General features: G+C 35.3%; 56 protein-coding genes, 1 tRNA gene and 1 riboswitch (2 of these 58 cut by a window edge). Of the genes, 20 read left to right on the forward strand and 37 right to left on the reverse strand.

The genetic code is table 11. The features are described 5' to 3' along the window. Both AC6CHK_RS14825 and deoC read left to right on the forward strand, forming a co-directional pair. A protein-coding gene (locus tag AC6CHK_RS14825; RefSeq protein ID WP_498097410.1) for an Lrp/AsnC ligand binding domain-containing protein crosses the window boundary here: on the forward strand, positions 1 to 129 show its final stretch. Its footprint begins 342 nt before the window's first position; only the last 129 of its 471 coding nucleotides appear in the window; its start codon lies beyond the left edge, outside the window; it ends in the stop codon at positions 127 to 129. Between the two features lie 7 nt (positions 130 to 136). Further along, on the forward strand, positions 137 to 880 hold the full coding sequence (gene deoC / locus AC6CHK_RS14830) for a deoxyribose-phosphate aldolase (RefSeq protein WP_498097412.1): 744 nt from the start codon (positions 137 to 139) through the stop codon (positions 878 to 880). A 196-nt stretch (positions 881 to 1,076) separates the two neighbouring features. Here deoC and dusB read toward each other — a convergent pair whose 3' ends face one another. The 6 genes from dusB to AC6CHK_RS14860 all read right to left on the reverse strand — a co-directional run bounded on the left by dusB (position 1,077) and on the right by AC6CHK_RS14860 (position 8,760). Continuing rightward, positions 1,077 to 2,072 (reverse strand): tRNA dihydrouridine synthase DusB, encoded by a 996-nt coding sequence (dusB, locus tag AC6CHK_RS14835; RefSeq protein ID WP_498097414.1) that lies wholly within the window; start codon positions 2,070 to 2,072, stop codon positions 1,077 to 1,079. A gap of 60 nt (positions 2,073 to 2,132) precedes the next feature. Beyond that, the gene (locus AC6CHK_RS14840) at positions 2,133 to 2,399 is read right to left on the reverse strand and encodes a Trm112 family protein (protein ID WP_498097416.1); all 267 of its coding nucleotides are present in this window, start codon (positions 2,397 to 2,399) and stop codon (positions 2,133 to 2,135) included. A 4-nt stretch (positions 2,400 to 2,403) separates the two neighbouring features. Beyond that, the gene (locus AC6CHK_RS14845) at positions 2,404 to 3,033 is read right to left on the reverse strand and encodes a thiamine phosphate synthase (RefSeq protein WP_498097418.1); all 630 of its coding nucleotides are present in this window, start codon (positions 3,031 to 3,033) and stop codon (positions 2,404 to 2,406) included. Then, complete coding sequence (locus AC6CHK_RS14850; RefSeq protein ID WP_498097420.1) at positions 3,033 to 4,082, reverse strand: AIR synthase family protein; 1,050 nt, start codon at positions 4,080 to 4,082, stop codon at positions 3,033 to 3,035. Before AC6CHK_RS14850 ends, AC6CHK_RS14845 begins: the two co-directional genes overlap by 1 nt. Next, on the reverse strand, positions 4,079 to 4,801 hold the full coding sequence (locus AC6CHK_RS14855; protein ID WP_491142098.1) for a class I SAM-dependent methyltransferase: 723 nt from the start codon (positions 4,799 to 4,801) through the stop codon (positions 4,079 to 4,081). The genes AC6CHK_RS14850 and AC6CHK_RS14855 overlap by 4 nt, the downstream gene beginning before the upstream one ends. A gap of 68 nt (positions 4,802 to 4,869) precedes the next feature. After that, a riboswitch (TPP riboswitch) is annotated at positions 4,870 to 4,958 on the reverse strand. A gap of 604 nt (positions 4,959 to 5,562) precedes the next feature. After that, positions 5,563 to 8,760, reverse strand: coding sequence for a DUF8818 domain-containing protein (locus AC6CHK_RS14860; RefSeq protein WP_498097422.1), 3,198 nt, complete (start codon positions 8,758 to 8,760; stop codon positions 5,563 to 5,565). A gap of 481 nt (positions 8,761 to 9,241) precedes the next feature. Between AC6CHK_RS14860 and AC6CHK_RS14865 the strand changes: the two genes are divergently transcribed. Then, complete coding sequence (locus tag AC6CHK_RS14865; RefSeq protein ID WP_498097424.1) at positions 9,242 to 10,096, forward strand: lamin tail domain-containing protein; 855 nt, start codon at positions 9,242 to 9,244, stop codon at positions 10,094 to 10,096. A 54-nt stretch (positions 10,097 to 10,150) separates the two neighbouring features. On the opposite strand, the gene AC6CHK_RS14870 is transcribed toward AC6CHK_RS14865, so the two are convergent. The 12 genes from AC6CHK_RS14870 to folB form a co-directional block, all read right to left on the reverse strand. After that, entirely contained in the window at positions 10,151 to 12,970 is a 2,820-nt protein-coding gene (locus tag AC6CHK_RS14870; protein ID WP_498097426.1) for a gluzincin family metallopeptidase, read from the reverse strand. Positions 12,971 to 13,032: 62 nt separating this feature from the next. After that, entirely contained in the window at positions 13,033 to 14,400 is a 1,368-nt protein-coding gene (gene pyrF / locus AC6CHK_RS14875; RefSeq protein ID WP_498097428.1) for an orotidine-5'-phosphate decarboxylase, read from the reverse strand. 150 nt (positions 14,401 to 14,550) lie between these two features. Next, the gene (locus tag AC6CHK_RS14880) at positions 14,551 to 14,898 is read right to left on the reverse strand and encodes a YkvA family protein (protein ID WP_498097430.1); all 348 of its coding nucleotides are present in this window, start codon (positions 14,896 to 14,898) and stop codon (positions 14,551 to 14,553) included. A gap of 77 nt (positions 14,899 to 14,975) precedes the next feature. Then, positions 14,976 to 15,515: a TlpA family protein disulfide reductase gene (locus tag AC6CHK_RS14885; protein ID WP_498097432.1), complete on the reverse strand. Its 540-nt coding sequence runs from the start codon at positions 15,513 to 15,515 to the stop codon at positions 14,976 to 14,978. After that, positions 15,512 to 16,075 (reverse strand): thioredoxin family protein, encoded by a 564-nt coding sequence (locus AC6CHK_RS14890; RefSeq protein ID WP_498097514.1) that lies wholly within the window; start codon positions 16,073 to 16,075, stop codon positions 15,512 to 15,514. The genes AC6CHK_RS14885 and AC6CHK_RS14890 overlap by 4 nt, the downstream gene beginning before the upstream one ends. 15 nt (positions 16,076 to 16,090) lie before the next feature. Continuing rightward, the gene (aroC, locus tag AC6CHK_RS14895) at positions 16,091 to 17,161 is read right to left on the reverse strand and encodes a chorismate synthase (RefSeq protein ID WP_498097434.1); all 1,071 of its coding nucleotides are present in this window, start codon (positions 17,159 to 17,161) and stop codon (positions 16,091 to 16,093) included. A gap of 49 nt (positions 17,162 to 17,210) precedes the next feature. Continuing rightward, positions 17,211 to 18,848, reverse strand: a complete 1,638-nt coding sequence (locus AC6CHK_RS14900; protein ID WP_498097436.1) for an LIC_10190 family membrane protein — start codon at positions 18,846 to 18,848, stop codon at positions 17,211 to 17,213. A gap of 55 nt (positions 18,849 to 18,903) precedes the next feature. Further along, on the reverse strand, positions 18,904 to 19,437 hold the full coding sequence (locus AC6CHK_RS14905; protein WP_498097438.1) for a glycine zipper domain-containing protein: 534 nt from the start codon (positions 19,435 to 19,437) through the stop codon (positions 18,904 to 18,906). Between the two features lie 177 nt (positions 19,438 to 19,614). After that, positions 19,615 to 19,688: transfer RNA gene (locus AC6CHK_RS14910), tRNA-Cys, on the reverse strand. Between the two features lie 49 nt (positions 19,689 to 19,737). After that, on the reverse strand, positions 19,738 to 20,247 hold the full coding sequence (locus tag AC6CHK_RS14915) for an RDD family protein (RefSeq protein ID WP_498097440.1): 510 nt from the start codon (positions 20,245 to 20,247) through the stop codon (positions 19,738 to 19,740). Positions 20,248 to 20,271: 24 nt separating this feature from the next. Further along, entirely contained in the window at positions 20,272 to 21,633 is a 1,362-nt protein-coding gene (locus AC6CHK_RS14920) for a DUF4403 family protein (protein WP_498097442.1), read from the reverse strand. A 27-nt stretch (positions 21,634 to 21,660) separates the two neighbouring features. Next, positions 21,661 to 22,041: a dihydroneopterin aldolase gene (gene folB, locus AC6CHK_RS14925; RefSeq protein ID WP_498097444.1), complete on the reverse strand. Its 381-nt coding sequence runs from the start codon at positions 22,039 to 22,041 to the stop codon at positions 21,661 to 21,663. Positions 22,042 to 22,094: 53 nt separating this feature from the next. Between folB and AC6CHK_RS14930 the strand changes: the two genes are divergently transcribed. After that, complete coding sequence (locus tag AC6CHK_RS14930; RefSeq protein ID WP_498097516.1) at positions 22,095 to 22,160, forward strand: bacteriocin-like protein; 66 nt, start codon at positions 22,095 to 22,097, stop codon at positions 22,158 to 22,160. A gap of 154 nt (positions 22,161 to 22,314) precedes the next feature. Here the strand turns inward: AC6CHK_RS14930 and nadA are convergent, their stop codons facing one another. From nadA to AC6CHK_RS14945, 3 genes are all read right to left on the reverse strand, one after another. Then, the gene (gene nadA, locus AC6CHK_RS14935) at positions 22,315 to 23,334 is read right to left on the reverse strand and encodes a quinolinate synthase NadA (RefSeq protein ID WP_498097446.1); all 1,020 of its coding nucleotides are present in this window, start codon (positions 23,332 to 23,334) and stop codon (positions 22,315 to 22,317) included. 98 nt (positions 23,335 to 23,432) lie between these two features. Then, positions 23,433 to 23,996 carry a guanylate kinase gene (gmk, locus tag AC6CHK_RS14940; protein WP_498097448.1) on the reverse strand — a complete coding sequence of 188 codons (564 nt, stop codon included), beginning with the start codon at positions 23,994 to 23,996 and terminating at the stop codon, positions 23,433 to 23,435. A gap of 72 nt (positions 23,997 to 24,068) precedes the next feature. Beyond that, on the reverse strand, positions 24,069 to 24,926 hold the full coding sequence (locus AC6CHK_RS14945) for a YicC family protein (protein WP_498097450.1): 858 nt from the start codon (positions 24,924 to 24,926) through the stop codon (positions 24,069 to 24,071). A gap of 305 nt (positions 24,927 to 25,231) precedes the next feature. Here AC6CHK_RS14945 and miaA point away from each other — a divergent pair, with 305 nt between their 5' ends. Next, positions 25,232 to 26,152 carry a tRNA (adenosine(37)-N6)-dimethylallyltransferase MiaA gene (gene miaA / locus AC6CHK_RS14950; protein ID WP_498097452.1) on the forward strand — a complete coding sequence of 307 codons (921 nt, stop codon included), beginning with the start codon at positions 25,232 to 25,234 and terminating at the stop codon, positions 26,150 to 26,152. A 314-nt stretch (positions 26,153 to 26,466) separates the two neighbouring features. Here the strand turns inward: miaA and AC6CHK_RS14955 are convergent, their stop codons facing one another. The 4 genes from AC6CHK_RS14955 to AC6CHK_RS14970 all read right to left on the reverse strand — a co-directional run bounded on the left by AC6CHK_RS14955 (position 26,467) and on the right by AC6CHK_RS14970 (position 33,445). Next, the gene (locus tag AC6CHK_RS14955; protein WP_498097454.1) at positions 26,467 to 27,879 is read right to left on the reverse strand and encodes an efflux transporter outer membrane subunit; all 1,413 of its coding nucleotides are present in this window, start codon (positions 27,877 to 27,879) and stop codon (positions 26,467 to 26,469) included. Between the two features lie 240 nt (positions 27,880 to 28,119). Continuing rightward, positions 28,120 to 31,302: an efflux RND transporter permease subunit gene (locus tag AC6CHK_RS14960; protein ID WP_498097456.1), complete on the reverse strand. Its 3,183-nt coding sequence runs from the start codon at positions 31,300 to 31,302 to the stop codon at positions 28,120 to 28,122. A 45-nt stretch (positions 31,303 to 31,347) separates the two neighbouring features. Further along, a complete protein-coding gene (locus tag AC6CHK_RS14965; protein ID WP_498097458.1) occupies positions 31,348 to 32,508 on the reverse strand; it encodes an efflux RND transporter periplasmic adaptor subunit in 1,161 nt (386 codons plus the stop codon). Positions 32,509 to 32,848: 340 nt separating this feature from the next. Next, positions 32,849 to 33,445, reverse strand: a complete 597-nt coding sequence (locus AC6CHK_RS14970; RefSeq protein WP_498097460.1) for a TetR/AcrR family transcriptional regulator — start codon at positions 33,443 to 33,445, stop codon at positions 32,849 to 32,851. Positions 33,446 to 33,596: 151 nt separating this feature from the next. Between AC6CHK_RS14970 and AC6CHK_RS14975 the strand changes: the two genes are divergently transcribed. Then, a complete protein-coding gene (locus AC6CHK_RS14975) occupies positions 33,597 to 34,154 on the forward strand; it encodes a thioredoxin family protein (RefSeq protein WP_498097462.1) in 558 nt (185 codons plus the stop codon). A gap of 58 nt (positions 34,155 to 34,212) precedes the next feature. Here AC6CHK_RS14975 and AC6CHK_RS14980 read toward each other — a convergent pair whose 3' ends face one another. After that, positions 34,213 to 34,851, reverse strand: a complete 639-nt coding sequence (locus tag AC6CHK_RS14980; RefSeq protein WP_498097464.1) for an MBL fold metallo-hydrolase — start codon at positions 34,849 to 34,851, stop codon at positions 34,213 to 34,215. A 72-nt stretch (positions 34,852 to 34,923) separates the two neighbouring features. Here AC6CHK_RS14980 and AC6CHK_RS14985 point away from each other — a divergent pair, with 72 nt between their 5' ends. Beyond that, positions 34,924 to 36,135 (forward strand): type IX secretion system plug protein, encoded by a 1,212-nt coding sequence (locus tag AC6CHK_RS14985; RefSeq protein WP_498097466.1) that lies wholly within the window; start codon positions 34,924 to 34,926, stop codon positions 36,133 to 36,135. 1 nt (position 36,136) lies between these two features. On the opposite strand, the gene AC6CHK_RS14990 is transcribed toward AC6CHK_RS14985, so the two are convergent. The 4 genes from AC6CHK_RS14990 to AC6CHK_RS15005 all read right to left on the reverse strand — a co-directional run bounded on the left by AC6CHK_RS14990 (position 36,137) and on the right by AC6CHK_RS15005 (position 38,512). Further along, positions 36,137 to 36,367: a hypothetical protein gene (locus tag AC6CHK_RS14990; protein WP_498097468.1), complete on the reverse strand. Its 231-nt coding sequence runs from the start codon at positions 36,365 to 36,367 to the stop codon at positions 36,137 to 36,139. 3 nt (positions 36,368 to 36,370) lie between these two features. After that, positions 36,371 to 36,517: a hypothetical protein gene (locus tag AC6CHK_RS14995; RefSeq protein ID WP_498097470.1), complete on the reverse strand. Its 147-nt coding sequence runs from the start codon at positions 36,515 to 36,517 to the stop codon at positions 36,371 to 36,373. Between the two features lie 9 nt (positions 36,518 to 36,526). Continuing rightward, positions 36,527 to 37,555 (reverse strand): ferrochelatase, encoded by a 1,029-nt coding sequence (hemH, locus tag AC6CHK_RS15000; RefSeq protein ID WP_498097518.1) that lies wholly within the window; start codon positions 37,553 to 37,555, stop codon positions 36,527 to 36,529. A gap of 78 nt (positions 37,556 to 37,633) precedes the next feature. Further along, the gene (locus AC6CHK_RS15005; protein WP_498097472.1) at positions 37,634 to 38,512 is read right to left on the reverse strand and encodes a NifU family protein; all 879 of its coding nucleotides are present in this window, start codon (positions 38,510 to 38,512) and stop codon (positions 37,634 to 37,636) included. A gap of 154 nt (positions 38,513 to 38,666) precedes the next feature. On the opposite strand from AC6CHK_RS15005, the gene AC6CHK_RS15010 reads away from it, so the two are divergent. Next, positions 38,667 to 39,185, forward strand: a complete 519-nt coding sequence (locus AC6CHK_RS15010) for a gamma carbonic anhydrase family protein (protein WP_498097474.1) — start codon at positions 38,667 to 38,669, stop codon at positions 39,183 to 39,185. A gap of 54 nt (positions 39,186 to 39,239) precedes the next feature. Here the strand turns inward: AC6CHK_RS15010 and aqpZ are convergent, their stop codons facing one another. Continuing rightward, entirely contained in the window at positions 39,240 to 39,953 is a 714-nt protein-coding gene (aqpZ, locus tag AC6CHK_RS15015; protein WP_498097476.1) for an aquaporin Z, read from the reverse strand. Positions 39,954 to 40,189: 236 nt separating this feature from the next. Here aqpZ and AC6CHK_RS15020 point away from each other — a divergent pair, with 236 nt between their 5' ends. The 8 genes from AC6CHK_RS15020 to AC6CHK_RS15055 all read left to right on the forward strand — a co-directional run bounded on the left by AC6CHK_RS15020 (position 40,190) and on the right by AC6CHK_RS15055 (position 49,413). Further along, positions 40,190 to 40,807, forward strand: coding sequence for a DUF5715 family protein (locus AC6CHK_RS15020; RefSeq protein ID WP_498097478.1), 618 nt, complete (start codon positions 40,190 to 40,192; stop codon positions 40,805 to 40,807). 191 nt (positions 40,808 to 40,998) lie between these two features. Beyond that, positions 40,999 to 41,247: a hypothetical protein gene (locus AC6CHK_RS15025; RefSeq protein WP_498097480.1), complete on the forward strand. Its 249-nt coding sequence runs from the start codon at positions 40,999 to 41,001 to the stop codon at positions 41,245 to 41,247. A 40-nt stretch (positions 41,248 to 41,287) separates the two neighbouring features. Continuing rightward, positions 41,288 to 42,205 (forward strand): hypothetical protein, encoded by a 918-nt coding sequence (locus AC6CHK_RS15030; RefSeq protein ID WP_498097482.1) that lies wholly within the window; start codon positions 41,288 to 41,290, stop codon positions 42,203 to 42,205. Between the two features lie 138 nt (positions 42,206 to 42,343). Further along, a complete protein-coding gene (locus tag AC6CHK_RS15035; protein ID WP_498097484.1) occupies positions 42,344 to 44,263 on the forward strand; it encodes an ABC-F family ATP-binding cassette domain-containing protein in 1,920 nt (639 codons plus the stop codon). 136 nt (positions 44,264 to 44,399) lie between these two features. Next, positions 44,400 to 44,756, forward strand: coding sequence for a hypothetical protein (locus AC6CHK_RS15040; RefSeq protein ID WP_498097486.1), 357 nt, complete (start codon positions 44,400 to 44,402; stop codon positions 44,754 to 44,756). A 209-nt stretch (positions 44,757 to 44,965) separates the two neighbouring features. After that, positions 44,966 to 47,341 (forward strand): TonB-dependent receptor, encoded by a 2,376-nt coding sequence (locus AC6CHK_RS15045; RefSeq protein ID WP_498097488.1) that lies wholly within the window; start codon positions 44,966 to 44,968, stop codon positions 47,339 to 47,341. Positions 47,342 to 47,366: 25 nt separating this feature from the next. Next, entirely contained in the window at positions 47,367 to 47,939 is a 573-nt protein-coding gene (locus AC6CHK_RS15050) for a hypothetical protein (protein WP_498097490.1), read from the forward strand. A 139-nt stretch (positions 47,940 to 48,078) separates the two neighbouring features. Further along, complete coding sequence (locus AC6CHK_RS15055) at positions 48,079 to 49,413, forward strand: trigger factor (protein ID WP_498097492.1); 1,335 nt, start codon at positions 48,079 to 48,081, stop codon at positions 49,411 to 49,413. Positions 49,414 to 49,511: 98 nt separating this feature from the next. Here AC6CHK_RS15055 and AC6CHK_RS15060 read toward each other — a convergent pair whose 3' ends face one another. From AC6CHK_RS15060 to AC6CHK_RS15085, 6 genes are read right to left on the reverse strand one after another with little or no spacing between them, the layout of a single operon-like run. Then, complete coding sequence (locus AC6CHK_RS15060; RefSeq protein WP_498097520.1) at positions 49,512 to 49,703, reverse strand: hypothetical protein; 192 nt, start codon at positions 49,701 to 49,703, stop codon at positions 49,512 to 49,514. Continuing rightward, positions 49,649 to 50,083, reverse strand: a complete 435-nt coding sequence (locus AC6CHK_RS15065) for a DUF6705 family protein (RefSeq protein WP_498097494.1) — start codon at positions 50,081 to 50,083, stop codon at positions 49,649 to 49,651. Before AC6CHK_RS15065 ends, AC6CHK_RS15060 begins: the two co-directional genes overlap by 55 nt. Continuing rightward, entirely contained in the window at positions 50,083 to 50,631 is a 549-nt protein-coding gene (locus tag AC6CHK_RS15070) for a DUF6705 family protein (RefSeq protein ID WP_498097496.1), read from the reverse strand. The genes AC6CHK_RS15065 and AC6CHK_RS15070 overlap by 1 nt, the downstream gene beginning before the upstream one ends. Positions 50,632 to 50,639: 8 nt before the next feature. Further along, entirely contained in the window at positions 50,640 to 51,203 is a 564-nt protein-coding gene (locus AC6CHK_RS15075; RefSeq protein WP_498097498.1) for a DUF6705 family protein, read from the reverse strand. Between the two features lie 8 nt (positions 51,204 to 51,211). Continuing rightward, positions 51,212 to 51,796 (reverse strand): DUF6705 family protein, encoded by a 585-nt coding sequence (locus AC6CHK_RS15080; protein WP_498097500.1) that lies wholly within the window; start codon positions 51,794 to 51,796, stop codon positions 51,212 to 51,214. A 12-nt stretch (positions 51,797 to 51,808) separates the two neighbouring features. After that, positions 51,809 to 53,167: a hypothetical protein gene (locus AC6CHK_RS15085; protein WP_498097502.1), complete on the reverse strand. Its 1,359-nt coding sequence runs from the start codon at positions 53,165 to 53,167 to the stop codon at positions 51,809 to 51,811. Positions 53,168 to 53,331: 164 nt separating this feature from the next. Here AC6CHK_RS15085 and AC6CHK_RS15090 point away from each other — a divergent pair, with 164 nt between their 5' ends. From AC6CHK_RS15090 to AC6CHK_RS15105, 4 genes are all read left to right on the forward strand, one after another. Next, positions 53,332 to 53,703 carry a helix-turn-helix domain-containing protein gene (locus AC6CHK_RS15090; RefSeq protein ID WP_498097504.1) on the forward strand — a complete coding sequence of 124 codons (372 nt, stop codon included), beginning with the start codon at positions 53,332 to 53,334 and terminating at the stop codon, positions 53,701 to 53,703. 675 nt (positions 53,704 to 54,378) lie between these two features. Continuing rightward, positions 54,379 to 55,119, forward strand: a complete 741-nt coding sequence (locus tag AC6CHK_RS15095) for a DUF6261 family protein (RefSeq protein WP_498097506.1) — start codon at positions 54,379 to 54,381, stop codon at positions 55,117 to 55,119. A 106-nt stretch (positions 55,120 to 55,225) separates the two neighbouring features. Then, positions 55,226 to 55,912, forward strand: a complete 687-nt coding sequence (locus AC6CHK_RS15100) for a hypothetical protein (RefSeq protein WP_498097508.1) — start codon at positions 55,226 to 55,228, stop codon at positions 55,910 to 55,912. Positions 55,913 to 56,062: 150 nt separating this feature from the next. Then, on the forward strand, positions 56,063 to 57,671 hold the 5' portion of the coding sequence (locus AC6CHK_RS15105; protein WP_498097510.1) for a M16 family metallopeptidase. Its footprint extends 1,244 nt past the window's final position; the window shows 1,609 of its 2,853 coding nt (coding positions 1-1,609); it begins with the start codon at positions 56,063 to 56,065; its stop codon lies off the right edge, out of view.

Consider the following 57,671-nt stretch of genomic DNA (forward strand, 5'->3'; position numbering starts at 1 on the left):
AAAGTATTATGTAAAGACAACGATCATTTGATGGAAATTTTAAGCAAGCTTCAAAAATTGAAAGGCGTTACAAGAACGGAAACTTTTATATCTTTGGAGCAAGGTATTTCGAGACAACTGAAAGTATAATTTTACCATGAAAATTGCGCAATATTTAGATTCAACATATTTAAAAACTCCTTCTCAATCTGGTATTACCGAAGAAGAAACAATACAGAAACTAAAAGATATTGCACAAGTAGCAATTGGTAAAAATATTTTTGCGGTAATGATACGCCCTGAATATGTTTCTGAAATAAAGAAATATATTCGGGAAAGGAATTCTAATGTAGCCGTGGGAACTGTGATAGGCTTCCACGAGGGAGATTATTCTGTTGAAGAAAAACTCGCTGAAGCTTCCAAGGCAATTCAGGATGGTGCAGACGAATTAGACTTTGTGATTAATTATCATGCATATCTGAAAGGAAATTTAGATTTAGTAAAAAAAGAATTTTTGGCATGCACACAACTGTGCATCGAAAATCATAAAGTTGCCAAATGGATTATTGAAATTGCAGCTTTGGATGACCAACAAATTGCTGATCTTACAAAAAATATTTCCAACTGGGCTGAAGAAAATTTTTCTGAAAATGATTTGTCTAAAATTTACGTAAAATCTTCCACAGGTTTTTACGAAACGAAAGACGGAAAACCCAACGGAGCAACTTTCGAGGGTGTCAAAATCATGCTAGCCAACGCAGGAAATCTTTCGGTAAAAGCCGCTGGCGGAGTGAGAAATCCTGAAGATGCCGAAAAGATGATCAATCTCGGTGTCAAAAGAATAGGAACTTCTTCGGCTCTGGCTTTACTAAAGAATGAAAATTCATCAGAAGAGTATTAAATAATTGAATATATATAACAAGCCCATCAGATTTTCCGATGGGTTTGTTGTTTTATGTAAAGTTTTGAACCATTAAGAATATTGAAGAAGTTAAGTTTAAGAAAAATCAATAAATCTTAATTAAGCATCTGCTTTAAACAAAGCTCAACTTATATTCTAAACTTCTTAATAAACCTTAATGATTTAAAAAATTAAATCAAACCTGTGCCTGATATTCTTCGTAAAACTCCTGCGTTTCCTTGATCACCTCATCCATCTCTTCCAAACTGTACACTTCAAGAAATTTCCTTCTGAAATCTTTAAAATGCGGAATTCCACGGAAATAGTTGCTGTAATGTTGCCTCATTTCAATTAATCCTAATTTTTCACCTTTCCATTCTGCGCTCCATTCTGCATGTTGACGAACGGCTAAAAGTCGATCTGAAATTGTTGGTGCATCAAGATATTCTCCGGTTTTAAAGAAATGTTTGATTTCATTAAAAATCCATGGGTAACCAATCGCCGCACGACCGATCATAATTCCGTCGCAGGCGTATTTATTTTTATATTCTAAAGCTTTTTCAGGAGAATCAATATCTCCGTTTCCGAAAATTGGAATTTCAATATTCGGGTTTTGCTTAATTCTTGAGATGTGTTCCCAGTCAGCTTCACCTTTGTACATTTGTCCGCGCGTTCTTGCATGTATCGTTAAGGCTTTGATTCCTGTTTCCTGAAGACGTTCCGCAACTTCATCAATATTGATCGAATTACTGTCCCAACCTAGTCGTGTTTTTACCGTCACAGGAAGGCTTGTAGAACTTACAACAGCTTTTGTAAGGCGCACCATCATATCAACATCTTTCAAAACCCCCGCTCCGGCACCTTTACAAACCACTTTTTTTACAGGGCATCCAAAATTGATGTCCACCAAATCTGGATTTACGGTTTCCACGATCCTTGCAGACATCGCCATTGCTTCTTCATCACCTCCAAAAATCTGGATTCCGACAGGTCTTTCGTAATCGAAAATATCCAGCTTTTTCCGGCTTTTGATGGCATCGCGAATTAAGCCTTCAGAAGAGATAAATTCCGAATACATCAAATCTGCGCCATGCAATTTGCACAGTCGTCTGTACGGCGGATCGCTTACATCCTCCATCGGAGCGAGCAAAAGCGGAAATTCCGGCAGTTCTATGTTGCCTATTTTTATCATGGCGCAAATTTACGAAATTCTAAACTTTCAGGAATTTGAAATTATCTATTGCTGTTATCGTTACGAAATCAGCCTGAAATTCTCAACTTTCTTTCCGTTTAAATGTTTTTCCCAACGTTCTAGAACCGGCTGCTCAAGCTTAAATTCACGATATTCATCAGGTGACATAATCGGAATTCCGCGCATAATCGGATAAACTCTTTTGCAGTCGTTGCAGATCAGTAGGCCTTCAATGATGTTTTTTGTTTCGTCCTGCGAAATGATGGTTAATTCTAAATCTGCTTTATCAAACGGGCAGCACAATTTTTCTATGGTTTTTATTCTCATTGTTTTACTTTTTAATTTTTTGATGGTAATTTTTAATTGTCTCTGAAGGGTTTTCAGCATTCATTATTCCTGAAACAATGGCGATTCCGTCATAACTTAACTCTTTTAAATTTTTAATATTCTCTAAATCGATTCCTCCGGCAAGAAAGATTTTTCCGCTAAAAATACTTTTTGCTTTTTCAACCGTTTCGAAATTCACCAATTCACAACTGTTTGCGGTTTTTGACTGGAACATTGAGCAGAAAGAAATATAATCAAACTGATGCTTTTCGGCATATTCTATTTTTGAAAGTTCATTATTGCAGGTAATACCCAAAATAAAATCACGGTTAATTCCTTCTTTAATTTTATTCAAATTGTCAGGAATTTCGTCGAAATGAACTCCTGCCAAAGGAACTTGTTTTAAATATTCGTAACGGTTATTGATGATCAAAGGAATTTTATTTAATGAAGTTCTTTCATAGATCTTTGAAAGCAATTCCTCAATATTTTGATCTTCATTAAAATTATCCCAAATCTGAACAGCTGATATCTTTTCTTTTACAATTAAACTCAATTTAGAAAAGAGGATTTCTTCATCCATCGAAGGATCAATGATCAGATAAATTCCGGGTTGTATGGTTTGTTTTATCATTATTTCCAGCCGTTTTTGTAAGCGTTAAAAAATGCCTTCCAATAAGGATCTTCTTCGAGATAAATCAGATTGCTTGCTTTTTCATTTTCAATTAACTTGATTCCTTCGGACTTTTCAGTGATTTGTCCGACTTCTGTACAGAGAATATTATTTGTCTTTAATCGTGAAATAATATCTGCAGCTTTCTCTTTTTCACAGGTAATAATCATAGAACCGGCGCCAATACAATATCTCGGATCTAAAGAAAATAAATTACAAACCGCTGACTGAACTTCACCGATCGGCAGCTTTTCATTATAAATCTTTGCGCCGTTTCCTGAAGCAACAGCCAATTCGTAAATCGCACCCAAAACTCCGCCTTCCGTCACGTCATGCATCGCGGTTACTCCGGAACTGTCAATTTGAGTTGCCGTTAAAGCATCTTGTAATGATGAGGTTTCACAGAAAGAAGCGCAGGCAGAATCATACATTTCTTTTCCTATTTTATTTTTTACAGTTTCCGGAAAGCTCATCGCTAGAATTGCTGAAGAGGAAAGTGCGCTTGTTTTGGTAACTAAAATAGAGTCGCCGGGTTTGGCGTATTTTGAGACTAAAATATCTCCTTTCGAAGCGATGGTAATAAAAGTTCCGCCGCCTGCGATTGTAGAATTTTGACCTTCGATGAATCCTGTATGTCCGCCGGTAATGCTTACATGAATGCTTTTACAGAACTGATGAATATAATTCCAATAAATTTCAAAATCATTCTTAGATAAATAAGCCGGAAGATTCAAAACAAATTGACCGTACATCGGCGCAAAGCCCGTTGTCGCCATATCATTTGCCATGACATGAACTGAAAGCCAGGCCGATTCTTCCAAGCCCAAAGAAGGAATTAATGACAACGGATCACTCGTCAAAGCCATTGCTTTTCCGCCATGAAGATCAACGACGGAAACATCGATGCCAAACTCGGGACCAACTTGCACTTCATCACGTTCTTTCCCGCATCGCTGTTTCAGGAAATCTTCAAATTGGGAATGATTTATTTTGCCTAAAGTCTCACTCATTCCACATCATTTAGCTGAATATACAATCCAAAGAAATCGCCAACCGGAACATTCCATTGTTGTACTGGGAACCATTTCGGAAGTCCTGTGCAGGTCCATTCAATCGTATATTTTCTTCCGACTAATGCTTTTTCAATGATTTCAGTCAGCATTTTAGGAGTATAAAAAGTTGCCGTTACATAAAAAGGATTTTTTCCAAACAACTGCTGCACTCTTCTGCGGGCTACTTTAGGAGAATTCCTGTTCATCATACCCATCGCAATTCCGTATTTGGCAACACGGGCTGCTTCTCTGATGACTTTCACAGGATCTTTGTAATATTCGAAAGTTGTGATAAACGCCAATGAATCAAAAGTATGATCTTTAAAAGGCATAAAGTGTGAATCGGCCATCACCAGATCGCCTTCAAAAAGATGAATAGCCTGTGATAACATCAACGGCGAAATATCTCCTCCGGTTGCTTCAATTCCTATGTTTTTCCACCAACGTGTAAATCGGGTAGTGCCACAGCCGAATTCTAAAAGCGTCTTTACTCGCTGATCTTTGGAAACAAGCTGTTCCATTACTTTTTTCTGCCAGATTTCGGCACGTTTGTATCGGCCTTCATACCACAATTCGTAGGTATCGGTGTGTTCTCGGTTGAAAAACCATTCGGGTCTTCCTTGCCAGTTTTTGTCTTGTTGGGGGATAAGTTCTCCGGAATACTTTGTTACTTCCATTTTATTTTTATTGATTTATTCAGCAGTTCAGATCATGGATAAGCATGCGAACGAATAAAGCATAAAATGAAATTTTAAGCAGACATCCCTACGTTGGCATTATCCAAATCAGGTCATCGGGTATGATCTCAGCCTTGTGGCACCCCGTGTTTATTACTGAACAAATATAAGGAAAATATTGAAGGTGTTTTAAGTCTGAGAGTTTTTAAAGTGAAAGAGTTGAGGGTTTTAGGATTGGAGAGTTTTTAAATAATTGAGTTAAATTATTATACCTAATATTATATTGAGCAATAACTATTCTTGAATAAGCAGTCTTTTTTATTTGCACTGAATCTGTTTGCTCCATCGGAGCAATATGTTTGTAGAATAAATTTTCACGTTATTACAGCGAGCTCCGTAGGAGCGAAATGTTTGTCTTTACTTGTGTTTTCTTTAAATTTCAAACAGTTTTTTTTGATCTAAAAATATATCGATTGTCACAAAACAACTTTTTGATTTATTTGAAAACAGATGATTTGTAACAAAATAGTTTTGTGTTTGATTTAAAAACAATTGATTTGCGACCAAGCAACTTTTTGATTTATTTGAAACAGATGATTTGTAACCAAACAGTTTTGTGTTTGATTTAAAAACACTTGACTTGTGACCAAACAACTTTCTGATTTGTCTAAAAACAGATGATTTGTAACTAAATGGGTTTTGTTTTATTCAAAAAATATTTTTAGTTAACTATTGTTTTGAGAAGGGTAGTTTGATCTTCATTAAAAGCTTGCTTTTACCTGCATGCTTCCGATATGAATCGTCCGGTCGCCGGAGTTTCGACCTTCATAATTAAGATTTAACTGTAAAAAAGAATTAATTGCTTGTTGTACAAATACGCTCCAAACCTGGTTTTTTCCGGGTTTCAGACCATCGAGCATCTGATTTCCTACGATACTGAAATTGTTTCCTGTAAAGTCATTGTTAATAAAAGAGAAGTTTCCTCTGATGGAAGTTTTCTTACATTCCCACTGTATGGTTCCGGTAATGTCGAAAGCTTTTAAAAGCTCTTCGCCATCCACTCTTTTTTTCTCACGGTAAGCCGAAGAAAACTCAGCCTGAATAGCATCTGTAAACTTATAAGTTGCTTTTGGCTTAGTCTCAAAATTACTAAGTCTGTAATCTCTTGTTGCGAAAAGTTGCGAAGAATTTTGTAAATCGTGCACAGAATTTTCCCAATCAACACGGAATTCTTTATTGAACCAATATCCGATATTCACAAAATGTGAAGTTTGATTCCTTTCTTCGTTGCTGAAATTGGCGTTGATGAGGTTGTCGTTGGCAATAAAACGATAATTACCATTCCAGCCGGACTTTTCGGTAGGATTAAACTGTACCGATGCCAAAATATTCTGATTCTTTAAAATCTGATCCTCACTTTTTTCGAACGGATTCAAAACTAAAACTTTGTCTCTTTTAAAATAAGAATTCTGAGAGTTGAGTGAAACATTAAAATTCCAGCGTTTTAAGAATTTATTTTCAGAATTAAAAACAATTGACGGATTGACAAATAATGCCAGCTGCAGTTTGTTTTTGTTGGAAGGAATGTAGCGGACCGAATTGGTGTAAATCCTGATGTATTGCGCCAAATCCGAATATTCGGCAATCTCAAATTCATCAATCTGCTGAATTCCGTCGCCGTTATAATCTGTCCATTTGTAAATTCCCTGCCCGTCGGTAACTTTTATATATTGAAATTCCCGTTGCGCTTCCTGTCCGTTTCCTAATTCATAAAACGCCTGCAAGCGCATACCGTTTTTGAAAAGCTGCTGGTTGTATAAAATATTTCCAACGACAAAATCTTTATTTTGATTCATGTCTACATCATCATTTTTATAGAAGAATTTTCTGTAATGAAGTAAAGCGTTTAAGGTGGTGCGTTCTGTTTTAATCAACTGGCTTTCTGCCATGAAGCCTAAAATCCTGTTCATATTCTGAAGCCTGTTGTCGCGCACCGAGTCATTGTCTCTTACATACATTTTAGCCAAAAGTTTCGTTCTTGTGCTGTCACCAATTTTTTTCTGCACAAAAAGCTCTTTCCAACTGAAACTGGTGACATCCATTACTTGTGTCTCGTTGTATTTTTTTTCGTTATGCTCCATGCTTCCGCCAAGAGACCAGCTTCCTTTTTGGCCTGTATATTCCGTCGCAGCCCCTCCACGAATGAACTTTGTATCCTGAAGTGTAGAATTGGTATTCAGATAAGATAAATTTCCTTTTGTAAGGAATTTCCCTTTGAGCCAGCCAAAATCTACGCCATTTTTTACACCTTTATAAGCGTCCTGCTCTTCCAAATAATTGATGCGGTAATTTAAAGTAGATTTGTTATTCCATTTGTTTAAAAAACTAAAAATAAACCTGTTTTGAGTTCTTCCGCTGAACTCCTGCGTCAGGTTAAAATCCCTTGAAAACTCAACATCATTGATACGGTCAAGAATATGAAATTGTTTGTCAATATATTGATATTCAAAACTTGGTGTACCTTTCCATGTATTTATTGTAAATGTTTTGTTTCCGAATATTCTTGCTGCATATCCGATATTCTGATCAGAATCTTTCGAAGAGAACAAATTGATATCGTAATTACTTAATGAAATGTCTGCTCCGATCTTTCCGTCTTTAAGCAAATACTCAGAGTTCATCGTATAAACCTGAGCTTTTTGAGGCGAAGGAAGCTTTCTTACCGCACGGTAATCTCCGGAATTTGGTCCTACATATTCGAAAACCCGCCCGTTATTTGTGGTTTGTATAAGCTTATAATCACCCAAATTAACTCCGAAATAAGTAAACGAAACCTGATATAATGTCTGTGTAGGATCAGTCGAAAACTGATAATAATTTCCGTTCGGATCCTGCACAAGACTGTACAGAATTTTATTGACATCATATTCTGCAACCACGCCGGATGGGGCGTACATCAAGTCGAGATTATTCCCGGCATCGGCCAAAATTTGCTCATCTTCTTTGGATAAATTTAAAGCTAAAGGAGCATTTTTATTATCATTTTCCATAAACCAGCTTAAACCAACCCGGAATTTTTCACGTTGATGTTGCAGGTTTCCTGTAAATAAATATCGGGAATAGTTACGATTGGTATAATTAAAAGAAATTGTGATAAAATTTTGCTGGAAAATAGGACGGAAGCTGGTAAAAGTAACTTCTCCGGTATTGTAGTTGATAATGTAATCTTGATTTTCACCGCGTTTCATCAGAATTCCGTCAATAAAAACCTGTTCAGACCCTGAAATCAAAGTGATAAACTGTTCGCCATTTTTACCGGTCAATCGATAAGGCCCCTGATTACCTTCAACACCCTGAAAACGTATTCTGTGAAATTCGCTTCGTGCAATGCCCATCGAAATGTCTGCAAAGGTTTTATTTTCTTTCCCAAACTGTGTCTGAAACTGAAGTCCCATGCTTCGTCTCTGATATTTGGCAAAATAATTTTTATCGTCCATCAAATCCAGATGTCCGGCTCTGAGAATAGATTTATCCTTTATATTAAGCTGCATGTAGATTTTGTCAAACTCTTCCAAAGTTTGGGTATATCCGTCTGCCTGAATTGGTAAATTATGATCTGAAATACTTGCTAAAACCGTCACATCTTTTGATAATCTTCCGGAAATCTGCAAATCCATCGAGCTTTGTACAGATTGCCCCTGATTATTACCAAATGTGATTCCCCGAATGATCGATCCTTTAGAATTCAATTCTCCTAAAAATCTTTTTTTATCATTTCGTGCAAGTACAGCTTCATCTACAATTATTCTGTTGCTGGTCTTCACAAAATCCATTGTGTCTTTTGCAAAAATATCCTGCTCAAGCTTTGCCGCGAGAATGCTGTCTTGTTTCAGACTGTCTTCGGGAATGTTGGGGTTTTTCCATGTAAAAATCTGAGCGTTACTCGAAAATAAGCCCATGAAAAAAATCAGGAAAATCAGAATAGAATTCCGCAAGTCTTTTAAATAATTGGTAAAAATAGATAAAAAATGTGAATGACAGAGGTTTTAGTATTGCTGACAAAAAATTAATATTAATATTGTTTTAAATGGAAAAAATACTTTAATTTCTTCTGGTTCTATTCTAATTGGTGTAATGTCTTAGCAATTATTTTAAATAGTGAAACTGGATATGTACAGTATGTTCGGTCAATTTGTAAAAACGGATTCTGTAAAAGATAAAGAATTTTATTATCACAGAATTACAAAAAGGAAATTACGTTTTTACAGAACTCAACATTAATTTTAAAAATATGATTGTATTAAAATGACAGTTTTTGGATAAATAATATTTTTATTTTTTGGAGGTAATTTAATTATAATTTATTTTTATTCATTATAATTTATCAATGTGGTATTATTTTTGTTTTTAATTGGTTTAATCACCTAAAATAATATTAAAATGAAAAAAGTATTTACTTTTGTCGGATTTGTTTCGATAGTTGCATTTTCGAATGCTCAGATTGTAATCAACGAAATATATGGAGGAGGAGGAAATGCAGGGTCAACATTGAAAAATGATTTTATAGAACTTAAAAATATAGGAGCAAATACTGCGTCACTGGTTGGTGCTACCATACAATATGCACCCGCTGTTGGTGCTTTCACCCAATATCACACTTTGCCCAATATCACGCTGAGTCCCGGACAGACTTACCTGATTCAGGAAGCTACAGGCGGAGGCGGAACGGTAAATTTGCCCAATCCAAACTTTATTGCAACAACTGTTATTAATTTTAACGGAACTTCAAATCCTTCTGTGGGAATAGGTATTGCAGTGACATCTGGAAAAATTGTTTTAGCCAATAATTCTACACAGGTTACAGGTCCCACTTCGTCGAATGTCTTAGATTTTGTAGGATATGGTTCAGCGGATCAGTATGAAGGTTCTGGACCGGCTCCTTCACCGACAACATTGACTTCAATTACCAGAATATCAGGCGATACAAATAATAATACAATCGATTTTACCATTGCCGTTGCATCTCCTGGAACAGGAACATTGGCAGTTTCTGATATCTATGAATCTACCAACAAGTTTAGTTTTATTAAAAATTCGTTTGTGAAAGAAAATGAAATTGTTTTCGACGCTGATGTGAAGAATATAAAAATATATAACAATGTTGGGACTGTTATCAAAGTAACTTCTGGAAAAGATATTTCTGTTTTAGATATTTCTGAATTACCAAAAGGCAATTATATTGTTACGGGTACAGTAAATAACCAACCGGTTTCTCAGAAAATATTGAAAGACTGATCTGAGATTCTTGTAGATAAAATCAACAGCTGTAAATTGCAGCTGTTTTTTATTTTAATACCAGCCTCTTCTTGCAGCATTAATAATTGTGCTTAAATTTAAAATTAAAGTATATCTGATGCGTCTTCCATAATCTTTAAAGCCCGGTTCAAAGCCTAAAGAAGATTGTACAGGAAAATAAATTTCAAGAAAATCAGGAATCAGTCTTACTTTTACGCCGCTGTCCCAAATAAATTGTGTCGGATTATTTTTATTTTTATAAATTCCCGCATCGGCATACACATGAAAAATTTTCCAGACGCTGGTGTCTACATTAAATGATGTAATCCATTGGTTAACTGTTCCCGGAATGAAAGATTTAAAACCGCCATCAGCTAAAACAAATTGTTGTGAAAGAATTCCTCCGGTCGCGCTCTGTCCGAGAAGATTGTAGGAAAATGAATAGTCTGAAACTCGCGAAATTCCGTAATCAAAAGTATTGTTTCTGGTTTCATTTCTTGCAAAATATCCGCCAAATAAACGAAGACTTAATTTCTGTTTCGGTGCAAATTCCCATCTGTAGAAAGCTTCGGCAGTGATTTTATTAAAATCTTCCATTCCCTGCGTGCTTATGCTGAAGCTTTTCTCGTGAATCATCTGGTTGTCCGAATATCCGTAGCCGAGCGTCCAGACATTATATTTTCCATAATCGCGGTTGGCGATCATTTTCTCGTTCAGATCTCTTTCAAAATAATTATAAGAAAGTCCGATTCCTCTGCTCACCGTACTTCTGGGATCTTTTCGGAAATTGATATTTGAATATAATGAGCCTTTTCTATAGGCAAGATCAAAGTCATAATGAAAATAAGATCCGGAAACACCAAAAGTAAGACTTCGTATAATGCTTTCAGCAGGCAAAAAAGAGTAGGATACGGCTCCTGAACCTGTTAGTTTCCCTGTTCCTGTACTGTATGACGGCGTGATGGAATATAAAAACTTCTGATCAAAAAGTGATTGATTTTTAAAATTCATTCCGATCAAAAACTTATCATAAGTATTGGTAAAACGAATTCTCGGGTTCAGATAAATTTCATTAAACTCAGGATTTGGAATATCTTTTATCAGCTTAAATTTAATTTTTCTCGCATTTGAAAAAATTCCTTTTGTGTACAGAAAATTGTCCCGATAATTGGCTTCAGGGAAAACATAATCATCATTTAATGTGATCTTATAAATATTTTCCGAAGGAAGATCAACTGTTTTTAGCCTCTGATTTTCTTCTGTTTCTATCCAATATGATTTTGTTTCGCCTTCCTTTGTCTGTGTTTCGAGCTTTACAGGAATTGCTTCGTCTGTATTTTTTGTAATTTTAATGTGAAGAGAATCATCTTTTGCTTTAAATTTTTTAAGCTTTAAATTGACTCTGTTTTTATGTTTCAAAAAGTCTGTCAGATATTCTGTTGATGCTTCTTTTTCTGCAAGCTGTTTCAAAAAATCTTCAGGATTTATCTGCTGATCTCTGTTTTCGGAAATATATTTTTTTAATAAGTCGTTAAAACTTTCTTCCCCCATTTTGTCTGCAGAAAAGCTGAAAAGGCTTCCCGTTTCAAAGCTGCTTATCGCCATATCGTTAAAATTACTTAAAGCAGTAAACGGCTCATCAATTTTCTGATCGAGATTCTGAGACACGATATATTGATAGGCCAAACCGTAGCGATCCAACAATTTCACTCGTGAAGCATTAAATATTTTTAAAGGCTTAATGCCTAAAATACGTGTTTCAGGAAGATTACCTAAAAGTTTTGTTTCGCTATAGAATTTTTTGAGATACTGAATTTCGAGATATGATTTTATACCGTTTTTAAACCAATGATGATCCTGTTTATCAGTAATAATGCTTTCATCCAGAATTTTCTTTGTGATGATCCCGAAGTAATCAAGATCTGTTTTTTCTGCATCTGTGAATAATTTAAATCTGAATTTCCAGAAACTGATGTCGTTGCTTCCGAAGAAATCTTCCTTTGCTCTGAATTTATCTGAAATAAATAATTTTTCGGGCACAAAACCCAGCTTTTCCTTTAAAAATTTCAAATGAAGCGGAAGAAAAAATTCGAGGTTCTGAATTTCCTTTGCGTTGATATTATATCCGAATTTTATTTCAGTTCTTATGTCTTCGGTATCTACTTTTACGACCGGAAACTGATCTTGTGAAATAACAAACTCGGGATCTGAATCCAAATATCCGTTAAAAGAATTGTTTTCTGTTTGCAGAAGATTGCTTTCGATAAAATAGTTGTTTGGAATATTAAAATTAACAGTCCAATGTGTGTTAAAATTAACCGATTCTTCAATATCGTTGTAGCTTCTTTTGGAAATATTGTCCGGATCAAAATGATCCGGAACAATAAAGAAATATTTTAAAGCGATATTATTCTCAGAAGTTCCGTAACCGGTAAACTTTTTATCAGGAAGCTGAATCTGATATTGTAATTGTAATTTTATGCCTTCCCCAGCCTTTAATGATTGGTGTAAAGCTAAAAATAGATTTTCTTCCGATAAATTACTGACAGAAAGCTGATTCTCTGCGCTGTTAATTTTTAGATCTAAAACTTTACCCAGCTCATGAGGCTTTGCAAAGTGAAGGCTGTTGTTTCGATCCTCCAGTTTTCTGTAAACCAGCGAAGTTCCTCTTTTATTGTATGAGGCAACCCAATTGAGTAGCTTTATGCTGTCTAAAGGTTTTTCAGAGTGATTATAATAAACAATCTGCTGATTGATTTCCAGTATTTTTTTGTCCGGAGATAATTTGGCGGCAATATAAATGCTGTCTTTTTGTGCAGAAACCTGTACAACTCCCCAAAACAAAATAAGAACAATACTAAACTTTTTCAACACAATGATAAAGCACCAAATATAACTTATTTTGAATGAATTTCGGATGATTTTAACTTGAGAATCTATTTTTTTTCTAAGCTGTTCAGATATGCATTCCAGCCTTCGTTTTTATAAAGTGCGGCGGCTTGTTCAGGATTTTCAGATTTGTAAATTCCTCTTCCTACAATAATAAAATCTGTATGAAGCATCTTGAAAACATGCTCCGGAGTATTGTATTGCTGACCCTTTCCGTCACCTGAATCTGCAAGATTGACGCCCGGTGTGAACAGCAAAATCTCTTTCGGAAGCTGGTTTTGAGAAACACCACCAATCACATTCGGATGAGAAAGTGCAATTTTTAATGCTTCTTCTCTGTAATTATTTGTTGTTAAAGTGCCTTTTGAAGACATTCCGATAATTGCAACGACACCTACATTTTTGAAGCAGTCTAAAGATTCAAAGCCACCAATCACCTGTGAAGTTACAAAATCTGCCCAAGCTGTAATCTTGAAAACACCACTTGTAAACTGTAATTCCTGTGTGTTTCCGATGTCGGCAAACTTTCTGTCTTCCATTAATAAAAACCTATGTTTTACAGCCAAAGCTTTTAACGGAACAATTGTTTTTTCGTAATCGAAATCAGAAATAATATCAATGTGGGTTTTTAATGCAATAATATGCGGTCCCACTTTTTCTGCTAAATCCAACAATTCCTGAGTTGTTGTAACGTCGGCCGAAGCAATAAGATTGGATTCTTTTGCCAAAGCAGTTTCTAATAATTTTTTTGAGACAGAATGCTGTGCATGCTCAAATTTCTGCTGATAAGAAAGTCTTGTTTTCTCTTCAAACTGAATATGATGTCCTAAAAGAAAATCCTGAATTCTTTTCACTTCGTCATCAGAAAGTTCACCTTCTTCCTGAAGAATTGTACAAACCTCTGAAATATTGAAAAGAGTATGAACTCGATATCCTTTGCTCTCCAAAAGTTGCTTCCCGCCTTGTTCTCTATCTAAAACAACAACAATATCGGCTACTTTCAGGTCTTCCTGCTCAACTTCGGCAATGGTTTCCACCAAAGATTTTCCGGAAGTGATCACATCTTCTACCAAAAGACAGTTTTGCCCTTTTTGGTAAATACCTTCGATCATTTTTTTAGTTCCGTATTCTTTGGCTTCTTTTCTTTTAATAATTAATGGAATGTAGCTTTCCAGAGACATTGCTGTAGCCATCGGAAGCGCAGCGTAAGGAACTCCGCAGATCAGATCAAAATTATCCAAAGGAAGCATTTCCAGTAAATAATTAGCCAGATTTTTTAAAATTTTAGGATCTGAAGCCAAAGGTCTTAAGTCTACATAAAAAGGGCTTTCAATCCCGCTTTTTAAGGTAAATCTTCCAAATTTGATGATGCCCAGCTTGTAGCACTCCAAAAAGAATTCTTTTTTACTTTCCATTGTTTATTATTAGATGTTGCAAATTTAATGATTTGAAAGGGAACTGGGAAATGTGAAGAAAGAAACGTTGTTCAAAACTTAAAATCAACAATTCATTAACAAAAAAACTATTCCAGGCTTTGGAATAGTTTTAAAAATATTTTTATTTAATTATTTAATGATTTGTGCGTCAATCACTTTATTGTTTTCTGCGCTGTATTTCTGTTGTGCTTCCCAAAGTAAGAATTTATCAACTTCTCTAATGAGTTTAGGAATTGCAAGTGATAAAACCGCCAAATCATCTAAAACTCCAAGCACAGGAACCGCAATTTCCGGCAGTAAATCTATTGGAGAAATTACATACAACAAACCTAATAATGGTATAATAATGTCAATTGACCGTGTCTGATAAAGACCTTTTCGCCACATATTGACCATTCTGAAAATGTCGGGTATTTTTTTTACGAAGCCTTTATGAGCTATTGCCTGCTTAGCTAAATTGAGTTTTGAATATTTCATTTTGTGTTTGATTTTAAATAACTTAACTCTTTAAGTTTCGCAAATTCTGTACCAAGTAATTATAAAAATAGTTAAAGTTATTTAATGATGTTATCAATAAACTGATGAACAGATTCTGTATTCCAATCTCTGTAAGCGTCTTCTTTAATCAATATTCTTCCGTTTTGATCCAAAAGAAAAGTTGTAGGAAACGCTTTTGGAAGTATTTTTTCGGAAATCGGGCTTTGTGCAATGTAAACAGGAACGGTGTAATTATTCTCTTTCAGGAATTTTCTTACCGTCGCTTCTTCATCTTTCATGGCAATCAAGACAAAATCTACATTTTCTTTTCTCGTATCATACAATTTTTGAATTGTAGGCCATTCTTTTATGCACGGCGGGCACCAAGTTCCCCAAAAATTAAGGAAAACAGGTCTGCCTTTAAAATTTTTCAGATTGGTGCTTGGCACGTTGATTCCCTGTAAATCTACATCATAATCTTCATCATTTACATGCACCGCATTTTCGATCGTCGCAATCGGGAAAAACATATCTCTTAAAGAATCTTTTACTCCCGGTACAAAAGCAATTACACCAATGATTGCGATTAATACAAGATAAATTATATTTTTCTTCATAATAATTCTAATATTTCCAGAATGGCATCTTTGCCTCTGTTTTTAGCATAATACAATTGTAAGTCGTTGTAAAATTCATCTTTTGTGTAGTTTTCCGGGTCGGATTTATACTTTAATAATAATTCTTTTCCGTATTTCGGGCGTGGTCCCCAAGAATTTTTTACATTAAAATCTTTATCCAAAATAATAACTTTCGGGATCGATTCTGTTCCGTCGCTTAAAAACTGATTGATCAGGCTTTTATCGCTGTCTCTCAAAAATATTCTGACATCGTTGTTTCCCTCAAAAAACTTTACCAATGCAGGAACCGTTGCACTTGCGTCGCCACACCATGTTTCGGAAATAATCAAAATTTTCCCGTCAAAATTTTTTAACTTTAATTCGTTTAGTTGTTCCTCATCCGGGCTGTACTTTTTTAAAGTTCTGTCAATTCTTTGAAGTCCTAATTGGAAATACTGCTTGTAATCTATATCTTGCTGATTCACAGGATTTTCAAGTCTTTCTTTTCCGTTTTGAATATATTCTTCAAAATTTTCCGCTTTATCCCAGTAATTTTTCATCATTAAAAATCTTTTCTAAAAATTATTAATATTTCTTGTTTTGTTGATCAAAAATAAATCGGCCAACACAAATGCAGCCAAGCTTTCAACAACGGGCACTGCTCGGGGAAGCACACAAGGATCGTGTCTTCCTTTGCCTTCCACAATTACGGGATTTCCTTCTTTATCTATACTTTCCTGAGGTCTTAAAATTGTCGCTACAGGCTTGAAAGCTACGCGGAAATAAATATCCATTCCGTTTGAAATTCCACCCTGAATTCCTCCGGAAAGGTTTGATTTTGTAGAAAAATCTTCATTAAATAAATCATTATGCTCGCTTCCGGTCATTTTTGCACCGCAAAATCCGCTTCCGTATTCAAATCCTTTGCAGGCATTGATATTCAGCATTGCTTTTGCCAATTCAGCCTGAAGTTTAGAAAAAACAGGTTCGCCAATTCCGACAGGAACGTTTTTGATGACACAAGTGATTGTTCCGCCAATGGTATTTCCTTCTTTTTTGATTTCTTTAATCTTTGAAATCATTTTTTCCGCTGTTTCGGCATCCGGACAACGAACTTCATTGCTTTCAATTTTAGAAAAATCTAAATCCTGATAAGGTTTTTCACAGAAAATTTCGCCTACAGAAGAAACATAAGCATTGATTTCGATGTCAGATAAAAGCTGTTTTGCAAGCGCGCCTGCAACAACCCAATTGATCGTTTCTCTGGCTGACGATTTTCCGCCGCCACGATAATCTCTGATTCCAAATTTTTGATCGTAAGTAAAATCTGCATGGCTCGGACGATAAGAATGGGCGATGTGATCGTAATCTTTTGATTTCTGATTTTCATTTTCGATGATAAAACCAATTGGAGTTCCCGTTGATTTCCCATCAAAAATTCCTGAAAGAAATTTTACGGTATCGCTTTCTTTTCTTTGCGTAACGATTGCTGACTGGCCGGGTTTTCTGCGATCCAGCTCGTATTGGATTTTCTCTAAATCGATTTCCAGACCGGCCGGAAAATTATTGATTATTCCTCCATAAGCCAAACCGTGACTTTCACCAAAAGTCGTAAGGCTGAGAAGATTACCTAAAGTATTGAACATAGTACAAAATTACCGTTTTTTATTCAGATAATAAAGTCTTTAAGGAATGCTATTTATAAGAGTTTTTGATTTTGGTGACTATATTTTCAAGTTGTTTTTTTTCCGTTTCAGTCAATTTTTTAGAAATAAAACCCTTTCGCATGTCATTTTTGTTGATAAGCTGGGGAAAAATTCCGGCCTTTTGATAATCGAAAATAAAATCTTTAGAAATTGCAGGAAGCGGCGTGTCAAAATTGAAAGGATATCTTTCGGAAACATTGAATTTCAGGTTGCCGATTTCAAAAGAATCAAATTTATTAAACTCGTACAAAGAAGGCTTGTACAATTGTTTTTTTTCAAACGGGCCCATAAAAGAAGACATTCTGTAGCTTGGAATATATTTTTTAACGAAAGTGGGAAATGTAATAAAACCAACGAAAATCACCGTTAAAAATGAATATGCTAAAATGGATTTTCTCTTTGTGAAAAATTCAAAAAACATCACGAAAATTACCACAAAAAAGACATCAATAAAGAAACGGTATTGTGCCGAAAATGATAAAACCAAAATACTTTTTACAATCAATGAAATACAGATAAAAGTAATGATTTTGTTTTTTTTAATAAAAGTAAAAATTATAAAAATCATTAAACTTATAATGAAAAAAATATTGATAAGCGATTTTATTCCGTCAAGAAAAAGCCAGTTTTTAACGTAATCAAACCATGAAAATTTTTGGATTTCCGCATAAGAATATTGATTGTCAAAAGTTTTTTGAACAGCGAATTCGGATGATGTTTTTAAAAGTTCGGCATTTGGTTTCCAACTAAAACCGAAATCAAAAACTGAAACAGGAAAAACAGGATATCCGAAAGTCCACATATTTTTAATAAAGAATAAAAAAAGAATGAGAATTCCCGGAATTAATGTTTTTAAACTTGATTTTACAATAAAAAGAGAATACAGAAAACATAAAAAAGGAACCCAAATCATTGTTGGTTTTATAGAAAAAACAAAAACTGAAAAAGCGAAAAGTATGGATGCAGTTCTGTTTCCGGAGAGAATTTCATTTAATATAGTCAGAGAAAAAATAATTAGAGGCAAATCCGGGCTTGGAGACTGCGAAAACAACAATAAAACAGGAATGAAACACAGTTGAATCCAGGTTTTTTTCTCAACAATATAAAGTAAATAAATAATTAATAAGATGGAATTTATCCTTAAAAACGGATCTGAAAAACTTGAAAACCCAGCCTGAAAAATATGCCAGACCGACGTTTGACCAAGAAGAGGATCGAGATTTGAAATTCCCTTCACAAGGCCATATTCTTTTAGCCATTGCAGAGTTGGTAAATAATAGCCGAAATGATCTAAAATATACGGATAAAAGGAACCGCAAAATAGAATAATAATCGATCCGGCGGCAATTAACAAGTTATTTTTTTTTGAAAATTTATAAAATTCTTGGTAAAGTTTTTCTTTAAAAAAATAAGAAAGACCCAGCAAAACTGTCGGGATTTCTACATATGTATTCAACGGAACAAAAAATGCAATAATTGTCCAGATCAGGCTGGTGCTGAAGATTCCGATCAAAATTTTCCCTGAAATCCCACCGCAAATTTGAGTCTTGAAAATATTTTCAAAAAGTTTTCCCAAACCTGAAAGAGTAGGGATAATCAGAATCGCGGAAAGTAAAATTAAAAGCATAAAAAAAGATTGCCTAAAAATAAGCAATCTTAATATTATTTTTGAAAATATTTAATTATTTTGGCTGAACTCTACCGCTTTTTCTATCCTGCGCTCTACCTAAGGTATAACCCGTTGCACCTCCGACTACACCGCCAATCACGGCACCTGCGCCACGGTTTTTCTTATTTACGATAGCACCTAAAGCCGCGCCACTCACGACACCAATTGCGGTACCTTTTGCGGCCTCACTGATTCCTTTTTTTTGAGTCGTTCCTTGTGAAGCTGTGCTTCCGTTATCTGCATAATTTCCGTTACTTGAACTTGCAGGACGATCTCTATATATTGTTTTTGTTTCTCTAATCACTTGAGGAGCAGCAGCAGCAGCTGTTTTTGCTTTTTGAACTTCAGCAATGCTATCTTCTCTTTTTTGGGCTTCATAAGCAAATCTCTCTTTTTCAATAGCCAATTTTTGCTTCTCTATTTCCAACTGTCTTGCTTGAAACTCCATTTTTTGCTGTTCCAAAGATTTTTCAGCAACTTGGTCATCCTTCTTACAGGCCGTCAACGTAATGACTGATAAAAAACCTGCTAAAACTATATTTTTCATAACTCGAATTTTAAATTTTTATAATTTTTTTCAACATTATGTTGTGGTATGTCCAATTATGAGGCCAAGCTTAAGTTAATAAAATGTTAAAATTTCGTATCCACTTGCCATAAGCAGTTTGCAGACATCATTATTTTGTTAATAAAAAAATCTTCAATCAAAAGACTGAAGATTTTTTGGAGGTACCTAGCGGATTCGAACCGCTGTAGATGGTGTTGCAGACCACTGCCTAGCCACTCGGCCAAAGTACCATTTTTTAGTGGTGCAAATATAGAGAAATTTATTATTCAAACAAATATTTTAGGCTATTTCTTTATTTCCGAGAGATTCAATTTCGCTCTTTAGATTTAACCGGGCATTGTATTTTTTCGTATCGATAACGCGCGTGTTGCTCCAGCTGTCGTGCCATCCGTTTTCACCAAAAAACGAGAGTCCGTCAAACGGAACCAATCTGGAAATTGTACGAATAAAATAATCCTGAATTGTCGGTTCTGTACCGTCAATACTTATTACTTTAGTTCCGGTAATATATTTCCCGACGGTTTTGCCTTTTGCAAAATATTCCATTAAAAAAATATAGAGAATATAAACGGATGATGAGATAAGAATATCCTCAAGTTTGGTCAATGTCGCAAGTTGATCGGTTATATTTACAAAGAATTCAATATTCAATACTTCAAATAGCAATACCGAAACAGCACCGAAAGTGAAAAACAGAAGGTAAACCACAATTCTGTCAATAATAAAATTGGCAAATCTTGCCCATTTAGAAGCTCTGTGATCTTCTACAATTCTTAAATGTTTTTTCATGGTTTGTTGTTTTTTTAGTTTTATTTAAAATCCTTTCAGTGTAAGTTTTAGAGTTGCATTGGTGTCAATCACCGCCGTAATTCCTGATTTATTTAAAAGAATCTGACCCGGTTTCAGGTTGAATACTTTTCCGGTCATTTTCAGACCTTTGTAATGCTCTTTGTTAAAGGTTTCTTCAATACTTTTCTTTGATGAGTTTTCTAGTTCTTCTGTAGGAATACCATATTCTTCTTCAATCATTTTCACAATCTTTCCTTTGAATAAAAGAGTGGCTGTTTTCTGTAGGATATTCATGGTTTTAAGCTTAAATTTTGTATCCGACAAAACAATTTTCTTTTTAGCTTCATCATAGACAGGAATTCCAGAAATAAAAGATTTCCCTTTTACGTAGCCTTCCGTTTCGGCTTCAATCATGATTCTGTTATTCTCTGCATATACTTTGATATCTGTGATTTTTACTTTCGAATCTCTGATGTCGTATTCTTTATTGAGAAAAGTTTTTCGGGCGATATTTGTGGCTTCAGAGAACGGAATGTTTGCGGTGGTCTGCAGCAGGAATTTATTTGCTAAAATAGGAACAAAATTAAAATCCATTGCGGCTCTTGTCGGTAATGATGCTTCAGGTTTGTTTCCTGTAAAAGTTTCCGAGAAAATATCAATTCCGATGTTGGTGTCAATTTGATTTCCGTAAAATTTAAACGGAGTAATATTTACATTTATCGGCGTTATCTTTAGCCAAGTATTATATTCTTCGGAAATATTGAAAGGCTGTGAAAAAGCATTCCAGGCCAAAACTGCATATTCCTGAAAATTGAGCTGTGAAGCCATTTGCTGGTCGATGGTTTTACAGAATTTGTACTGTTGTTCTTTCATGCTTTTTTCAACCAGCGAAGTGATGGGGATTTGTATTTTCCCAAAATCTAAAACAGGTTTTTTCACCCATTTGAAGCCCATTGGTTGCGTAAAAGTGCTTATCGTCCAGTTATTTTTGAAGCTTAAAGCTGTTTTAAAATACATTACCGTCTCAAAAGTAGTTTCCTGATAACTATAAACTCCGAATTTACCGATTCCTTTTTCTGCCCAGATTTTTAAAGGAACTTCAATCAGAATATTTTGATTGGCATCACCTACCAAACGTATGGGACGGGTTTTCCAGACTTTTACTTTAAACTGGTCATCATCATTGTCTGTATAAGAATTGTCCTCAAAAATAAGACCTTTTACTGACGTATTGATCATATTGCTGATTTCCGATAGCGGAATGGTAACCGGCATCGTAATGCTGGATTTTACTTTCGGAAAATTGTAAACCGTTTGATTTATTGTACTATTTTGTCCAAAAGAAATAATGGAAAACAAAAGAAATAATATGTTAAAGGCTTTCAATGCGTTTTTATTTATGTGCGGAAATTACTAATTTTCTGCTGATCCGCCTAATAAAAAACTTTTTTCAAGTTCAATGCTTGCACCTTTCATTTCGCCTTTCATTGGCGGACTTGTTTTCGTGATTCTTAATTTTATATAAGAAATTTGCGAGAAATTTTCATGAATTTTAGCAATAATTCTTCCTGCCACATGCTCCAGCAGTTTCGATTTGAGCTTCATTTCTTCATGAATTATTTCATTGATATCGGCGTAGCTGATTGTATCATTCAGATCGTCACTTTCCGCTGCAATCCAGATATCGGTATGGATTTCCAAATTTAAAATATAATAAGTACCGATAATGTTTTCTTCCGGAAGAACGCCATGATAAGCGTATATTTTTACATCTTCTAAAAAAATCTTGCTCATATTTCAACTATTAAAATAAAATACTATATTATTGAATCAAAAAAAATTTTATTATGAAAAACTTAAAAAAATTAAACAAGGAAAACTTAAAAACAATCAATGGTGGAGCAGTTTGCTAGGAAAATTGTCCAACTTCAGGATCGTATGGTCCCGGTTTTTCAAATTCTTGCGAAGATTATTTTGCATTGCCAAAATGTTGTCAATCTAAGGTTTTAGTACATTCCGACTGTTTTCCTCAATAAAACAAAAGCACTGTTTTACAGTGCTTTTTTGCTATTTTATACTTTTCGACAAATCCAGCATCGCTTCAATCGGTTTCAAAGCTTTCAGACGAAGTTCTTCTTCAATAATAATTTCCGGAAGTTCGTATTTCATACATAAATACAGCTTTTCCATTGTGTTTCGCTTCATGTAAAAGCATTCCGAACAATTGCAGCTTTCGTCAAAAACCAAAGCAGGAATAAGTGCTTTATGTGGCGCACGCTTTCTCATTTCATGCAAAATTCCTTCTTCTGTTGCAATAATAAATTTCTGGCAATCATCTTTTTCAACAAAATTTAAAAGAGCAGAAGTTGAACCGATAAAATGTGCAAGCTTTAAAACAGCTTCTTCACTTTCCGGATGAGCTATCATTTTAGCATCAGGATTTTCAGCCAATTGCTTGGCAATTCTTTCCATTGAAAAAGCTTCGTGCACGATGCAGCTTCCGTCCCAAAGAATCATGTCGCGTCCTGTTTTTTTAGATAAATATCTTCCTAAGTTTTTATCAGGTGCAAAAATAATAGGTCTGTCTTTAGGAAGTGATTCAATCACCGTTTCAGCATTTGAGCTTGTTACAATAATGTCACTTTCTGCCTTTGTTTCAGCATTGCAGTTGATGTAAGTTGCAATCAGGGCGTTCGGATATTGCTCACGCATTTTTCTTAAGCCTTCGCCGCTGCATCCGTCTGCCAATGAGCATCCGGCTAATGTATCGGGAAGGACGACTTTCTTTGTCGGGTTCAAAATTTTTGCTGCTTCAGCCATAAAATGGACTCCGCAGAATACAATCATGTCAGCGCTGGTTTCTTTTGCCTGTCTTGCCAACTGCAGAGAATCTCCCAAGAAATCTGCAATATCCTGAATTTCTCCCGGTTGATAATAATGTGCTAAAATAACAGCATTTTTTTCTTCTTTCAATTGAAGAATAGCTTTCACCAAGTCTTCCCCTTGAGGAATTGCTATACCTTTTAGGTCTAAAAATCCCTTTACGGGAATTGTAGATTTAGCTTTTTCTAGTGTTTCTGTGCTCATTCAAATCAGTGTTTTTGATTATTAGAAGTTAATAAAGGGGATTTAAATTTTTTGCATTGCATGCGGTCATCAAACTTCCATCCTCTAGCTTCAAACTTTTAGCTTCCAATAAATTTTTTTATTAAACTTTCTATTTTTGTTTTAGCTTCTTCCAAATCGGAATTGACAACGATTTCATCAAATTCCACAGCGTAGGTAAGCTCTTCTTCAGCTTTTTCCACACGGGTTTTTATGGTTTCGGCATCATCTGTATTTCTTAAGATCAATCGCCGTTCCAATTCTGCAATTGAAGGCGGTTCTATGAAAATTGATAATGCTTTTTCTCCAAAATATTTCTTTAAGGAAATTCCGCCTTTTACATCTACGTCAAAAATAACAACTTTTCCTTTATTCCAGATTTTTTCTACTTCAGATTTTAATGTTCCGTAATATTTGTCCGTATATACTTCTTCAAATTCTACAAAAGCGTCTTCAGAAATTTTCTGTCTGAATTCTTCAGGAGAAATAAAATGATAATCTACAGCATGTATTTCAGATCCGCGCGGCTGTCTTGTCGTGCAGGAAATCGAAAACTCAAGTTCAGGAAAAATTTCCAGAGAATGTTTTACCAAAGTGGTTTTTCCACTTCCCGAAGGCGCTGAAAATATGATAACTTTTTCCATATAGTTGTCAGTTGATGGTTGATGGTTGCCAGTTTTTATCCATCAACTGTCAACTAAAAACAATCAACTAAATTATAATACGTTTAACGTTTGCTCTTTAATTTTTTCAAGATCATCTTTCATCATCACAACCAGTTTCTGAATTTCTGCATGATTTGCTTTTGATCCTAAAGTATTGATTTCCCTACCGATTTCCTGTGAAATAAAACCTAGTTTCTTTCCGTTGAAATCTTCATTATCCATTACTTCCTTATAATATTTCAAATGTTGAGAAAGTCTTACTTTTTCTTCAGAAATATCCAGTTTTTCAGTGAAATAAGCCATTTCCTGATAAAAACGGGTTTCGTCTACATTTTCAAATTCTTTTAAAGTTTTTTGATAACGTTCTTTTACCGAATTTATTCTTACTTCTTCAAAAGGAACCACTTCAGTAAGATATTTGTCGATATTATGAATGTTTCTTTCTAATTCCTCTTGTAAAATTTTTCCTTCCGTTTTCCTGAAATTTTCAAATTTATCAACAGCAGAATGTACAATTTTGGCTAAAGCTTCCCATTCGCCGTCATTCAGTTCATCCGGTCTTGATGTAATCGCATCAGGAAGTCTTACCGCCATTTTAAGGTATTCGAAATCCGGCCCGTCGAAAGCGATAGAACGAAGCTCATTCATGTAAGAATCAATAAGGCTTTTATTGATTTTCACATCGGTAGATTCTTCCAGATTTTCCAGATTGATATAGCAATCTACTTTTCCGCGGATGATCCTGTCATTCAGAATTTTTCTGATTTCAAATTCTTTTTCTTTGTATCTTAAAGGGATTTTAATGTTCAAATCAAAGCTTTTGCTGTTCAGTGATTTGATATCTATAGAGATCTTTTTTCCTTCAAAAACATCTTCGGCTCTACCGAAGCCAGTCATTGATAAAATCATAGTTTTTTATTGTCTTACAAAGATAAACATTTAAGTCTATAGTGTGATAAGATGAAATTTCAACATTTATATTCTAATAGTTCAATTAAATTATTTTAAACCATTAAGATTTAAATTAAAAAGTAAAGAAAAATATTAAGATAAGCTTCACTTTTAGCATAATGCTTAAAAATCCGACAGATTTTCTTAATTAAACTTAACAACTTACAAATTCTTAATGGTTCAAATTATATTTGATTTTCTTTTGCTGTTTTTGTGGTTAAAAAATAAAAAATCAAATTAACTCATTTTTGTAAATTAGCGCAGTGAAAAAGAAAAATTTGATTTCTGTTGTAGGCCCCACCGGAATTGGAAAAACAAGATTGGCAATTGATCTGGCTAAACATTTCAATACGGAAATTGTTTCCTGCGACTCGCGCCAGTTTTTTAGGGAAATGAAAATCGGAACCGCTTCGCCATCAGAAGAAGAACTGGCTGAAGCAACCCACCATTTTATAGGAAATCTTTCCGTTCAGGAATATTATTCGATCGGTCAATACGAAGAAGACGCCTTAAAAAAGCTTAACGAACTTTTTGAAAAACATGAAACCGTTATTTTAGTTGGCGGAAGTATGATGTATGAAAAAGCCGTCATTGAAGGATTAAACGATTTACCTGAAGCCGATGATGAAAATCAGAAAAAATTACAGGAAATTCTCGACAATGAAGGAATTGAAAAGCTTCAGGAAATATTAAAACAACTCGATCCCGAATATTTTGCTGTCGTTGACTTTCACAATCACAGAAGGCTTTTGCGCGCGATTGATGTAATCTGGCAAACGAATAAAAAATATTCTGAATTGATTTCTGTTTCACAAGATTCCCGGAATTTTAATGTGATCCGAATCGGAATTGAAGCTCCAAGAGAAGAATTATACGACAGAATCAATAGGAGAGTCGATCTAATGATGGAGAAAGGATTGTTGAATGAAGCGAAAAGTCTTGAAAATTTTAAACATTTAACGGCTTTAAATACAGTTGGTTACGCGGAATTATTTAAATATTTTGAAGGTGAATGGGATTTGGATTTTGCAGTTTCTGAAATTAAGAAAAACAGCCGGAGATATGCAAAACGTCAATTGACGTGGTACAGAAAAACGGATGACATTTACTATTTGCAATTGGGATATTCTGAAAAAGATTTTGATGATTTGATTGAGTATATTGACAAGAAGATGTTGAAATGAATTTTTTAAACCATTAAGATTTTGTTTAAGTAGTTTAGAATATTAAGATGAACTTCGCTTTAAGCACAATGCTTATTAAAAATCTATTGGTTTTTTCTTAATTAAACTTAACAACTTAAATGTTCTTAATGGTTCAAATATAATTTTACATATTGTCATTCTGACGAAGCAAGAATCTCAGTTACATTTATAGATTCTTCACTACCTCTGTTTCGTTCAGAATGACAACACGCACCATTATTATTATAAATATTTTAAACAACAAAAAGTGCGATCCCGAAAGACCGCACTTCAAAACAATATAATTAAATTTACTACTTCCAACCGCCTCCTAAAGCACGATACAAATCAACGATGCTGCTTAATCTTTGTCTTTTTACGGACGCAAGGTTCAGTTCAGCCTGTAGCGAATTTGTCTGTGCTGTAATCACTTCTAAGTAATTCGCCATTCCGCCTTTGTAAAGCATTTCGGCACTTTTTATTCCGTTTTTCAACGTTGTTACTTGTTCTGTTGCTTTCTGTTCCTGAACTTTTAGGCTTTCGTTAGAAACCAATGCGTCAGAAACTTCACCCACCGCATTCAAAACAGATTGACGGAACGCCAAAACGTTTTTCTCTCTCTGAATTTTAGCAACATTCAAATCTGTTTTCAATTGTCTTTTTTGGAAAATAGGCTGAGTCAATCCTCCTAAAACAGAACCGAACAATGAAGCAGGAATTGAAAACCAGTTATCAACTTTAAATGAATTTACGCCTCCGTTGGCCGTAATTTTTAATGACGGATACATATTTGCCTGTGCAATTCCCACTATTGAATTGGATTCCAATAAAGCCAATTCCTGCTGACGAACATCCGGACGACGGCTTACCATCGCCGCTGGCAGTCCCGCAGAAATATCTTGCGGCAAAGAAGTGTCCGCCATTTCAATGGTTCTGTTGACTTTATCAGGATTTTCACCAACCAAAATACTCAAAGCATTTTCCTGAATGGCAATATTTTGTTCCAATTGTGTAATCAAAAGTTCTGTCGATTGCTTTTGAGCTGTTGCCTGCTGAACTCCCAAAGAAGTTGTATCGCCGCTTTGCCACAATTTTTCTGTAAGAGAAAGGGTGTTGGTGCTTAATTCTAAATTTGATTTAGCAATATTTAATTGTTTATCAAGCATCAGCAAATTATAATAACCTTGAGCAATTGCCGCAACAACCTGTGTCTGAATTGCTTTCGTCGCTTCGTAAGTTTGCAGATACTGCATTCTTGAAACTTCTTGTTGGTTTTTAATTTTACCCCAAATATCGGCTTCCCAAGACAGATTGAACGCTGCATTGTAATCTTCAACGTGACTTTGTCCTAAAAATAAATTTAAGCTCTGTCCGTTCATACTATTTTTTGAAGGCTTTGAGATCTGTGCAGAAACTCCGAAACCAACGTCAGGATATTGAAGATATTTTGCCTGTTTCAGCCTTTCCTGTGAAGAAGCAACCTGTTTTAAAGCAATCTGTAAATCGTAATTATTTTTAATTCCTTTTTCAATTAAACCCTGTAAAATTGGGTCATTGAAAAATTGTTTCCACTCCAGATTTGCAACACTCGCCGTATCGGCAGTTGCCGTGTATTGGAATTTTTCAGGAAGCTCAAGTTCAGGTTCCTTGAATGCCAGTTTTGATACACACGAAACCGAACCTAACGCTAACGCAAATGCTATTATTATATTTTTTATTCTTTTCATAAGAAGATATTATGTTTAAATTGATCACAAAACTTTGAGTCAAGCAAAGAAGTCTTTAGTAGGAGAAAATACTTTGCTTTTTTGAACCATTAAGAACATTTAAGTTGTTAAGTTTAATTAAGAAAATCAAATAGATTTTTAATAAGTGCTGCTTAAAAGCGAAGCTCATCTTAATATTCTAAACTTCTTAATCAAAATCTTAATGGTTCAACATATTCTCAAAGTTTTGTAAATCATTTATTAATGTACTGTTGCTAAAAGTTCTGCCTCCAGTTTCTGTCTTTGAAGTCTTTTCTTTTTTCTGCTTGGCATTTTTTCATGTAAATACTGGAAAATAACGTACATCACAGGGATAACAAAGATTCCCAATACAACTCCTGTAAACATTCCGCCAACAGTACTGATTCCAATTGAATGGTTACCTTTTGCCGCTGCGCCTTGTGACCAAACCAAAGGAAGCATACCGATAATGAAGGCAAATGAAGTCATCAAAATTGGTCTTAAACGTAATCTTGAAGCTTGTAAAGCAGACTCAATTAATGTCCTTCCGGCTTTTCTTCTCTGAACGGCAAATTCGACAATCAGAATGGCGTTTTTCGCTAATAGTCCGACGAGCATGATTAATCCAACCTGTACGTAAATATTATTATCAATTCCTGCTAATCCGGTGAAAAAGAAAACTCCGAAAATCCCTGTCGGAACCGTTAAGATAACAGCAAACGGAAGAATATAACTTTCGTACTGAGCCGCTAGCAAGAAATACACAAATAAAATACTTAACATAAATACAAACGCAGTTTGTCCGCCGGTTTTGATCTCTTCACGGGTAATACCGGTCCATTCGTATCCGTAACCTCTTGGAAGTGATTGTGCCGCAACTTCTTCCACGGCTTTAATGGCGTCTCCGGTACTGTAACCGGGTTTTGGAGTTCCGTTAATGGTTACTGCGTTGAATAGGTTGTTTCTTGTCACTGTTTCGGGTCCGAAAGTTCTTTTTAAAGTCACCAAAGTCTTTACAGGAACCATTTCGCCTGATTTATTTTTAACATAAATCCCTTCCAAAGAATTTGCATCGGTACGATAAGGAACATCTGCCTGAGCCATAACTCTGTAATATTTCCCAAATCTGTTGAAATCTGAAACAAAGCTACTTCCGTAATAAATCTGCATCGTCTGCATCAATTCTGTTACAGAAACACCCAATTGATTGGCTTTGTCAGAATCTACATCAATTGTATATTGCGGATTTCCAGCTGCATAAGTTGTAAAGGCAAATGCAATTTCCGGGCGCTTCATTAATTCTCCAATGAAAGCTTGAGTTGTTGTTCCTAGTTGCTCAAAAGAACCGTTTGTTTTATCCTGAAGCATAAACTCAAACCCGGAAACGTTACCAAAACCCTGAACAGTTGGGAAGTTGAAAAAGAATGCATTGGCATCTTTTACCTGAGCTACTTTTCCTGTTAAGGCTGCCGCAATTTGATCGGGATCTTTCACCTCGCCACGATCTTCATAATCTTTAAGTTTAATGAAACCTGCGGAATAAGGTGAAGCATTTGCATTACTGATGAAATTCAATCCGTCTGCAACCCAAAGGTGATTGGTTGCTTCTTCGCCGTTTACAATCTTGTCGATTTGTTCGGTTGCTTTATGCGTTCTGTCCAATGAACTTCCCGGAGGCGTATTTACAGCATACAAAACAAAACCTTGATCTTCGGTAGGAATAAATCCTGAAGGCGCTTTATTGATCAGAAATACACTTGCTGCTGTAATTAAGACTAAACCTCCAACAGCGACCCATTTGTTTTTAATTAAAAACTTCAGACTATGAATGTATTTTTTAGTCATATTATTAAAGGTTACATTGAAAGCGTTGAAAAATCTCGCTCCAAAACCTTTTTTACGACCGTGCTCACCATTTTCGCCTTGTGGATCGCTTAATATTAATGCACACAAAGCCGGACTTAATGTCAAAGCGTTTACCGCTGAAATCATGATTGCAATCACCAAAGTAAAGGCAAACTGTCTGTAGAAAACTCCCGCTGGACCTTGCATAAAACCAACCGGAATAAATACCGCACACATCACCAATGTAATGGAAATAATGGCTCCGGAAATTTCGCTCATGGAATGTGTCGTTGCTTGCTCAACCGGCATTCCGGTGTGTTCCATCTTGGAATGGACGGCCTCGACGACGACAATCGCATCATCCACCACAATCCCAATCGCAAGAACCAAGGCAAATAAAGTCAACATATTGATACTGAAACCAAACAGCTGAAGGAAGAAAAACGTACCAATAATCGCAACAGGAACCGCAATTGCAGGAATCAATGTAGATCTGAAATCCTGAAGAAAAATATAAACCACGATAAATACCAAGATAAATGCAATGACCAAAGTCTCAACAACCTGATGAATTGACGCATCCAAAAAGTCTTTGGAATTGTACATGATGATAGGTTTTACTCCTTTTGGAAGTGTTGTCGAAAATTGATCAACCTGTTTTTCAATTTCTGTTAAAATCTCGTTTGCATTGGAACCTGCAGTTTGAAGGATCGCAAAACCTGCAACCGGTTTACCATCAACTCTATTAGCTGCTGTGTACGTATAAGAACCGAATTCTACTCTTGCAACATCTTTTAATCTTAAAAATGAGCCGTCACTATTTGATTTGATGGCAATGTTTTCGTAGTCTTCGTTTTTGTTTAATTTACCTTTATACTTCAGGATATATTCGTAAGTTTCCTTACTTCCTTGCCCCAAACGTCCGGGAGCAGCCTCAAGATTTTGATCTTTAATAGCGGTCATCACTTCTTGTGGAGAAAGATTATTAGCCGCTAATCTATCTGGTTTTAACCAAATTCTCATCGAATAATCTCTCGTTCCGAAAACCTGAGCCTGAGCAACACCCGGAATACGCTGTATTTGAGGAATAACGTTGATTTTAAGGTAGTTTTGAAGAAAAAGCTCGTCATATTGTTTAGGATCATCACTTGATAATCCCATAAACATAATCATACTATTCTGAACTTTTTGTGTCGAGATTCCGGCCTGCACAACTTCTTGCGGAAGCTGGCTCATTGCTTTCGATACTCGATTCTGAACGTTTACGGCTGCATTGTCTGCATCTGAACCCTGCTTGAAAAATACGCTCAAAGTCATGGAGCCGTCGTTACTCGAGTTTGATGTCATGTAAGTCATATTCTCAACCCCATTCACCGCTTCTTCAATCGGAGTTGCTACGGAGCGGGCTACAACTTCAGCATTTGCACCCGGATAAAATGCCGTCACCTGTACGCTTGGTGGTGCGATATCCGGGAACAGCGTGATCGGAAGATTGAAAACCGACAGTGCTCCCAAAAGTAAGAGTATGATGGAGATGACCGTTGAAAGTACCGGTCTTTCTATAAATTGTTTTAACATAAGAAGTTTATTTTTTTAAGTCTTCTGTAATTTTAAATGTATGAATTACAAAGGTTTTGCTCGCAAAAGGCTGTCGGAAGAAATAGCTTTTGGTGCTATTTGTACTCCGTCTTTCAAGCTGCCAAGTCCTGTGTAAACGATTTTATCGCCTTTTGAGACTCCTTCGGAAATAAAGTAATAATTATCTGTTTTTCCTGAGATCTTCACTGGCTTGCTGGTTACTTTTTTGTCCTTTCCAACTATATATACATATGTTTTATCCTGAATTTCAAAAGTAGATTCCTGCGGAATTACCACCACATTTGAAAGCAGCTGCGGCATGCGAACTCGTCCTGTATTTCCTGTTCTTAATATTCCGTTTGCGTTTGGAAAAATGGCACGAACGCTTATTGCTCCTGTTGTTTTATCAAATTGCCCGTCAACAATGCTCATTTTTCCTTTTTCAGGATATGTGCTGTTATCTGCAATCACCAAATCTACCATTGGCATGTTTTTCAGCTTTTCATTTAAAGTTGCTCCGGGATATTTATTTTGAAAAGCGATAAAATCCAATTCGCTTAAAGAGAAGTACGCATATATTTCGCTGATGTCTGATAATAAAGTCAATGGACTTGGATCTGTTCGTGAAATTAAGCTTCCTTTTTTGTAAGGGATTCTTCCGATGTAACCGCTTACAGGAGCTGTAATGGTTGTAAATCCTACATTGATTCTTGCGCCACCGACAGAAGCTTTTGCTTGTGAAGCGGCAGCGACTGCTGCTGCGTAATTGGCTTTTGCCGTTCGCAATTGTACATCAGAAACTACTTTTGCAGCTACCAACGGCTGAAGTCTGTCAACTTCCACTTTTGCTTTTTGAATATTGGCATTGGCAACCTGTAAATTGGCTTGCGCCATATTCATTTGTTCGCCATAAGCTCTTGAATCTATTTTAAATAAAGGTTGTCCGGCTCTTACATAAGAACCTTCTTCCACATAAATTCTGTCCAAATATCCGTCTACTTGAGATCTGATTTCTACATTATTTTTTCCCTCCAAGGCAGTCGGGAATTCCTGATATGTTGTAGCCGGCGAGGTGATCACGGTATAAACCGGCAATTCTGGTGCAGGAGGAGCCTGGTTTGAACCTTCAGCTGCCTTCGTGCAATTTTGTAAAAGGATGATACTTGAAATAAGTACAATGATCCTTGTTTTTCCAGGTATTTTCATTTTTAAGTTTAAATTTTTAATGAAGTTTTTAATTATTGTTGTTTGAATTTAACAATGTTATAATTTCTAACAGTGTTAATTGTTGAGCAAAAAAAATTACAATATTTGCTAAAGGATTAAATTATTGTTTTCATGATTATAATTGTTTTAATGTTGTTATATATTATGAGGAGCAAAGTGTTATATTTTCTAACAGTGTTTAATTTTAAGAAAAATTAAGTATTTTTTTTCCTTAAATATTTTCATTATTGTCTTTAATTTTTTAGTTTTATTTAAATAAAGGAGAGAATATTCGGTTGATATTTTTCCTAACGGTGTTAACTTTTGGTTCAAAAAAAATTTACAAAGATTTAATAAAAGCCGAAACTGTCTCGTCTAAAGTTGTTTTGTTCATTGTCGAAGGAATATCATCATTACGCATCATCATTATAGAAATCAAGCCATGAATCGCAGAAAATAAAGCATGAGATGAATGACATGCGCTTTCCGGATTTGACCCTTTCTTCATAATAATCTCGTAAGTACAATCATAAATCATATCCTGAAAAGACGAAAATTCTTCTTTCATCATTCCTTTTCCGCTACATTGCATTCCCAAACCAAACATCAGCTGATAATATTCTTTATTATTAAAAGCAAATTTCCAATAGGCATCAACAATTGCTTCAAGCTGATCTTCTGGAGTATCATGTTTTTTCTGGGCTTTTAACAATTCTATATGCAAACTGTGGAAACCATTTAAAGAGATTTCGTATAAAATAGCTTCTTTGTTCTCAAAATAATCGTAAACAACCGGAGCGCTGTATTCAATGGCTTCTGCGATTTTACGAATAGAAAGCGAGGCCCATCCTTCCGTTTTAGCCAAAGTGAATGCGGCCTGCAAAATATTTGCACGGATCGATTCCTTTTCTCTTTGACGGCGTTCATGTAAGCCCATTATTTATTTTACTAACAGTGTTAGCAAAACTACAAACATTTAATGATACCAACCAAATTTTATTTGAAATTTAACATTAAAATGTAAGTTTGAAATCCGAATTGGCTAATCGTAAAACTTGTTTTATCTTTGTCTTTAAAGAATTATCGATATGAATACTCCTTCAAATATGCTGGCCTTGGGAACAAAAGCTCCTTATTTTGAACTTCCGAATCCTTCGAAAAGCAATGAAATCCAATCGCTGGAAGATCTGAAAGGTGAAAAAGGAACTTTGGTGATCTTTATGTGCAATCATTGCCCTTTTGTTTTGCATGTAATAGACAAGCTTACAGAGCTTTATGAGGATTATAATGAAGCGGGAATAGAATTTATTGCGATCAATTCCAATAATGTAGAAAAGTATCCGGCAGATTCTCCGGAAAAAATGATCGAATTTCAGATTGAAAGAAAGTTTGATTTTCCTTATTTATATGACGAAAGCCAGGCTGTTGCAAAATCTTTTCAGGCGGCATGTACTCCGGACTTCTTTTTCTTTGATGAGAAATTAGATTTGATTTACAGAGGTCAAATGGACGATTCCAGACCCGGAAATCATAAAGATGTGACTGGTGAAGACTTAATTATCGCCTTCGAAAATCTTTTGGTCGGTGAGCCGCAGGAAGAAATTCAGCGCCCAAGCATGGGCTGTAATATCAAATGGAAAGAATAAGTTTTAATTACAATAAAAAAAACCGTCAAATTCTGACGGTTTTTTTGTGAAATCAATTTTATTTTAAAAACGGATTGTATTGTTTTTCAAAGCCAATTGTTGTAGGATTTCCGTGTCCTGAAAAAACCTGTGTTTCATCATCTAAAATGAAAAGCTTGGTTTTTATTCCATCAATTAATTGTTCATAATTTCCTTTGTAAAGATCTGTTCTTCCGATACTTCCTTCAAAAAGAACATCTCCTGAAATCATAAATTTTTGATTTTCGTTATGATAAACAACACTTCCCGGCGAATGTCCCGGAACGTGATAAATTTTAAATTTTTCTCCGTCAAAATCAAGTTCGTTGTCTTCATTTATGTATTCGATATCGGCTTTCACGGCATTAATCTGAAAACCGAATCTCATTCCGCTGATCTGAAGCATATCCAATACTTCCTGATCTTCTTTATGCATCGTTACCGGAATTTTAAATTTGTCAAAAGCCCATTGTAAGCCCAAAACATGATCGATATGAGCATGAGTCAAAAGGATTTTCTGAACTTTCAGATCATTTTCTGTAATGAAATTGTCGATTTTCTTTGTTTCCAGCTCATTCATATTTCCCGGGTCGATCAGCCAGGCATTTTTATTTTCGTTGTAAATAATATAAGTGTTTTCGCTTGCAAAATTGAATACGAAATCCTTTATCTGAAACATATTTTGAATATTTAAGTCATCAAAAATACAATATTCTTAGTATAATGACGATTTTTCTTTATCTTCGTAGTAATGAAAACGTTGCAGATATTTTTACTAAGTTTAAGTGCTTTGGCTTTCGGGCAAAACATTCAGAGCATCCAGTTATTTAATCCTCAGACAAACGACGAAACCCCTGTCATCAATATGAATCAGCAATTGGTTTTAAGTTTTGATGACCTTACGAATTCAAGTGAAATCTATCGTTATACCTTGAAGCATTACGACAGAAACTGGCAGGAAGATAATCTTTTTTTTACCGAAATAGCCAGCGGAAATATGAATGCGCTTTTGGATCAGTTTCAATATTCCTTTAATACGATTCAGGCGTATACACATTATACTTTACAATTTCCAAATGATAAAATGAAGCCAAAAATTTCCGGCAATTTTGAAATTATCGTTTATAAAAGTTCTGCAGATCAGCCTCTTTTCACGAGAAGATTTTATGTGGTGGAAGATCAGGTGAATTTAGCTTTAAATGTTTCAAGAATTTCAGATGCCAGAAAGCCAAACATCAACCAAAGAGTTGAGGTGCAGGCGACTTCCAAAGGCGGAGACCTTTCTTCAAATGTAAATTCGATGACTTTAAATGTCGTTCAGAATAACAATATGCACATTACGGTTAATAATTTAAGACCGAGCTCTACTTTGGGAAGCCAGATTCTTTTTCAGCAGATGGATCTTACTTTTCCGGGAAATAATGAATTTTATTATTTTGATAATAAAAATATGGACATGGCGGCCGATATGGTTCGTGAAACGGGTAATATAGACGGAATCAACCAGACTTATCTGCATCCGGTTTGGGCATATCCGCTGAATTATCAGTATCAGCCTGACGTGAATGGTGCTTTCTATTACCGAAGAAATGATTTGGGAATCGAAAGAAATGCAGAAAGAGAAGCCGATTATTCTTGGGTTTACTTTTCTTTGGATTCTGAACCTATTGACAAAGAACTGTATGTTTTGGGAGGCTTTAATAATTTTAAGGCGGGTAAAGAAAACCAAATGCATTATGATGCCGACAAAAAACAATATGTCGCAAAAATTTTCCTGAAACAGGGTTTTTACAATTATATTCTGGCAACAAAAGAAAGCAACGGAGCTTTGAATTTTGGAGAAGTCAACGGAAATTTCTGGCAGACAGAAAATCTTTATCAGGCTTTTTTATATTATAAGCCTTTTGGCAGAAATTACGATGGATTAATTGGTTACGGAGAATTCAGGACGCCGGTTAAATAAATTATTCAGAGATTTTCTGTTTTGATATGATAATTTTAAAATGATCACAATCTTCAAAACAGATTCCGTTTTCTTTCCAATAAGGATTTTTTGGTTGAATTAATGGAACCTCAAATGTTTTAAGATTCTCTAAGATTTTTTGATATTCAACAATTTCGGTAGGGTAAAAAACTAAAATATCATCTTCATCAAAAACAGAAATTGTTTTTTCTTCGGATTGGGTAAATTCCAAATGCTAGTTTTCTCCCTTTTTTCCAAGAAAAACACCATCGTAATGATCATGATTTTTGAAATCTCCTAAAATTTCAAAATTTAATATTTTGGTGTAGAAATTCACCAAGCTTTCAAGTTTATTGGTATGTCGAGCGTATCTGAAAATCATTTTTAAAATTTAAGCAAAATAAAATTCTCCCAATTTTTCTTCACAAAGTGTTTTTACTACTTCAATCCATCGGTCTTCATCATTCAGGCAAGGAATGTAATGGAAATTTTCTCCGCCGCCATGTAAAAACTGTTCTTTTCCTTCAACCGAAATTTCTTCCAGAGTTTCCAGGCAATCTGAGACAAAAGCCGGACAGACAATAGCCAAATTTTTCACTCCTTTTTTTGCAATTGTTTCTAACGTTTCATCTGTATAAGGCTCAATCCATTTATCTTTTCCTAATCTCGATTGAAAAGAAACAATCACTTTTTCTTTCGGTAAACCAAGCTTTTCAATCACGCTCTGTGTAGTTTTGAAACACTGGTGACGGTAACAAAACTGGTGACTAGGATTATGATCTCTCGAACAACAGTCGTTTAGATTACATGTTTTTGTAGGATCGGTTTTATAAATATGCCTTTCCGGAACGCCGTGATACGAAAACTGCAAGGCATCAAAATTTTCAGGAAGTTTTTCCTTAATGCTTTCTGCAAGACAATTGATATAAATTTCGCGGTTGTAAAAAGGCTGGATATAATTGATTTTAACCCCGGGAAATTTCTTTTTTCGAACTTCTTCAGCTTTCTCAATTACAGTTTCGGTTGTACTCATTGCATATTGCGGATACAACGGAAAAAGAACGATCTCAGAAACACCTTGGTCTACTAATTTTTGGATTCCGGCTTCAATGCTTGGCTGTGCATACCGCATACCTATTTCTACAGGAACATCAACTATTTTTTGAAGTTTTTTCTGAATTTTCTGAGTAATGACAATCAACGGCGAACCTTCATCTGTCCAGACTGTTTTGTATGCTTCGGCCGATTTTGGAGGTCTTGTTTTCAAAATAATTCCCTGAACCAAAAGTGCACGGAAAATCCAGCGATAATCGATCACTTTTTCGTCCATTAAAAACTCGTCAAGATATTCTTTTACATCGGGTACGGAAGTGGATCTTGGTGAGCCGAGATTTACTAATAAAATTCCTTTCATAAATATAAGTAAAGAGTAATAAATAATAAGCAATAAGCAGTACTCAAAATTACTTATTACTCATCACTTATTACTAATATTTTTTTATCCGTTTACAGCTTCAACTTTTTCCACCAAATCCGGAACGAATTGTTTTAAAATATTTTCGATTCCGTTTTTGAGTGTCGCCGTAGAACTCGGGCAGCCTGAACAAGCTCCTTGTAAAAGCATTTTTGCTGTTTTGGTAGCTTCATCGTATTCCATTAAAGAAATTTTTCCGCCATCATTTTCTACCGCAGGAGCAACATATTCATTTAAAATGTCAGAGATTTTCTGTTCATCGTCGGTATAATCTCTGTTGATGATTTTTTCTACCGGACTTTCATGTTTCTGAGCTTCGATGTTAGCGATTTCGCCTCCATTTTGAAGATATTCTGCAATCAAGCCGCGAACGGCCACCATTACCTCATGCCATTCAACAGAATTATCTCTTGTTACGGCTACAAAATTATCTGAAATAAAAACTTCTTTAGCAAAATCAAATTCTTTAAAGATTGTTTCAGCCAAAGGAACTCCTTCAGCTTGATCTCTTGATTTTACTTCCACAAAGCCATCAAGCAGCATCTTGCTGGAAACGAATTTCATCACATTAGGATTGGGAGTCATTTCTGCATAAATTTGATACATTTCCTTTTTCTTCTGAAGATAAATTCTCGGATTGGCCAAAAGCTCGTCTTCGATTACATTTTTCAGGTTTTCGGCAATATGTTCCCATTCTACGGTGTCCTGCTTGGCTACAGCCACGAAATTGGCAGTAATAAAAATTCTGTCAACAAAGGGATAATTGAAAAGTTCCTGAGCCAAAGGAATTTCTGATATATCTGAATTTCTGTCCAATTCTAAAGACCCTGGAATCAAGTTGTAATCTGCTACAAATTTGATCACTTTTGGGTTTTCTGTTGGTTCTATAAGAATAGTACGCATTTTTTAATTAAATTTGAGATACAAAAATACGCATAAGAAGTTAGATGTCGGAAGATAGAAGTTAGATTTTTGCTATCGCTTTGATTTAGACACAGAAATTAGCAGCATTCATTTTTGAATCTTTATTATTTTTTTTAAATTAACAACCAAATTTATGGCACTTATAAAGGAACTTTTAGGAAAAACACCTCAAATCGGTGAAAACACTTTTTTAGCAGAAACTGCAACAGTAATCGGAGATGTAGTGATGGGAAAAGATTGCAGCATCTGGTATAATGCAGTGATAAGAGGCGATGTGAATTACATTAAAATGGGGGATAAGGTAAACGTGCAGGATAACGTAATGCTGCATTGTACTTATGAAAAGTTTCCTTTAGAGATCGGGAATAACGTATCGATCGGCCATAATGCGATTGTGCATGGATGTAAGATTCAAGATAATGTATTGATTGGGATGGGATCTATCGTCATGGATGATTGCCTTGTTGAGGAAAACTCTATTGTGGGAGCGGGTTCTGTAGTTATCCAAGGGACTCATATTAAATCAGGCGAAGTTTGGGGCGGAGTTCCTGCAAAAAAAATTAAAGATATTTCTGCGGCACTTTTGGAAGGCGAAGTCAATAGAATTGCTGACAATTATGTAAAATATTCTTCTTGGTATAAAAAAGATTAAATTAAAAAATCCTGTCAGAATTGACAGGATTTCAGGTTTATATTTAAATATATCTTATGCACGTTCGGGCTTTTCAATCAAAATATTATATGTAAATGCCGCAGCAATACCTCCCAAAACAGGTGCTAAAACGAATAGCCATAATTGCGAAAGAGCTTCACCGCCAGCAAAAATTGCAGGGCCTATACTTCTTGCAGGATTTACAGAAACACCTGTTACTTTTATGCCAACGATATGTATTAAAACCAAAGAAAAGCCAATTGCTAAACCGGCAAATCCGCCATTGATATTTTTCGTAGAAGTTGCTCCTAAAATAACCATCAGGAAAATAAATGTAAATACAAATTCTGCTACAAATGCTGCAATTGTATTGTATTCATCAAGATAGCCTGTTCCCCAGCCGTTTGAGCCCAATGCCCAAGGTCCGATTTCTGCGCCGGGATGATTGGTAAAAATTACATACAATATTCCTGCTCCAATGATTGCCCCGATTATTTGTGCAATAATATACCTGACCGCTTCTTCCATTTTCATCCTTCCTGCTGCAACCATTGCAATTGAAATAGCCGGATTGATGTGACAGCCGGAAATATGGCCGATCGCATAAGCCATTGCAACGACGCTAAGACCAAATGCAAAAGAAATTCCTAAAAGTCCCACACCTGTCGTTCCGTCTGCTCCTGCGATGACTGCGCTACCGCATCCCATCAGAACAAGAACCATTGTGCCAAGCATTTCTGCTACGAATTTTGAAGTTTTTGAAATCATCGTTATTTATTTTTTTGATTAGATCACTAAATTACAAAAATAAATTAGTCAACATTATGCTGTTTTTGATAAAATAATTATGATTATTTATTTTAATTTTTGAAATATTATTAAAGTTTTAACTTATTTTATATTGTCGTATCTATTTATGAATGATTTGTGTTTACTTAATTAATGCTTTTTTAGCGTAACAAAAATGATATTTTTGCGTTTAAAGTTTTCAAAATAGCCCTTTAATGAAGAAGTTTCTGTACATTATTCCTTTATTTATTCAGCAGATTGTTTATAGCCAAGCCTCAAAGAAAAAACTGCCGTGTTATGATCTTACAGCGGTTTTGAAGGTGCAGCCGACGCCTCTTTACAAGCCGCATCTGGACGCTTCAAAAAGATTTAATGTAAAGCTTTTAAAAAATTCAGGAAATGTTCAGAAATATATTAATAGCGGAAAATTTCATAAAGTAAAAAAGACAGGGAAAGGATATCGTGTCCAAAATTTAGATTACAGCAGAGCATATCTTGTTTCCAAGGCTAAAATCACTTTGGAAAATATGGGCTCGAGATTCAGCAAAGAAACAAAAGGACATACTTTTACGGTTTCTTCAATAACCAGAACGCTGGAAGACCAATGCAGGCTAAGAAAAGTAAATTCTAATGCGTCGTTGGGAATCAGTTCTCACAATTACGGAAATTCTTTCGATATATCTTATGTCAGATTTAATGGTGTTTTAAAAAGGAATCCAAAAATGGAAGTTGCGCTGGAAAAAGTTTTAAAACATTATGCCAATGCAGGCCGCATTTATTACATCAAGGAAAGACAACAAAGCTGTTTTCATGTGACAGTCAGAAATTATTAATGACTTTTAAAAAATAAAACTTTATATCTGTTTCAACAATTGTAATCCGTAGTAGTACGGATTTTTTTATTTGGTAGTTTTTACTCTAAAATCTGCTTTTTTTTCATCGTTACTTTGGAGTGTTCATTTAATGAAGCTTCAAAAAATGTGAACAAAAAACATCAATACAATAACCACAAAATAATAAGGAAATGACAGTTTCACAATGGCTAAAAAAGGCAAACAAGCTTTTAGAAGTTTGTTTAGATGAAAAATCACAAAAAAACGGAAGCAAAAAAACTTCAATGGCTCAGGCTACTGCTTTAAATGAATTGCAACATGCAATTGGTTCGCATCACGGAATTAAGCAGGTTACTTATAACGAAACGGCAGAAAGCCTCGAAAAAATGATTGAAATGGTAAATGGAGGCCTTAAAACACCTCCGCTTATTGCAGATTAAACAAAAAAAGTAAATAAAATAATCTTTAAAAAATAATAATATGGCATGTAGAACAGCATCTGTCGAAAGAGTGGCAGATAAAACAGTAAAAGCAAAAGAACAGATCGACAAGCTTCAGTCAATGATTGAATCTCAGGAAGCTAGAAATAAAGCTAATTTTTATAAGCAGATTGACGAGCATTTGGCAAGTGCGCAACTTACTGATGCGAGAGAGATTTCTTATACTTCAAATATCAAAACGGAATATACAAGCGAATTTAGCTTAGATAAAATAGCCGGAGTAGTGGTTTCGGCATTAAAAGCTGTAAAGGCTGTGAAAGATCCTACAAATCCGGAAGGTTTGGCGAGTGGTGCAGCTATTGATGCTTATGCAGATGTTGTGAATGCGGTTGCAGAAGCGGCAAAATCATCATCTACTTCTGCTGCCAGCTTGGCTTTTTCTATGAATAGGTTGCAGCCGGGAACTATTGCTTTTTTGTATGCATCATCAATTAATATTCAGGATGACGAGACTTTTGGAAGTGAAGCAGTGACGACTACCGCAATTTATTACAGACTTATGGAAAGTCCCAGAGATGTAGAATTATCAGCAGCTTTAGACGCTACAAGAATTCGTGTGGCTGCAGATTTGGCAACTTACAAAAAATTCATTGCATTGCAGGCTGCTTTGGTAGATTCTCTTGCTGCCGGTAAGATTAGCTTTGAGCTGTATCTTGTACAGGATGATTTGTATGCTAAAAAAGCTGCCGAATTACAAAAAAGAGTAAAAGACGGTACGCCAACAGCCAAAATGGCAAAAGGTCTTACTCCGGAAATTTTATCGGTGGAAGATATGGGATTATCATTAAAAAATAAAGATCTTGTGCTTTCTGCGGTAGATAAACTTTCAGGAATGGGAGAAATTTACAGGAAAGTGGTTGAAAAAACGCGTTCTCGTGTACAAAACGGATATTTTTAATAAAAACAAATCATTTTAATTTAAAAAGAGTTGTCTATTAGGCAACTCTTTTTATTTCTGTACATTCATTTCTTTTTCCGTATTTTTGCACCCGAAAAATATTCATTAGTCATTATTCATCATTAATTATCATAAAAGATGCTTTCGGTTCAAGGTTTAGGATTACATCATTCGGGAAACTATTTGTTTCAAAACGTGAATTTCACCATTAAAAAGGATGATAAAGTTGGTTTGGTCGGTAAAAACGGAGCTGGAAAATCCACTTTACTGAAAATGCTTTCCAAGGAAATCACTTTTTTTGAAGGAATTGTAGTTCCGGAAGGCAATATCACGATCGGTTTTCTAAAGCAGGATCTTGACTTTGTAAAAGGCAGAACTGTTTGGAACGAAACCATGCAGGCTTTCGAACAGATCAATGCCTGGAAAAATGAACTGGAGGAAGTAAACCATCAATTGGCTACAAGAACAGACTATGAAAGTGATGCTTATACGGATATTATCAACAAAATGACAGAGCTGAATGATCTTTTGATGCATCACGACGCTTACAATCTGGAAGGCGATGTAGAAAAAGTATTGTTTGGATTAGGCTTTAAAGCTGATGATTTTCATAAAATTACCGACGAATTTTCCGGTGGATGGAGGATGAGAATCGAATTGGCAAAGCTTCTTCTTCAAAAAAATGATTTGATGCTTCTCGATGAGCCAACCAACCATTTGGATATGGAATCGATCATCTGGCTGGAGAATTTTTTGAAAGATTATCCGGGCGCAATCGTTTTGGTAAGTCACGACAAGCAGTTTATGACGGCGGTTTGTAACCGTACTTTTGATGTGAATAACAGGAAAGTTGATGATTATAAAGCCAATTATTCCAAATATTTGGTAATGCGTGAAGAACGTCGCGAAAAGCTGATTCAGGCTAAAAAGAATCAGGATGCGGAAATCAAGCAAATGGAAGATAATATTAATAAGTTCCGTGCAAGTGCTACAAAAGCGTCTTTTGCGCAGTCGCTTATTAAAAAATTAGATAAAATAGACCGTATTGAGGTTGATAATGAAGATGTTTCTAAATTTAATATCCGTTTTGTGCAATCTGTCGTTCCCGGAAAAGTGATTTTTGAAGCGGAAAACTTAGGAAAAGCTTACGGAAAAAAACAGATTTTTGATGAGGTGGATTTCATCGTTCAACGAGGTGACAGAATTGCTCTTTTAGGGCAAAACGGACAAGGAAAAACAACTTTGGCCAAGATTCTTGCCGGAGATATTAAAGATTATTCAGGAAGCTGGAATTTAGGACATAATGTAAATATTGGCTATTTTGCTCAAAATCAGGAAGAGGTTTTGACGCCAAATAAAACAGTTTTGGAAGAAGCTGAAGATTCTGCAACGGAAGAAACGAGGCCTCGAGTAAGGGATTTGCTGGGATCTTTCCTTTTTCAGGGTGAAGCGGTAAATAAGAAAACGAAAGTGCTTTCCGGAGGTGAAAGAAACCGTTTGGCGCTTTGTAAATTGTTGCTGCGTCCTTTCAATACGTTGATTATGGATGAGCCGACCAATCACCTGGATATTCAGTCTAAAGAGATTATCAAGCTGGCTTTGCAGAAATTTGAAGGAACTTTGATCGTAATTTCTCACGACAGAGAATTCCTGCAAGGACTTTGTGATAAAATTTTCGAATTCCGAGATGGTAAAATGAAAGAATTCCTTGGAAGTATCAACGAATATCTTGAATACAGACAGAAAGAATCGATCAGAGAAATTTCTGCCGAGAAAGCAAAGCTTCATGATGATACAATTCCGGCTAGGCCAGTCGTAAAAGAAGTTAAAGCTGAAGAAAAATCTCAGATTATCAGTAAAGAACAAAAAAATATTCAAAATAAAATAAAGAAAGTGGAAGAAAAAATTTCCGAACTCGAATTAAAGATCGAAGAAATGGAAGCCACTTTTACAAAAGAAAATCCTTCCGAAGAAACTTTAGAAAAATATAATAAAATTAAAGAAGAGCTGGATCTTACGTTGCAGGAATGGGAACATTTGGGCTCGCAATTAGTTTAACATAATATGATATTTGAACAAAGTAGAGGCATTTTTGTAACAAAGTACCAATCAAAACGACGTATAATCAAGTTTTGGAGAATGTTTTTAAGCAAGTTTAATGTAAAACTTAAATAATTATTCATATTTTTGACACATGATATTTAAAGAAACCAGACAATTTAAAAGTTTTGTTTCCAAGCTTATGTTTGGGATCTACTTTTTGGCGCTGTTTTCTTCGAGTTTTCACAGTCACGATTCAGCGGATGTTTTTATAGGTTTTAATTTTAAAAAATCTGAAAACAATATTTCAAAATCCGAAGCCAAAGAAAAAGCCGGCGACTGTCTGGCGTGTCATTTTTTGGCAACCGGGAACACTTTGGTTCCTGAAGAATTCAGTTTTACTTTCGAAAATTATTCGCACGAAGTAAAACAAATCATTACTATTCAGGAAGAAATCTGGTCTCAGACCAAATATACTTTTCATCTTCGGGGACCTCCCGCACTTTCTTAATTCTCAGATTTCTTATTGATTTTGCCTAATTTTTTAAGGCTTAAAATGATTGTTAATGGAAGATTAAACCATTAATTGAACGTTGAGCATTTAAATATTAGCTTGATGTGAAATATATACATCATACAATTTAAATAAGTAATTACTTCTCACGATTTTAAAAATGTACTTTTTAAAAGTACGCAATCAATCTATTTACAATGAAATTGATGTATAGCATAATGCTGATCTTTTGTGGATTAGTATTTACAAACGCACAAAAAACTTTTACGGTTCAGGGCGTGGTTCAGGATTTCCATGATAAAACCATGCTCGAAAATGCTTTGGTAAAATTGGGGACTTACACCGCCAAAACAGATAAAAACGGAAAGTTTTCTTTTAATAAAATCCCGCAGGGAAACTATATACTCATTGCCAAACATCCTGCTTGTAATGATTATACTGAAAATGTAGGAGTTACACAGGATTTGCATTTGGCGATAACTTTAGAGCATCACATTGGCGATATAGAAACGGTTACCCTTCACGGAAGCCACAAAAGCAAAGGCTCTGTAATTATGCAGACGCTCGGCCAATCTGATATTGAAAGAAATTCCACTGAAAATTTAGGGAATTTACTTTCAAGACTTTCGGGGGTAACTGCGCTGAAAACAGGTAATAATATTACAAAACCGGTTATTCATGGTTTGTACGGAAGCCGGATTTCTATTCTAAACAATGGTGTGAAGATGGCCGAACAGGAGTGGGGAGTAGAGCATGCGCCCAATATTGATGTGAATGATTTCAAGCATATTGATGTCATCAAAGGAGCATCCGCTTTGAAATATGGAAATGAAGGTATCGGAGGAATTGTCGTTCTCGAGCCGGCAGCCATTCCCCAAAAGGATACTTTGCAAGGAAATATTAAGCTTTCAGGTATTTCGAACGGAAGAGGTGGCGAGATTTCAGCCAATATTTTAAAGTCCTGGAAAAACCAATGGTTTGTAAAAACCGGCGGAAGCTACAAAAAGGTGGGAGATCTTTATATTCCGCATCATACGTTGCAAAATACCGGAGCGGAAGTTAATTCTTTTAATTTCTCTTTTGGAAATCACAGCTTTATGCAGGGTTTTGATGTTTCGTACAGCGGAATCAATCAGGAATTTGGTATTTTCAAAGGCGCGCATTTATCAAGCACCGAAGATTTTTATAAGGCGATTAATTTTGGGCAGCCTTATTTTTTGGATGATTTCAGCTATAATATTGATCATCCCAAACAAAAGGTGGAACATCATATTGCCAAGCTTTCTGCTTATAAACGTTTTGCAGATTTTGGAAAGCTGACTTTTCAGTATAGTTTTCAGTTGAATCACAGGGAAGAATATGACATCAGAAAAGGTGATTTGGCCGATAAGCCATCGATGGATTTGAGGTTGATTACACATTCTGCAAGCCTTGTTCATTTGCTTGAAAGATCAAATTGGAGTCTCGAAAGCGGGATTTCAGGAAGCTTTCAAGACAATTATCCTGATCCGCGAACCGAAGCCAGAAGGTTGATTCCCGATTATTACAGATATGATGCAGGCGCTTTTTCTGTCTTCAAATATCGATTTAATGCAAAACTGAATGCGGAAGCAGCGGCAAGATATGATTTCAGCAGATATGATGCCTATAAATATTATGATGAAACCGATTGGAATGCTAATTATGCCAATCTTTTCCCTGACTTTTTTGTTAAGAAAAGCGACAGCAGGATTTTGGCAAGACCTATTTTAGATTATCATAATTTTTCTGCAAATCTCGGTTTAGATTATAAGCCTTTTGAAAGTGTGGAAGTTAAATTAAATCTTTCTAAAGCCGAAAGAACTCCGAATCCTGCAGAATTATTTGCAGACGGACTTCACCATTCAGCAGCAGTGATCGAGGAAGGAGATTTGAAAATCAACAAAGAAACAGTTTATCAGGCGAATCTTTCTCTGGCGGCGAATTTCAATGTTTTGAAAGGTTTGCATTTGGAGGCTAATCCTTACATCATGGTTTCAGACAATTTTGTTAATCAGACTCCGACAGGTGTGCTTTATACAAACAGAGGCGTCTTTCCGGTTTGGACGTATCAGCAGATCAAAGCAAGAATTTTTGGGATCGATGCCGATGCCGAGCTGAATATTCTCGATAATTTAAAATGGAATACCGGCTTTAGTGCTTTGAAAGGTGATGATTTATCAAGTAACGAACCGTTGATTTTAATGATGCCTTCTAATCTACGAAACTCGGTTGAATTCAAATTAAATGCTCCCAAAAACTTTTATGTAAAACTTGAAAATCAAAATGTTTTTAAGCAAAAAAGTTTTCCGATCAGGAATCTTCCGGTGACATTCATTAAAGATGGCGAAATCATTAATGAAACCGTTGATCTAAGCTCTACTCCTGCGGCTTATGCTTTATTTAATGCTTCGGTTGGAGCAGATCTATTTAAAAATCTGAATCTTAATTTCAGAATCAATAACCTATTTAATACAGAGTATCGCGAATATCTGAACAGACTCAGATATTTTATGCCGGAATCCGGAAGGAATTTTATCCTTACTCTTAAATACAATTTCTAATTATTAATATTTAAAATTAAATCAAATGAAAAAATTATTCAACATTACACTCGTACTTTTTGCAGCACTTTTAATGTTCTCTTGTAGATCAGATGACGGAAACGATATTCCTGAAGATATCCACGAGCATGAGGAAATCGGAAAGGTAGTGGTAAAGCTTACAAATAATGCAGATGCTACTGATGTGCAAACCATCAATGTAATTGGCGGAATTGCTGATGCTCCTATTCATGGGCATATTGGTGACGTTTACAATGTAGAACTTGATTTTCAGACGATGCACAACGATCATTATGACAGTGCAAATGGCGAAATCGAGGAAGAAAAAGACGAACACTTTATTACATACCTTTTTTCAAATTCAGATATAAAAGTAAAAAGAGCAGCAAATGATATTGTAAGAACCGACGGTAAAAAACTGGGACTAAGAACACAATGGACCATCACAAGTGCAGCTCCTACAGGTAAAGTAAATATCAAACTAGTTCATACACCAACTTCGGTAAATGATAATTTTCCTTCTGTCGATAATCAGCTTGGGACTACAGTTGGAGGTGAAAGCGACGTAGATGTTTTCATTAATCTTGATGTTCACTAAAAACTTACTGTAATGTAAAAAAAGCCACTGATATTTTCGGTGGCTTTCTTTTTTATGAAATTTGGCGGGAAGAATTTGTCTTTAATGGGATATTTTGATAAAAAATTCATATTTTTGCAACCTAAAATTTTAATCAATAATGAAGGTTACCGCAAAAAACCATGATGATGTAAGTGCATTGCTTACAGTAACATTGGAGAAATCTGACTACAAAGAAAAAGTAGAAAAGCAATTGATTAATTATGCTAAAAACGCACAAGTTCCTGGTTTTAGAAAAGGAAAAGTGCCTTTGAGTATGGTTAGAAAGCAATATGAAGCAGGGATTGCATTCGAAGAAATCAACAAACAAGTTTCTGATGCTTTGAATAACTATATCAACGAAAACAAACTAAGATTAGTTGGTCAGCCAGTACCTCAACCAGTGAATGATTTCAATCACAATGCTGAAAAATTGGAAGTTGCTTTTGAAGTTGGTTATGAACCAGAATTTACTATAGATTTGGCTAAATATGAGGCTCCGCATTATAAAGTAGAAGCTTCGGAAAAAGAGATCAGCAAAAGCATCGAAAACATGCAAAAGCGTTTTGCAGAGCAGGTTCCGCAAGATAAGATCTCTAAAGATTCTTACGTTGCTTTAGAAATTTCTCAAGTTGTTGAAGAAGATGCTGAAGGTGAGCATCATCACCAGCCAAAGAACGTTACCATTACCGCTGAAAACAAAGATGCTTTCAAATTGGTAAAATCTTTGAAAATGGATGAGTCTGTGAAAGTTTCTAAAGAAACTCTTGCTGAAAACGAAACTTTGGCTAAAGAATTAGGATTCAGCAAAGAAGAAGCTGAGCACTTGCATCATGCTGAAGTAGAAGTGAAAGTAAAAGATTTCTACAACTTAAATTTGGCAGAACTTAATCAGGAATTATTTGATAAAGTATACGGAGAAGGAAACATCAAGTCTGAAGACGAGCTTAAAGAAAAAGTAAAAACTGAGCTTGATGAATATTTCCAGCAAAATGCAGATGTACATTTTGTAAATAAAGTATTGGAGCAGGTTTCTGAAAAAGAAGAAGTAAAACTTCCGGAAGAATTCTTAACGAAATGGTTGGTTTTCTCTAATCAGAATATTCAGTCGGAAGAGCAGGCTAAACAAATTCTTGAAGCTGAAAAAAATCAATTGAAATATCAGATCATTGAAGGTAAATTGATGAGCGATAACGATATCCAATTAGATTACGCTGATGTTTTGGCTCAGGCTGAGCAGTTGGTAAGAAACCAATTGGCGATCTACGGAATTCATCATTTAGGAGACGAGGAAATCCAAAAATATGCTGTTGAAATGTTGAAAGATCAAGAGCAGGTAAGACAAATCTCTTCTGAAGTTGCAATGGCAAAACTAAAAGACGTTATCCTTGAAAAGGCTACGAAAAAAGAAACTAAAATCTCTCACGACGAGTTTTTAGAAGAACTTAAAAAGTAATTTATTTTATAGAAAATATTAAACCTCCAATTGTTTGGAGGTTTTTTGTTATTGCCTATATTATTAAAGACAAAAAAAGCCTCCGAAGAGGCTTCTCATTACTGTTTTGTAAATACCAAATCTTTTATCTCAGGAAGATATATAGTAGTATCTGTTCCGGGAGGGCATCTGCTATCATCAACGATAATATCATTAGGACGATATTCCCAAGATATTTGTGTTGTGTTAAGTTTTTTTAATATAATAGTTCCCCAGCCCACACTACAATTTGTTCCTCCGTAGTAAAACAAAAGTGTCTTTCCATTATCCTCTGGCCACTGACTGTAAATTGTATGCTTATTTGGTTTGGTGAAAATAATGTATTTTGAGTATTTTGTAAGGTTATCCCTGAGGAGCTTTTAATTGTATATTTCATAGATAATACATCTCTATAATATTGATATTTACTACCATTAAAAAACTTATGTATTTCTTTGGTTATAAATAAGGAAATTATATTTCCATTAAAATTACCTTGCCAATTACCTACAAAAGCATCTAACTCATTATTTAAATCTTGTAGATAAGAATTTTGAGGAATTTCTGTATAATCAGTTTTCAGAGGGTAAATTTGCTGTGCTTTACAAGAACACACAACAAACACCCCTAAAAATAATATCAAGCTCCTCACTACTGTTTAGTAAAGATTAAATCCTTTGTTTCTGGAAGATATATTGTTGTATCTGTTCCGGGAGGGCATTTGCTGTCGTCAACGATAATATCATCTGGACGATACTCCCAAGAAACTTGTGTTGAACTAAGTTTTTTTAAATATATTAAACCATTTCCCACACCACAATTTGTTCCCCTATAATTAAATGTTAGAATATTATGATACGGATTTATTCTCATACTGTATATAGAATTATTTTGAGTATTTATTGCATAAGTATTCTGCAGAATAACACCGTTAGAATTTTTTACTGTAAATTTTATAGATAACACATCTCTGTAAAACTTTTGATCTGTATATTCAATTAATTTATGGGACTCTTTTGTAATAAATAATGTTATTTGTTTCCCATCATAAGTAGCTTTGTAAGTCCCGATATATGGATCCAATTCATTATTTAAATCTTTTAAATAAGAATAATCAGGGATATTTCTAAAATCAGTATTTAGCGGATATTCTTGTGCTTTACATGAAAACACAACAAACAATCCTAAAAATACTATCAAGCTCCTCACTATTGCTTCGTAAAGATTAAATCCTTCGTTTCAGGAAGATATATAGTAGTATTTGTTCCGGGAGGACATCTGCTGTCATCAACGATAATATCATTAGGACGATATTCCCAAGATATTTGTGTTGTGTTAAGTTTCTTCAAATAAATCAAACCATTCCCAACTGCACAATTCGTTCCACCATAACTGAATGACACTACTTGTAAATTTGGTCGTGTTATGATACTATAAATAGCAAAACGTAGCTGATTTGGTTGGAAGCTCATATTTTGAGTGTCCTGGAGCATTACTCCAGAAGAATTTATAACTTGGTATCTTATTGAAAGTATATCTTTATAAAAATTATTATTTCCAATTTGCATTAATTTATAGGGTTGTTTAGTAATAAATAAGTTTATTTGATTACCATCAAAAGTGGCTTTATAATTTCCAATATAATTATCTAATTCATTATTGAAATCTTTTATATAAGAATTATTTGGTATAGTAGTATAATCCGTATTTAAAGGATAGATTTGTTGTGCTTTACATGAAAACACAACAAACACCCCTAAAAATACTATCAAGCTCCTCACTATTGTTTAATAAAGATTAAATCCTTCGTTTCAGGAAGATATATAGTAGTATCTGTTCCGGGAGGGCATCTGCTATCATCAACGATAATATCATTAGGACGATATTCCCAAGATATTTGTGTTGTGTTAAGTTTTTTTAATATAATAGTTCCCCAGCCCACACTACAATTTGTTCCTCCGTAGTAAAACAAAAGTGTCTTTCCATTATCCTCTGGCCACTGACTGTAAATTGTATGCCTTATTTGGTTTGGTGAAAATAATGTATTTTGAGTATTTTGTAAGGTTATCCCTGAGGAGCTTTTAATTGTATATTTCATAGATAATACATCTCTATAATATTGATATTTACTACCATTAAAAAACTTATGTATTTCTTTGGTTATAAATAAGGAAATTATATTTCCATTAAAATTACCTTGCCAATTACCTACAAAAGCATCTAACTCATTATTTAAATCTTTTAGATAAGAATTTTGAGGAATTTCTGTATAATCCGTTTTCAGAGGGTAAATTTGTTGTGCTTTACATGAAAAGCTACAAACTAACACAAAAGCTAATACTATTTTTAAAATTATGTTTTTCATTTCTTTTATTTATTAATTAGGACAAGGTATATCTGATCTTGTTCCATCATTATTTTTAATTATCGTATTTATTGTTCCATTACTTTCTATTCTTTGTAGAGATACCTTACCTTCCAATCCCATATCTTTTAAAGTGCTAAAAAATAATTTTTCTAATCCGGATTGTCCTAAAGAATTATATAAGGCACTTCTCGTTTGATAATCTCTTCCAAGATCATCCAATTGTTCCTGTGAGAAATTTGTTGTCGAATCAAGATAATTTCCACCAAACGTTATTACATAATGCGTACCATTGGGAGCAACCATCCCTAAATAAGCATTATTTACATTACTTGGGTTTGAGGTAGGTTGTGCTCTTGCAAAAGCTAATAACTGGTCTATGTCCGGCGGGGAAAACATAGGTATTCCGGCTTCGGTATGATTGTGATATCCTCCTTCGTAGCCTGTCTTGTCTCCGAAATTTACTTTGTGATCTTCTCCTGTTATGGTTGCAGAAGGCGTTCCGTCTGCTTTGAATTTTATTCCTTTCTCTCCATAGTTGGGATCCGTTTTAGGAAGGGCAGATTGATCTTTCAGCTCTTTAAGGCCGGCTTCCATTTTGGGATTATTTACTATCGCTTTTGTTTTCTCACACGGTGTTTTAGTCTGCGTAGAATCAGTAGGGTTATTTGTTCCGCCTCCGTTTAGAAAATCATTATGTAGACAGTCCTGAAATTTGCTGCACTCTCCCGACGAAATGCTTCCACCCGGTGGGAAAGTGATTCCTCCGGTATCCGGAGGTGTAGGAATTGTAATGATCACTACATCAATATCACATGGCGGAGCTCCGGGAAACCCACAAGGACCGTCTATACCTTTATTGGCAGATTTATTTTGTGAAGTGCTTTTCTGATATTGTTCCCTGAACTGTTCCAGTATCTTTTGATAATAATCACTTTGCAGGTCTACTTTTACAAAATCTACTTTTGTTTCATCATCTTTTAGAATAGCGGCTACAATGCCTTCTACCTTGTAGTTTTTAATGAAAGGAAAAAGAATATATCGGTCATTTTCATGAACAATGATATCCTGAGAGCGGATGTTGAACTCTACATACTCGCCGCTCACATCAGAAGACTTTGACAATGCATTTTTCATGGCTTTTACGGTATGCTGCTCGCCATTGATCTCATCATGTCGCTCGAGTAGCGTCCTGAATCCGTCTGCATAGTTGACGGGCTGGTTGTCTTTGGAGGTGAATACCGAAAACTTTTTAGATTGAGCAGCAGCAGCATCCTTGTTTTTGAGATAGTCTTCGTCCGTACGACAGGAGTAGATTGACAGCAGTATAGCCGTGAGCAGGCAAAGCCCGAGAGTAATGTTTTTTCTCATAATTTTTTTGTGTTATTAGAATCCTAAATATATAAAATTTTTCTTCATTACAAAAATGTAGAATATTTTTCATGTTACAAAACCTGTTTCCGCATAATCTTACCCTTTTTTCGGGTAACTTTTTTAAAGGAAATTATTTTTATATTTGTTTCAAAATAAACGATATGACCAACAACGTGGCAGAAAAAATAAAAAGACTGAGAAAGTCTAAAGGTTTTTCTCAGGACGATATGGCAGAAAGGCTGCATATTTCGCAATCTGCCTATGCACGCATAGAGACCGGAGAAAGCCACTCTTGGGCTGCCCATATAGAAAAGCTAAGCGAAATCTTAGAAGTAAAACCCGAAGATTTTCTAACTGATGAAACCAATAACTTTAGTAGTTTAGATCAACTAGGAGGATTTGCATTTCAAAATGTTGGAACTATAACGACGATAAATTCATTCTTATCAGAAAAGCTGGTAGAGCAATACGAAGAGCGCATCGAAGAGCTGAAAGATCAGGTAAACTACTGGAAAAACAAGGCCAAGGGTTAGCCCATCGCTTTCTGCTTTTCCCGAAAGCTTGTCGCACCCCTGCAACAGACTTTCGGGAAGCTCCGAAAACCTGTCGCACCCTAGTAACGTACTTTCGGGAAGCTCCGAAAACCTCTTGCAGGGATGTTGGAGGTTTTCGGATAAAAGTGATTGCGGGATTATAGAGATGCTTCGAAAGGCTCAACATGACATCGCTGATGTTCTCTGTTTTTTTCTGCCTTTTGCCTGCAACATATAGTATGTATTTTATTCTGCTTTTTACATCATATTTGTTTACTAAATAATCTCGTTTTAAATATCTTTGTTGGTTTTTTCGCAAAGGCGCTAAGATTTTACTATTTATACTTTTTTTAAGACGCAAGGATTTTATCTTTGATAAAATTGATTGTGTGAAGCAGTTTGTGAAGAGTCGAAATTTTTGATTGTCCTGCGCCTTAAAATATTTCGTATTGCCAAAACTTGCGCCTTTGCGAAAAAACCAAGAATACCCATTCGGAACTCCCCGGATTACAATAATAAAAACACTCAACCTGTATCGTTTTTAAGTATCTTCGTAAAATATGCTCAGATTATTAACAAAAATATAAACATATTTCAAAAATATTTTTATTTTTTCATCATCGTATTGTTTTTATTCTTACTTTAGTATTCAGTTAACAACTAAAAAACACAAATATGAACGCTATCGATCTACCAAAGCTCCGCAATGCGGAGTATCTGCAGTACATGAAAGACTTTGCAGGAATCATCAACCTCAACAACCCCGAGTCTTTAGAGATTGACAACAAACTAGCCGCTTTTACAGGGAAAACTACCGAGCTTGAAGCACTTTTCAAAAAAGCCCTTGCCAGCGAACAGACTCAGAAGGTTTTAACACTGGATCAAAGGAGGGATGATGCCATCAACGGGATCTATTATTTCCTGGTATCGCAAAGCTACCATTTTGACAACGTCAAAAAACAGAATGCCCAAGCGCTCCTCAACAATATGGCACTGTACGGTGGAGGAATCGCCCGCCTCAATTATCAGGCAGAAACATCTACACTCAACAATCTTCTGCGCGACTGGGAAAACAAACCGGAACTTGCCAATGCAATAGCAGCTTTTGATCTGTCGGCATGGGTGAGCGAAATGAAAACCGCCAACGAAGAGTTCAATACAAAATATCTTTCCAGAACACAGGAGTACGGCGATGCCAATCCTGAAACAATCAAAGCCAAAAGAGAAGAGGCTAACGTTGCCTATTATGCCCTTCGCGACAGGATAGATGCACTTCACCTGTTGGTAGAAACGCCGCCTTCGCCATACACTACGGTCATCAATCAGCTCAATGCCCTCGCAGCACAATACAATATGTTGCTGGTCAGCAGAAAAGGGACATCAGGTAATGATGATAGTGAAACGCCAACAGTTTAAAGAATTTGAAAGCCGCCAGTTTTTTGGCGGCTTTTTTTATGTAATAAAACTTAATAATCAGTTATCGGGCAATATTCATATCTTTACATGACTAAAATTTAATTATATGAAAAAGATTGTTGTACCGTTTTTCTGTGCCGTACTTTTTTCCACTTCAGGATTCGCACAAAAAACATCTACCGCTACCGTGCAGTCAGCATCTGCTACTTCACAAATGACACCAAAACAGGTGATTGATAATTATTTGACTGCTCTTGGAGGAAAAGCAAAGCTGGAAGCTGTAAAATCTACAGTGATTGAAAATACCATTTCTGCTCAAGGGATGGAGATCAATTCTACCACAAAAAAGATGGGGAATAAATTTAAATCTGTACAGAATGTGATGGGGCAGGAGATGACCCAGGTTTTTGACGGCGAAAAAGGATATATGAACCAAATGGGAACCAAAACCGATTTTCCGGCAGATCAATTGGCAGAACTGAAGAAAAGCCAGACAATTGACGCTTTAGGGTACGAAGCTTCAAAATTTCAGTCGGTAGCTTCTGAAAAGATTGATAATAAAGATTATCATGTTTTGTCTTCGGATAAAGGTAAATTTTATTTTGACGTCGCTACAGGATTGCTTTATAAGGCAGAAACTTCTCAAGGGGAAGCTATAATGAAAAGCTATATGACTGTAGATGGAATTAAGTTCCCGGAACTGATCGAAGCTAAAGGCGGTGGCCAAACGGTAACGATCAAAACCAATAAAATAACGCTGAATTCTGGAGTAAGCGACGCAGATTTTAAATAAAACAATTGATAAGCGATAGAAACCGGATGTATGTCCGGTTTTTTTATTTTTTAAAACTTTAACGGAAGTTTAACTATAATTCATCATTAAAAGTTTCATTGAGTTGTGAATAATGTATATTTTTATGGCAGTTTATAAAAGTTAAACCGTATGAAAAAAATTTTATCGTCATTTGCAGTCATTGTACTGATGTCTGCCAACGCATTTGCACAAAATATTCCTATGGATCCTTCTGTAAAGACAGGAACTCTTCCCAACGGAATGAAGTATTACATCAAAAAGAATAATTTACCTGAAAAGAAAGTAGATTTCCGCCTGGCAATCAATGCAGGTTCTATTTTAGAAGATGAAAACCAAAGGGGTTTAGCTCACTTTATGGAGCATATGAACTTCAACGGAACTAAAAACTTTCCAGATAATAAACTGGTAGACTTTTTACAGTCGATCGGAGTAAAATTCGGTCAGCATCTTAACGCTTATACAAGTTTTGACGAAACGGTTTACATGCTTCCAGTTCCGCTAGATAAGCCCGGAAATCTTGATGCCGGCCTTAAAGTAATGGAAGACTGGGCATTTAATGCAACACTTACCGATGAGCAGATCAATAAAGAAAGAGGAGTTGTGTTGGAAGAATTGAGACTTGGTTTGGGAGCAGACAAGAGAATGTCTGACAAATATCTGCCAAAATTACTTCACAAATCACAATACGCAAACAGATTGCCGATCGGTACGAAAGATGTGCTTCAAAACTTCAAACCGGATGTGATAAGACAGTTCCATAAAGACTGGTACAGACCGGATCTTATGGCGATTGTAGTGGTGGGAGACATCAATGTAGAAGAAGTTGAGAAAAAAATAAAAGAAAACTTCGGTAAATATAAAAACCCTGCAAAGCCGAGAGAAAGAAAAACTTTTGACCTACCCAATCATAAAGAAACCCTTGTTGCAATAGAAACTGATCCTGATGCTACTAATTCTATGGTTCAGTTTGTAATGAAAGATGCAGATTCTTATCAGCCGGATGTTACGGTAGAGCAATACAATCAAAGTTTGATAGAAAACCTGGCTACAACAATGCTGAACAACAGATTGAGAGAATTGATCAATTCAAATAATCCGCCGTTTACTTACGGTTCTGTTTATCATGGCGGAACTTACGCAAGAACAAAAGAAGCTTTTCAGGGTTTTGCTGTGACGAAAGAAGGAAGCCAGCTCAATGCGCTGAATGTACTTTTGGAAGAAACTGAAAGAGCTAAAAGATTCGGATTTACACAAAGTGAATTAGACAGAGCAAAATCTCAGATTATCTCAAACCTGGAAAGAGCGTACAATAATCGTGATAAAACAGAAAGCGATATGTTGGTGGATGAATATGTAAGAAACTTCCTGGAGCAGGAGCCTATGCCCGGCATCGCTTGGGAATATGAAGATACAAAGAAATTTTTACCGTCTGTAACGCTGGCTCAGACCAATGATGTTATCAAAAAAATGGTAAAAGACGACAGCAGGGTAATCATCATTACGGGTCCTAAAAAAGACAATGTAACGATGCCTACGGAAGCAATGGTTCTAAAGACTTTCGAGAATGTAAAAATGGCCGATCTTAAACCTTACGAAGAAAAAGCTGAAATTAAACACCTGGTAAAACCATTCAAATCTGAAGGTAAAATTGCCAAAACAGAAACAGATGCAAAATTAGGAACTACAACATGGACTTTGAGCAATGGCGCAAAGGTAACCTTCAAAAAAACAAACTTTA

This window comes from Chryseobacterium sp. GQ58 (assembly GCF_059758895.1).

Coding starts and splice junctions, on each gene's coding strand:
- AC6CHK_RS15050 (WP_498097490.1), top strand. CDS start 47,367: ATGAAAAAATTATTCAACATTACACTCGTACTTTTTGCAGCACTTTTA.
- nadA (WP_498097446.1), bottom strand. CDS start 23,334: ATGAGCACAGAAACACTAGAAAAAGCTAAATCTACAATTCCCGTAAAG.
- AC6CHK_RS14970 (WP_498097460.1), bottom strand. CDS start 33,445: ATGGGCTTACATGAACGCCGTCAAAGAGAAAAGGAATCGATCCGTGCA.
- AC6CHK_RS14915 (WP_498097440.1), bottom strand. CDS start 20,247: ATGAAAAAACATTTAAGAATTGTAGAAGATCACAGAGCTTCTAAATGG.
- dusB (WP_498097414.1), bottom strand. CDS start 2,072: ATGATAAAAATAGGCAACATAGAACTGCCGGAATTTCCGCTTTTGCTC.
- AC6CHK_RS14945 (WP_498097450.1), bottom strand. CDS start 24,926: ATGATTTTATCAATGACTGGCTTCGGTAGAGCCGAAGATGTTTTTGAA.
- gmk (WP_498097448.1), bottom strand. CDS start 23,996: ATGGAAAAAGTTATCATATTTTCAGCGCCTTCGGGAAGTGGAAAAACC.
- AC6CHK_RS15035 (WP_498097484.1), top strand. CDS start 42,344: ATGCTTTCGGTTCAAGGTTTAGGATTACATCATTCGGGAAACTATTTG.
- AC6CHK_RS14890 (WP_498097514.1), bottom strand. CDS start 16,075: ATGAAAAATTACTGGGATAAAGCGGAAAATTTTGAAGAATATATTCAA.
- AC6CHK_RS14995 (WP_498097470.1), bottom strand. CDS start 36,517: ATGATTTTCAGATACGCTCGACATACCAATAAACTTGAAAGCTTGGTG.
- AC6CHK_RS14880 (WP_498097430.1), bottom strand. CDS start 14,898: ATGAAATATTCAAAACTCAATTTAGCTAAGCAGGCAATAGCTCATAAA.
- aroC (WP_498097434.1), bottom strand. CDS start 17,161: ATGTTCAATACTTTAGGTAATCTTCTCAGCCTTACGACTTTTGGTGAA.
- AC6CHK_RS14865 (WP_498097424.1), top strand. CDS start 9,242: ATGAAAAAAGTATTTACTTTTGTCGGATTTGTTTCGATAGTTGCATTT.
- folB (WP_498097444.1), bottom strand. CDS start 22,041: ATGAGCAAGATTTTTTTAGAAGATGTAAAAATATACGCTTATCATGGC.
- AC6CHK_RS15040 (WP_498097486.1), top strand. CDS start 44,400: ATGATATTTAAAGAAACCAGACAATTTAAAAGTTTTGTTTCCAAGCTT.
- AC6CHK_RS14840 (WP_498097416.1), bottom strand. CDS start 2,399: ATGAGAATAAAAACCATAGAAAAATTGTGCTGCCCGTTTGATAAAGCA.
- AC6CHK_RS15090 (WP_498097504.1), top strand. CDS start 53,332: ATGACCAACAACGTGGCAGAAAAAATAAAAAGACTGAGAAAGTCTAAA.
- AC6CHK_RS14960 (WP_498097456.1), bottom strand. CDS start 31,302: ATGTTAAAACAATTTATAGAAAGACCGGTACTTTCAACGGTCATCTCC.
- AC6CHK_RS15085 (WP_498097502.1), bottom strand. CDS start 53,167: ATGAGAAAAAACATTACTCTCGGGCTTTGCCTGCTCACGGCTATACTG.
- AC6CHK_RS15095 (WP_498097506.1), top strand. CDS start 54,379: ATGAACGCTATCGATCTACCAAAGCTCCGCAATGCGGAGTATCTGCAG.
- deoC (WP_498097412.1), top strand. CDS start 137: ATGAAAATTGCGCAATATTTAGATTCAACATATTTAAAAACTCCTTCT.
- AC6CHK_RS14905 (WP_498097438.1), bottom strand. CDS start 19,437: ATGAAAAATATAGTTTTAGCAGGTTTTTTATCAGTCATTACGTTGACG.
- AC6CHK_RS14965 (WP_498097458.1), bottom strand. CDS start 32,508: ATGAAAATACCTGGAAAAACAAGGATCATTGTACTTATTTCAAGTATC.
- pyrF (WP_498097428.1), bottom strand. CDS start 14,400: ATGGAAAGTAAAAAAGAATTCTTTTTGGAGTGCTACAAGCTGGGCATC.
- AC6CHK_RS14975 (WP_498097462.1), top strand. CDS start 33,597: ATGAATACTCCTTCAAATATGCTGGCCTTGGGAACAAAAGCTCCTTAT.
- AC6CHK_RS14980 (WP_498097464.1), bottom strand. CDS start 34,851: ATGTTTCAGATAAAGGATTTCGTATTCAATTTTGCAAGCGAAAACACT.
- AC6CHK_RS15020 (WP_498097478.1), top strand. CDS start 40,190: ATGAAGAAGTTTCTGTACATTATTCCTTTATTTATTCAGCAGATTGTT.
- AC6CHK_RS15005 (WP_498097472.1), bottom strand. CDS start 38,512: ATGCGTACTATTCTTATAGAACCAACAGAAAACCCAAAAGTGATCAAA.
- AC6CHK_RS14955 (WP_498097454.1), bottom strand. CDS start 27,879: ATGAAAAGAATAAAAAATATAATAATAGCATTTGCGTTAGCGTTAGGT.
- AC6CHK_RS14985 (WP_498097466.1), top strand. CDS start 34,924: ATGAAAACGTTGCAGATATTTTTACTAAGTTTAAGTGCTTTGGCTTTC.
- AC6CHK_RS14860 (WP_498097422.1), bottom strand. CDS start 8,760: ATGGGCTTATTTTCGAGTAACGCTCAGATTTTTACATGGAAAAACCCC.
- AC6CHK_RS14885 (WP_498097432.1), bottom strand. CDS start 15,515: ATGAAGAAAAATATAATTTATCTTGTATTAATCGCAATCATTGGTGTA.
- AC6CHK_RS15030 (WP_498097482.1), top strand. CDS start 41,288: ATGGCATGTAGAACAGCATCTGTCGAAAGAGTGGCAGATAAAACAGTA.
- AC6CHK_RS15055 (WP_498097492.1), top strand. CDS start 48,079: ATGAAGGTTACCGCAAAAAACCATGATGATGTAAGTGCATTGCTTACA.
- AC6CHK_RS15025 (WP_498097480.1), top strand. CDS start 40,999: ATGACAGTTTCACAATGGCTAAAAAAGGCAAACAAGCTTTTAGAAGTT.
- AC6CHK_RS14850 (WP_498097420.1), bottom strand. CDS start 4,082: ATGAGTGAGACTTTAGGCAAAATAAATCATTCCCAATTTGAAGATTTC.
- AC6CHK_RS14855 (WP_491142098.1), bottom strand. CDS start 4,801: ATGGAAGTAACAAAGTATTCCGGAGAACTTATCCCCCAACAAGACAAA.
- AC6CHK_RS14845 (WP_498097418.1), bottom strand. CDS start 3,033: ATGATAAAACAAACCATACAACCCGGAATTTATCTGATCATTGATCCT.
- AC6CHK_RS15045 (WP_498097488.1), top strand. CDS start 44,966: ATGTATAGCATAATGCTGATCTTTTGTGGATTAGTATTTACAAACGCA.
- AC6CHK_RS15010 (WP_498097474.1), top strand. CDS start 38,667: ATGGCACTTATAAAGGAACTTTTAGGAAAAACACCTCAAATCGGTGAA.
- aqpZ (WP_498097476.1), bottom strand. CDS start 39,953: ATGATTTCAAAAACTTCAAAATTCGTAGCAGAAATGCTTGGCACAATG.
- AC6CHK_RS15100 (WP_498097508.1), top strand. CDS start 55,226: ATGAAAAAGATTGTTGTACCGTTTTTCTGTGCCGTACTTTTTTCCACT.
- AC6CHK_RS15080 (WP_498097500.1), bottom strand. CDS start 51,796: ATGAAAAACATAATTTTAAAAATAGTATTAGCTTTTGTGTTAGTTTGT.
- AC6CHK_RS14900 (WP_498097436.1), bottom strand. CDS start 18,848: ATGCTTTTAATTTTACTTTCCGCGATTCTGATTATCCCTACTCTTTCA.